63 protein-coding genes (1 of these 63 running past the window's edge) are annotated in these 52942 nt (G+C 41.4%); 34 read left to right on the forward strand and 29 right to left on the reverse strand.

The annotated features are described in order from the left end of the window. The 4 genes from DPV92_RS06790 to mscL form a co-directional block, all read left to right on the forward strand. A protein-coding gene (locus DPV92_RS06790; RefSeq protein ID WP_111354218.1) for a YigZ family protein crosses the window boundary here: on the forward strand, window positions 1-210 show its final stretch. Its footprint begins 399 nt before the window's first position; the window shows 210 of its 609 coding nt (coding positions 400-609); the start codon falls outside the window, past its left edge; the stop codon is at window positions 208-210. A 10-nt stretch (window positions 211-220) separates the two neighbouring features. Continuing rightward, window positions 221-1699 carry a TrkH family potassium uptake protein gene (locus tag DPV92_RS06795; protein ID WP_111354219.1) on the forward strand — a complete coding sequence of 493 codons (1479 nt, stop codon included), beginning with the start codon at window positions 221-223 and terminating at the stop codon, window positions 1697-1699. A 2-nt stretch (window positions 1700-1701) separates the two neighbouring features. Continuing rightward, window positions 1702-2232 carry a menaquinone-dependent protoporphyrinogen IX dehydrogenase gene (gene hemG / locus DPV92_RS06800; protein WP_111354220.1) on the forward strand — a complete coding sequence of 177 codons (531 nt, stop codon included), beginning with the start codon at window positions 1702-1704 and terminating at the stop codon, window positions 2230-2232. 94 nt (window positions 2233-2326) lie between these two features. Beyond that, entirely contained in the window at window positions 2327-2725 is a 399-nt protein-coding gene (mscL, locus tag DPV92_RS06805) for a large-conductance mechanosensitive channel protein MscL (protein ID WP_111354221.1), read from the forward strand. 62 nt (window positions 2726-2787) lie between these two features. On the opposite strand, the gene tusB is transcribed toward mscL, so the two are convergent. The 5 genes from tusB to fkpA form a co-directional block, all read right to left on the reverse strand. Further along, complete coding sequence (tusB, locus tag DPV92_RS06810) at window positions 2788-3054, reverse strand: sulfurtransferase complex subunit TusB (protein WP_111354222.1); 267 nt, start codon at window positions 3052-3054, stop codon at window positions 2788-2790. 19 nt (window positions 3055-3073) lie between these two features. Beyond that, window positions 3074-3442, reverse strand: coding sequence for a sulfurtransferase complex subunit TusC (gene tusC / locus DPV92_RS06815; RefSeq protein WP_111354223.1), 369 nt, complete (start codon window positions 3440-3442; stop codon window positions 3074-3076). Window position 3443: 1 nt separating this feature from the next. Beyond that, complete coding sequence (gene tusD / locus DPV92_RS06820; protein WP_111354224.1) at window positions 3444-3797, reverse strand: sulfurtransferase complex subunit TusD; 354 nt, start codon at window positions 3795-3797, stop codon at window positions 3444-3446. Further along, on the reverse strand, window positions 3797-4471 hold the full coding sequence (locus DPV92_RS06825; RefSeq protein ID WP_111354225.1) for a helix-turn-helix transcriptional regulator: 675 nt from the start codon (window positions 4469-4471) through the stop codon (window positions 3797-3799). Before DPV92_RS06825 ends, tusD begins: the two co-directional genes overlap by 1 nt. 91 nt (window positions 4472-4562) lie before the next feature. Then, on the reverse strand, window positions 4563-5279 hold the full coding sequence (gene fkpA, locus DPV92_RS06830) for an FKBP-type peptidyl-prolyl cis-trans isomerase (RefSeq protein WP_111354226.1): 717 nt from the start codon (window positions 5277-5279) through the stop codon (window positions 4563-4565). An 84-nt stretch (window positions 5280-5363) separates the two neighbouring features. Here fkpA and DPV92_RS06835 point away from each other — a divergent pair, with 84 nt between their 5' ends. Genes DPV92_RS06835 through DPV92_RS06845 form a run of 3 tightly spaced genes read left to right on the forward strand, consistent with a single transcriptional unit; the run spans window position 5364 to window position 7033 of the window. Continuing rightward, window positions 5364-5585: a SlyX family protein gene (locus tag DPV92_RS06835; protein ID WP_005709196.1), complete on the forward strand. Its 222-nt coding sequence runs from the start codon at window positions 5364-5366 to the stop codon at window positions 5583-5585. A 13-nt stretch (window positions 5586-5598) separates the two neighbouring features. Continuing rightward, window positions 5599-6663, forward strand: coding sequence for an MFS transporter (locus tag DPV92_RS06840; protein ID WP_111354271.1), 1065 nt, complete (start codon window positions 5599-5601; stop codon window positions 6661-6663). Between the two features lie 7 nt (window positions 6664-6670). Further along, window positions 6671-7033 carry a fluoride efflux transporter FluC gene (locus DPV92_RS06845; protein WP_192574188.1) on the forward strand — a complete coding sequence of 121 codons (363 nt, stop codon included), beginning with the start codon at window positions 6671-6673 and terminating at the stop codon, window positions 7031-7033. Between the two features lie 101 nt (window positions 7034-7134). Here DPV92_RS06845 and DPV92_RS06850 read toward each other — a convergent pair whose 3' ends face one another. After that, window positions 7135-8457 carry an anaerobic C4-dicarboxylate transporter gene (locus DPV92_RS06850; RefSeq protein WP_111354228.1) on the reverse strand — a complete coding sequence of 441 codons (1323 nt, stop codon included), beginning with the start codon at window positions 8455-8457 and terminating at the stop codon, window positions 7135-7137. Window positions 8458-8596: 139 nt separating this feature from the next. Between DPV92_RS06850 and dapF the strand changes: the two genes are divergently transcribed. Beyond that, the gene (dapF, locus tag DPV92_RS06855; RefSeq protein WP_111354229.1) at window positions 8597-9421 is read left to right on the forward strand and encodes a diaminopimelate epimerase; all 825 of its coding nucleotides are present in this window, start codon (window positions 8597-8599) and stop codon (window positions 9419-9421) included. 13 nt (window positions 9422-9434) lie between these two features. Beyond that, on the forward strand, window positions 9435-10004 hold the full coding sequence (locus DPV92_RS06860; protein WP_111354230.1) for a DUF5358 domain-containing protein: 570 nt from the start codon (window positions 9435-9437) through the stop codon (window positions 10002-10004). An 80-nt stretch (window positions 10005-10084) separates the two neighbouring features. On the opposite strand, the gene DPV92_RS06865 is transcribed toward DPV92_RS06860, so the two are convergent. Beyond that, the gene (locus tag DPV92_RS06865; protein WP_111354231.1) at window positions 10085-11509 is read right to left on the reverse strand and encodes a surface lipoprotein assembly modifier; all 1425 of its coding nucleotides are present in this window, start codon (window positions 11507-11509) and stop codon (window positions 10085-10087) included. Window positions 11510-11727: 218 nt separating this feature from the next. Continuing rightward, entirely contained in the window at window positions 11728-12738 is a 1011-nt protein-coding gene (locus DPV92_RS06870) for a factor H binding protein domain-containing protein (RefSeq protein ID WP_111354232.1), read from the reverse strand. Window positions 12739-12870: 132 nt separating this feature from the next. On the opposite strand from DPV92_RS06870, the gene DPV92_RS06875 reads away from it, so the two are divergent. Next, entirely contained in the window at window positions 12871-13275 is a 405-nt protein-coding gene (locus DPV92_RS06875) for a helix-turn-helix domain-containing protein (protein ID WP_111354233.1), read from the forward strand. A gap of 54 nt (window positions 13276-13329) precedes the next feature. Here the strand turns inward: DPV92_RS06875 and DPV92_RS06880 are convergent, their stop codons facing one another. Further along, window positions 13330-14124, reverse strand: a complete 795-nt coding sequence (locus DPV92_RS06880; protein WP_111354234.1) for a sulfite exporter TauE/SafE family protein — start codon at window positions 14122-14124, stop codon at window positions 13330-13332. A 223-nt stretch (window positions 14125-14347) separates the two neighbouring features. Here DPV92_RS06880 and DPV92_RS06885 point away from each other — a divergent pair, with 223 nt between their 5' ends. From DPV92_RS06885 to DPV92_RS06905, 5 genes are all read left to right on the forward strand, one after another. Further along, window positions 14348-16024, forward strand: coding sequence for a solute:sodium symporter family transporter (locus tag DPV92_RS06885; protein WP_111354235.1), 1677 nt, complete (start codon window positions 14348-14350; stop codon window positions 16022-16024). A gap of 101 nt (window positions 16025-16125) precedes the next feature. Further along, window positions 16126-17571, forward strand: a complete 1446-nt coding sequence (locus tag DPV92_RS06890) for a sulfatase-like hydrolase/transferase (protein ID WP_111354236.1) — start codon at window positions 16126-16128, stop codon at window positions 17569-17571. A gap of 14 nt (window positions 17572-17585) precedes the next feature. After that, window positions 17586-18170 (forward strand): Crp/Fnr family transcriptional regulator, encoded by a 585-nt coding sequence (locus tag DPV92_RS06895; protein ID WP_111354237.1) that lies wholly within the window; start codon window positions 17586-17588, stop codon window positions 18168-18170. A gap of 8 nt (window positions 18171-18178) precedes the next feature. Beyond that, window positions 18179-19291 (forward strand): anaerobic sulfatase maturase, encoded by a 1113-nt coding sequence (locus DPV92_RS06900; RefSeq protein ID WP_111354238.1) that lies wholly within the window; start codon window positions 18179-18181, stop codon window positions 19289-19291. 79 nt (window positions 19292-19370) lie between these two features. Next, window positions 19371-20165 (forward strand): D-hexose-6-phosphate mutarotase, encoded by a 795-nt coding sequence (locus DPV92_RS06905; RefSeq protein WP_111354239.1) that lies wholly within the window; start codon window positions 19371-19373, stop codon window positions 20163-20165. Window positions 20166-20348: 183 nt separating this feature from the next. Here DPV92_RS06905 and epmA read toward each other — a convergent pair whose 3' ends face one another. The 17 genes from epmA to rsmG form a co-directional block, all read right to left on the reverse strand. Beyond that, window positions 20349-21332 (reverse strand): elongation factor P--(R)-beta-lysine ligase, encoded by a 984-nt coding sequence (gene epmA / locus DPV92_RS06910; protein ID WP_111354240.1) that lies wholly within the window; start codon window positions 21330-21332, stop codon window positions 20349-20351. A gap of 120 nt (window positions 21333-21452) precedes the next feature. Further along, window positions 21453-21680, reverse strand: a complete 228-nt coding sequence (locus tag DPV92_RS06915; RefSeq protein WP_111354241.1) for a lactate dehydrogenase — start codon at window positions 21678-21680, stop codon at window positions 21453-21455. A gap of 173 nt (window positions 21681-21853) precedes the next feature. Next, window positions 21854-22687, reverse strand: coding sequence for an urease accessory protein UreD (locus DPV92_RS06920; protein ID WP_111354242.1), 834 nt, complete (start codon window positions 22685-22687; stop codon window positions 21854-21856). Window positions 22688-22733: 46 nt separating this feature from the next. Then, window positions 22734-23369, reverse strand: coding sequence for an urease accessory protein UreG (gene ureG / locus DPV92_RS06925; protein WP_105878871.1), 636 nt, complete (start codon window positions 23367-23369; stop codon window positions 22734-22736). An 85-nt stretch (window positions 23370-23454) separates the two neighbouring features. Continuing rightward, complete coding sequence (locus DPV92_RS06930) at window positions 23455-24162, reverse strand: urease accessory protein UreF (protein WP_111354243.1); 708 nt, start codon at window positions 24160-24162, stop codon at window positions 23455-23457. Further along, a complete protein-coding gene (gene ureE, locus DPV92_RS06935) occupies window positions 24147-24704 on the reverse strand; it encodes an urease accessory protein UreE (RefSeq protein ID WP_111354244.1) in 558 nt (185 codons plus the stop codon). Before ureE ends, DPV92_RS06930 begins: the two co-directional genes overlap by 16 nt. 359 nt (window positions 24705-25063) lie before the next feature. Then, the gene (locus tag DPV92_RS06940) at window positions 25064-25684 is read right to left on the reverse strand and encodes a glutathione S-transferase (protein ID WP_111354245.1); all 621 of its coding nucleotides are present in this window, start codon (window positions 25682-25684) and stop codon (window positions 25064-25066) included. 37 nt (window positions 25685-25721) lie between these two features. Beyond that, window positions 25722-27440: an urease subunit alpha gene (gene ureC / locus DPV92_RS06945; protein ID WP_111354246.1), complete on the reverse strand. Its 1719-nt coding sequence runs from the start codon at window positions 27438-27440 to the stop codon at window positions 25722-25724. Between the two features lie 11 nt (window positions 27441-27451). Further along, entirely contained in the window at window positions 27452-27757 is a 306-nt protein-coding gene (ureB, locus tag DPV92_RS06950; RefSeq protein WP_111354247.1) for an urease subunit beta, read from the reverse strand. Between the two features lie 22 nt (window positions 27758-27779). Further along, on the reverse strand, window positions 27780-28082 hold the full coding sequence (ureA, locus tag DPV92_RS06955; protein WP_111354248.1) for an urease subunit gamma: 303 nt from the start codon (window positions 28080-28082) through the stop codon (window positions 27780-27782). A 67-nt stretch (window positions 28083-28149) separates the two neighbouring features. Continuing rightward, a complete protein-coding gene (locus tag DPV92_RS06960) occupies window positions 28150-29055 on the reverse strand; it encodes an urea transporter (RefSeq protein ID WP_111354249.1) in 906 nt (301 codons plus the stop codon). 79 nt (window positions 29056-29134) lie between these two features. Then, on the reverse strand, window positions 29135-29755 hold the full coding sequence (locus DPV92_RS06965) for an energy-coupling factor ABC transporter ATP-binding protein (RefSeq protein WP_111354250.1): 621 nt from the start codon (window positions 29753-29755) through the stop codon (window positions 29135-29137). Window positions 29756-29762: 7 nt separating this feature from the next. Further along, on the reverse strand, window positions 29763-30362 hold the full coding sequence (locus DPV92_RS06970; RefSeq protein ID WP_111354272.1) for an energy-coupling factor transporter transmembrane component T family protein: 600 nt from the start codon (window positions 30360-30362) through the stop codon (window positions 29763-29765). Window position 30363: 1 nt separating this feature from the next. After that, window positions 30364-30969, reverse strand: coding sequence for a cobalt transporter CbiM (gene cbiM, locus DPV92_RS06975; RefSeq protein ID WP_111354251.1), 606 nt, complete (start codon window positions 30967-30969; stop codon window positions 30364-30366). Then, window positions 30969-31433, reverse strand: coding sequence for a carboxypeptidase regulatory-like domain-containing protein (locus DPV92_RS06980; RefSeq protein WP_111354273.1), 465 nt, complete (start codon window positions 31431-31433; stop codon window positions 30969-30971). Before DPV92_RS06980 ends, cbiM begins: the two co-directional genes overlap by 1 nt. A 13-nt stretch (window positions 31434-31446) precedes the next feature. Next, window positions 31447-32151, reverse strand: coding sequence for a DUF4198 domain-containing protein (locus DPV92_RS06985; RefSeq protein ID WP_111354252.1), 705 nt, complete (start codon window positions 32149-32151; stop codon window positions 31447-31449). A gap of 158 nt (window positions 32152-32309) precedes the next feature. Beyond that, window positions 32310-32924, reverse strand: coding sequence for a 16S rRNA (guanine(527)-N(7))-methyltransferase RsmG (gene rsmG / locus DPV92_RS06990; RefSeq protein WP_111354253.1), 615 nt, complete (start codon window positions 32922-32924; stop codon window positions 32310-32312). A 217-nt stretch (window positions 32925-33141) separates the two neighbouring features. Between rsmG and DPV92_RS06995 the strand changes: the two genes are divergently transcribed. Then, window positions 33142-33543 carry a hypothetical protein gene (locus tag DPV92_RS06995; RefSeq protein WP_005708345.1) on the forward strand — a complete coding sequence of 134 codons (402 nt, stop codon included), beginning with the start codon at window positions 33142-33144 and terminating at the stop codon, window positions 33541-33543. Between the two features lie 90 nt (window positions 33544-33633). Here DPV92_RS06995 and mnmG read toward each other — a convergent pair whose 3' ends face one another. Beyond that, a complete protein-coding gene (gene mnmG / locus DPV92_RS07000) occupies window positions 33634-35526 on the reverse strand; it encodes a tRNA uridine-5-carboxymethylaminomethyl(34) synthesis enzyme MnmG (RefSeq protein WP_111354254.1) in 1893 nt (630 codons plus the stop codon). Between the two features lie 452 nt (window positions 35527-35978). Between mnmG and DPV92_RS07005 the strand changes: the two genes are divergently transcribed. The 5 genes from DPV92_RS07005 to DPV92_RS07025 all read left to right on the forward strand — a co-directional run bounded on the left by DPV92_RS07005 (window position 35979) and on the right by DPV92_RS07025 (window position 39251). Beyond that, window positions 35979-36452 carry a YchJ family protein gene (locus DPV92_RS07005; RefSeq protein ID WP_111354255.1) on the forward strand — a complete coding sequence of 158 codons (474 nt, stop codon included), beginning with the start codon at window positions 35979-35981 and terminating at the stop codon, window positions 36450-36452. Window positions 36453-36538: 86 nt separating this feature from the next. Next, entirely contained in the window at window positions 36539-37321 is a 783-nt protein-coding gene (locus tag DPV92_RS07010) for an amino acid ABC transporter substrate-binding protein (RefSeq protein WP_111354256.1), read from the forward strand. A 187-nt stretch (window positions 37322-37508) separates the two neighbouring features. Then, on the forward strand, window positions 37509-38618 hold the full coding sequence (locus DPV92_RS07015) for a transglutaminase-like domain-containing protein (RefSeq protein WP_111354257.1): 1110 nt from the start codon (window positions 37509-37511) through the stop codon (window positions 38616-38618). Next, a complete protein-coding gene (locus DPV92_RS07020) occupies window positions 38590-38952 on the forward strand; it encodes a mercuric transporter MerT family protein (protein ID WP_005709815.1) in 363 nt (120 codons plus the stop codon). Before DPV92_RS07015 ends, DPV92_RS07020 begins: the two co-directional genes overlap by 29 nt. Further along, window positions 38952-39251: a heavy-metal-associated domain-containing protein gene (locus DPV92_RS07025; protein ID WP_111354258.1), complete on the forward strand. Its 300-nt coding sequence runs from the start codon at window positions 38952-38954 to the stop codon at window positions 39249-39251. Before DPV92_RS07020 ends, DPV92_RS07025 begins: the two co-directional genes overlap by 1 nt. A gap of 124 nt (window positions 39252-39375) precedes the next feature. On the opposite strand, the gene DPV92_RS07030 is transcribed toward DPV92_RS07025, so the two are convergent. Both DPV92_RS07030 and DPV92_RS07035 read right to left on the reverse strand, forming a co-directional pair. Beyond that, window positions 39376-40542, reverse strand: coding sequence for an HNH endonuclease family protein (locus tag DPV92_RS07030; protein ID WP_111354259.1), 1167 nt, complete (start codon window positions 40540-40542; stop codon window positions 39376-39378). A 44-nt stretch (window positions 40543-40586) separates the two neighbouring features. Continuing rightward, window positions 40587-41720 (reverse strand): adenine-specific methyltransferase EcoRI family protein, encoded by a 1134-nt coding sequence (locus tag DPV92_RS07035; protein ID WP_111354260.1) that lies wholly within the window; start codon window positions 41718-41720, stop codon window positions 40587-40589. Window positions 41721-42087: 367 nt separating this feature from the next. Between DPV92_RS07035 and DPV92_RS07040 the strand changes: the two genes are divergently transcribed. The 13 genes from DPV92_RS07040 to lldD all read left to right on the forward strand — a co-directional run bounded on the left by DPV92_RS07040 (window position 42088) and on the right by lldD (window position 52617). Beyond that, a complete protein-coding gene (locus DPV92_RS07040; protein WP_005706625.1) occupies window positions 42088-42804 on the forward strand; it encodes an amino acid ABC transporter permease in 717 nt (238 codons plus the stop codon). Window positions 42805-42813: 9 nt separating this feature from the next. Next, on the forward strand, window positions 42814-43563 hold the full coding sequence (locus tag DPV92_RS07045; RefSeq protein ID WP_111354261.1) for an amino acid ABC transporter ATP-binding protein: 750 nt from the start codon (window positions 42814-42816) through the stop codon (window positions 43561-43563). A 108-nt stretch (window positions 43564-43671) separates the two neighbouring features. Beyond that, a complete protein-coding gene (locus DPV92_RS07050) occupies window positions 43672-43959 on the forward strand; it encodes a YfcZ/YiiS family protein (RefSeq protein WP_005706598.1) in 288 nt (95 codons plus the stop codon). Between the two features lie 271 nt (window positions 43960-44230). Further along, complete coding sequence (locus DPV92_RS07055) at window positions 44231-44611, forward strand: ATP synthase subunit I (protein WP_111354262.1); 381 nt, start codon at window positions 44231-44233, stop codon at window positions 44609-44611. Window positions 44612-44638: 27 nt separating this feature from the next. Next, window positions 44639-45436 (forward strand): F0F1 ATP synthase subunit A, encoded by a 798-nt coding sequence (gene atpB, locus DPV92_RS07060; RefSeq protein ID WP_111354263.1) that lies wholly within the window; start codon window positions 44639-44641, stop codon window positions 45434-45436. Between the two features lie 124 nt (window positions 45437-45560). Beyond that, window positions 45561-45815: a F0F1 ATP synthase subunit C gene (gene atpE, locus DPV92_RS07065; RefSeq protein ID WP_005706613.1), complete on the forward strand. Its 255-nt coding sequence runs from the start codon at window positions 45561-45563 to the stop codon at window positions 45813-45815. Window positions 45816-45873: 58 nt separating this feature from the next. Beyond that, entirely contained in the window at window positions 45874-46344 is a 471-nt protein-coding gene (atpF, locus tag DPV92_RS07070) for a F0F1 ATP synthase subunit B (protein ID WP_111354264.1), read from the forward strand. 13 nt (window positions 46345-46357) lie between these two features. Then, window positions 46358-46891, forward strand: coding sequence for a F0F1 ATP synthase subunit delta (atpH, locus tag DPV92_RS07075; RefSeq protein ID WP_111354265.1), 534 nt, complete (start codon window positions 46358-46360; stop codon window positions 46889-46891). A gap of 12 nt (window positions 46892-46903) precedes the next feature. Next, entirely contained in the window at window positions 46904-48445 is a 1542-nt protein-coding gene (atpA, locus tag DPV92_RS07080; protein ID WP_111354266.1) for a F0F1 ATP synthase subunit alpha, read from the forward strand. A gap of 23 nt (window positions 48446-48468) precedes the next feature. Continuing rightward, entirely contained in the window at window positions 48469-49335 is an 867-nt protein-coding gene (atpG, locus tag DPV92_RS07085) for a F0F1 ATP synthase subunit gamma (protein ID WP_111354267.1), read from the forward strand. Between the two features lie 17 nt (window positions 49336-49352). Further along, the gene (gene atpD, locus DPV92_RS07090; protein WP_007523430.1) at window positions 49353-50726 is read left to right on the forward strand and encodes a F0F1 ATP synthase subunit beta; all 1374 of its coding nucleotides are present in this window, start codon (window positions 49353-49355) and stop codon (window positions 50724-50726) included. 37 nt (window positions 50727-50763) lie between these two features. Next, entirely contained in the window at window positions 50764-51183 is a 420-nt protein-coding gene (locus DPV92_RS07095; RefSeq protein ID WP_111354268.1) for a F0F1 ATP synthase subunit epsilon, read from the forward strand. A gap of 288 nt (window positions 51184-51471) precedes the next feature. Then, on the forward strand, window positions 51472-52617 hold the full coding sequence (lldD, locus tag DPV92_RS07100; protein ID WP_111354269.1) for an FMN-dependent L-lactate dehydrogenase LldD: 1146 nt from the start codon (window positions 51472-51474) through the stop codon (window positions 52615-52617). The last annotated feature ends 325 nt before the right edge of the window (window positions 52618-52942 follow it).

The following is a 52942-nucleotide window of genomic DNA, read 5'->3' on the forward strand; positions in this document are numbered from 1 at the left end:
TTGCGAGAAAACTACCGCTTGCAGTGCGAATATGAGCAATTTAATACGCTCAGTCACTTACTGCAGGATTGGGATATTGAGATACTCGATCAGCAATTTGGCGAGAAAATCGAACTTCGTTGGGCAATAAATCCCGTGCAGGTTGAACAAATTCAAGCTACGCTTACGCAACGTTTTGCGGGGCGATTGGCATTAGAAAAAGAAGAATAAAGAAGGTCAAATGCAATTTCTAACCATTATTCGCATTGTTGGCGTGTTAGTGATGAGCTTTTCTCTCACGATGCTGTTGCCTGCGGCGGTCGCCTTGATTTATGGCGATGGCGGTGGACGAGAGTTCTTAGAAGCCTTTGCCCTCACTTTTGCTGTTGGGGCGACCCTTTGGTGGTTCTGCCGTGATTACAAAGAGCAGTTACGATCCCGCGAGGGTTTTCTGATTGTGGTGCTGTTCTGGATTGTGTTAGGCAGCCTTGGTGCTGTGCCATTTATTCTGCTTGAACACCCAGATTTGAATTTCAGTGAGTCTATTTTTGAGTCCTTTTCAGGACTGACAACCACAGGTGCAACGGTGATTACAGGGCTGGATGATCTGCCCAAAGCCATTTTATTCTACCGCCAATTTTTGCAGTGGTTAGGCGGAATGGGGATCATCGTATTGGCGATTGCGATTATCCCGATGATGGGTTTGGGTAAGCTCTATCGGGCGGAAATGCCAGGTCCACTCAAAGACGAGCGAATGCAGCCGCGGATCGCGGAAGTGGCAAAAATGCTGTGGCAAATTTATCTTTCGCTCACAATTTTGTGCGGACTAGCATATTGGCTAGCGGGAATGACTCCTTTTGATGCGATTTCGCACAGTTTTGCGACCATTTCGATTGGTGGATTCTCGACCCACGATGCCAGCATCGGCTATTTCAACAGCACTACAATTAACTACATTACCGTCTTTTTCTTGTTGATTTCGTCTTGCAACTTCGCTTTACATTTCACCCTGTTTAGCCAGTTGAAAGATCCCAAAGAGAAACGCAAAAGCTCGGTGTTGCAACGCCTTTATTGGCGAGATTACGAGTTCCGCTCATTTCTGTTTATCCAAATTGCGTTGTTTGCGATTTGCATGACGGTACTCAGCCTTTACAACTATTTCAGCACCACTGATACTACCATTGACCAAGTGTTGTTTGAATCGGTGTCGATTTCCACCACTGCAGGTTTTGGGGTAACAGATTTCAGCCAATGGTCATCATTTTTACCAACCTTGCTTATTTTAGCCTCTTTTGTTGGAGGTTGTGCAGGCTCGACAGGCGGAGGATTGAAGGTCATTCGCGTGCTACTGCTCTATTTGCAAATGAACCGTGAAATCCACCGATTCGTGCATCCAAATGCGATTAAGCCGATTAAGCTGGGTAAATCTGTGCTTTCCGACCGCATTGAAGAGGGAATTTGGGCGTTTTTCTCTGCTTATATTTTCGTCTTTATTCTCTGTTGGTTGATGGCGATTTTGTGCGGAATGCAGTCATTCGATGCTTTTAATGCGGTATTAGCAAGCCTAAATAACCTTGGACCTGCATTGGGTAGTGTGAGTACCAACTTCACCCAAGTGCCTGATGGGGCAAAATGGGTAATGACTTTTGCAATGGTATGCGGGCGTTTGGAAGTATTTACCTTGCTCGTGATTTTAAGCCCTGTTTTTTGGAAAGATTAACAATGAAAACCCTAATTTTATATTTTACGACCGATGGTCAAACCAAGAAGATTGCCGACAAGCTTGCCGAGCAAATCAGTCACGATGTAGAAGTGATTTCACTGCAAGATCAAGCGGTCGATTTTGCCGAAAAATTAGCAAATGCCGACCAAATTGTGATTGGGGCATCAATTCGCTATGGGCATTTTAATCCGCTGGTGTATCAGTTTGTGGCGGAGCATCAAGCAGTATTAAATCAGAAAAAATCTGCATTTTTCAGCGTAAATTTAACCGCTCGCAAACCGAGCCGCAGAACGGCTGAAAATAATGTTTACGTGCGAAAATTCCTCGCCAAAATTGCGTGGCAACCCAAATACGTGGAAGTGATTGCAGGGGCGTTACTTTACCCGCGTTATAAGTTTTTCGATCGTGTGATGATTCAGTTCATTATGAAGCTAACCAAAGGCGAAACTGATGCTAGCAAAGAGTATGAATTTACTGATTGGGCGCAGGTAGAACAGTTTGGGAAGTTGTTGGATGTGGGGCTAAAGTAAAGAGATGTAAATTTTCTATCTAAAAATAAGATAATGCGTATAATCGCCCGCGTGTTCACAATAGTGGGCGATTTTTTATTTTAAGGAAAACAACATGAGCATTTTAAAAGAGTTTCGTGAATTTGCCGTGAAAGGCAATGTAGTTGATATGGCAGTCGGTGTGATCATCGGTGGTGCGTTTGGTAAAATCGTTTCTTCATTAGTAAGTGATGTGATTATGCCACCTATCGGTTGGATCATCGGCGGCGTGGATTTCAAAGATTTAGCAATCGAAATTGCACCTGCAAAAGAAGGTGCAGAGGCGGTAATGTTGAAATACGGTGCGTTCATTCAAAACGTATTCGACTTCTTAATCATCGCGATTGCTGTATTCGGCATGGTGAAAATCATCAATTCACTTAAGAAAGCCCCTACACCAGAGCCAGAAAAAGCACCAGAGCCAACAGCTGAAGAGAAATTACTTGTTGAAATTCGTGACTTATTGAAAAAATAATTCTCTGATTTTTCAGAAACAAAAGGCTAATCTTTCGATTAGCCTTTTGTGCTTTATAGCGTTTATAAACTCATTTGCGGATAAAACGTTTCAGTTAATTTTACCGCTTGCTCAAGAGAAATAGTTTCAACGGTAGTGGTTAGATTTCGAGCTTGGAGATCTTGGGCAAGAGCAACTACATTTTTACGGTTTGTAAAAAGTTGCGGATTTTTGACCGCTTGTAACACGCCGTCTTGCCATAAAAGCAAGGCATCGGTGGGCTGTAATTGTGCAAGCAAGGTGGTAAGTTCTTGCTTGTCATATTGGGCTTTAGATAAAGTATAAAGCATTTTATCTCCTCATATTTGCCTAAAACGTCAGCACTTTTTTAGCTTGATGCAACACTTCAAACAACTTATTTTTACTCACTTTTTGAGCCTCTCTTAGCACAAGCTCTGAATTGTCTAATCCGCGTTCTGCAAGGCTTTCTTGGCAAACAAAGCATTCGGTTAAGTCGTAAAGCTCAATTAGTTTAAAGGTCGCAATATGGTCTTTTTGGAGTAACAATTCAGGCTGTTGGTTGGCGAGCAGATTAAATACGCCATCGTTAAGGAAACAGATAGCAAGCTCTTCTTCATCACAAAAAGCACTAGCGGCAAGCAAGGCATCCAACCCTTCACGGCTGATGCTAGAACCAAACGGTGGTTGGGTAAATAAAATCGCAAGTTTATATTTCATGTTAAAAAGTCAGTAATCTATCGGCTTTGAGCACAGCTTGGCTAAATTCGCCTAAGCCTGCCAAAATAAAAGGTTCGGCAAGGTTTTCTTCGACAATGCCTCGACGCTGTGCAGCAGAGATGCACAGATGCAATGACAAGCGGTGGTTTTCTGCCAATCTTTTCCAATGTTCCACTAAATTCACTTCATCGCTAGCAGGATTAACCAACACATTCGCATTGCTTACACCATTTTGGAAGAAAAAAATCTGGCGAATTTCGTGCCCTGCTTCCAGCAATTTTTCTGAAAATTGATAGGCTAAATACGCCGCTTGTGCGCCATACACTTCGCCCTTTACCGCTAACACATACTGCATTATTCGTCCCCTTTCTCTTCTGCACCCTGTTTAATTTGGCGGATGTAAAGATAAACCGTATGGCGAGAAATATTCAACCGTTCCGCTACTTGGTTGATCGCCTCTTTAATATCGAAAATGCCTTTTTCATACAACGACACCACTATTTGGCGGTTTTTGTTGTTGTTGGCAACCGCGCGATCGCTCATCACCTCTTCAATGGTGCGCTCGATAGTTTGAGCTACCAGATCTTCCACCGAGCTGGCAAAATTGACTGAAGTATCATTCTCTTCGTGAGGTGGGAAGAAAGCATTTAGGAACTGCGAGGTCGGCACATCTAAGTTTATATTGATGCAGATAAAGCCAATTACGTGCTGTTTGCGGTTGCGAATCGCGATAGTGACCGATTTCATCAATACGCCTCCGCCTTTGGCACGGGTAAAGTAGGGTTTCGAGACACTGTCGGTCTGCATATTGTGCAATGAACGTAGAGCTTTATCGGTTAATGGTGAGCCAATTTTGCGGTCTGTGTTGTGTCCGTTTACCACGTAAATAGCAGAATGTTCGAGAAATTCGAGCGAATGCAACACGATTTCGCAATGTTCGCCTAAAAGGGCGGCAATGCCGTCAATCACGGGGAAGTAAGAGGCAAGAATAGCGTGATCTTCGTCGGTGTAGGGAGTGAAAGTGCTCATTTGATTGTAGGGTGGGGGTTATTCCACCAATTAACTGTTGATATGCAAATAAAAAATGGTGGGCTAAAAGCCCACCCTACACATTACCTAATTATTTAGCTGGTTTAAAATCCAACAATTCAACCTCAAATTTTAAGGTTGAATTCGCTGGGATTTTACCTGCCGAACGATCACCATAACCTAATGCAGGTGGAACGACGATTTCCATTTTTCCACCTTTTTTGAGCATTGGAATGGCTTCAACCCACGCCGGGATTAACTGATCTAATTGAAATTCTACAGGGGCATTGCGGTCGTATGAGCTGTCAAATACCGTGCCATCAGGTAATGTACCTTTATAGTGCACTTTAACCACATCCGTTTTGCTTGGGCTTGCCCCTTCGCCTGCTTTTTCAATTTTATATAATAAGCCAGAATCCGTTTTTTTCACGCCTGCTGTTTTTGCATATTCTGCACGGAATTTATCGCCTTCCTCAATCGTTGCTTTTGATTTTTCCGCTTGAATTTTTTGCTCTTGTGAAGAGAGGTAGCTATCTAATGCTTTCAATTGATTTTGCAAATCTTCATCGGTTAATTTACCTGTTTTTTTCAAGGTATCTTGCACACCTGCTAAGATTTTATCTTGGTTATAAGTGAAAACCGCTTTTTGAGATTCTACAATCCCTTCGATATTTTTACCCATCAACACGCCGACTGCGTATGATGAATCATCCACGAATTTTTTATCCGCTTTTTGCTCTGCCATCACAGAACCTGCAACCAATGTTGCCATTAATGTTGCAACTAAAGTAAATTTTTTGTTTAACATCCTATATTCCTCATAAAAGATTGGTAAGATATAGCTCAATAGAGTAAAGTGTATTTCTTTTTTAGACAACCTTTTTTATTAAAAATGCCCTCAGATCTTGAATTATTTAACAGAATTGAAGAACTTGAAACCAAAGTTGCCTTTCAAGAGGCAACGATCGAAGAATTAAATCAAGCTTTGATCGATCAACAATTCGCCCTCGATAAACTCCAGACCCAAGTTCGCCACTTGGCGGAAAAATTCAAAGGCATCTCAGCAAGCAACGTAGCCTCGCGTGAAGAGGAAACGCCACCGCCGCACTACTAATCTCAATTTTATGCTGTACCTACAAAAACTTCTCTTGATTCGCCGATTTTTCTCGACATTAGCGTTTTTTTCGATGCAAACGGTCTTTTTTATCTACCTTCAGAAAAAAGGACTGAGCAACAGCGAAATCGCTTTTTCGCTCTCGCTACTGTTTTTCTGCAATCAGGCACTTGCCATTTTTGCCGGTATCTGGGGCGATCGCTTCGGGCTTGCCAAAATGATGTTGCTTGGCTGCTTTTTAGATGTGCTTGCTTACATCTTTTTCCTCTCTGCAGATCACTACTTTCTCTTGCTGCTCGCTACCACCTGTTTTGGTCTAGGGAGTTGCTTATTCGGCACGAACGCCAAAGCCTGTTTACTCGCAATTGCGGGCAATGAATATGCTGAGAAAACACGTCTACAAGGCAAATATCTCAAAGTCACATCAATGTCCTCAATGGGTGCCCCGCTTTTGGTGATTCCTTTTATTAAGTACGATCACATCAATGCTCTCATTTGGGCGTGCTTTGCGATTGAAGCGATTTTATTTGTGCTGATGATTAAGCCGTTTTCGCAAATACAAGCGGTGCAAAAATTGGTGAAATTTCGCTTTTCGCAAATCCGTGACATTATGACCAAAGATTTTCTCTTTGTGCATTTGATGCTTTTTATCCCGCTTTCGATAGCAACCTCGTTTTTCGTGATTTTCCCGTTTTTGTTCGACAACAAACTCGGCTTGCCCGAACATTCGCCCATTGCACTATTTGTGAATGGTTTATTGACTGTGCTTTTACAAAGCACTTTTTCACGTAAAATTAACCTTACTCCAAAACAGACCGCTTGGGTTGCACCAATTTTAGCGGTCGGGATTGTCGCTCCGTGGTTTTTGACTTTACATTATTTGTCAATTTACACTGCTTATCTTTACTTAGTAATTTTCACCGTCATTGAGGTTTATGCTCTCACGGCAATGGCAAATTTGCTGGTGAAATTCGACAATGGTACGCATCGCGGCTTTATTTTCGGGGCTTCTCGCTTGCTACTTTCAATTGCAACGGTGGGCATAATGAACCTCGTTCCTCATCTGTTTTTGGTGTAACACAATGATGAATGTATTACTGATTTCCGTCGGTGCTGTAGCGGGTGCTATCGCCCGCTGGCTGCTTAGTTTATGGCTTAACCCGATTTTTACCAGTTTCGCTTTCGGCACACTTATTGCCAACTGGGCGGGCTGTTTGTTGATTGGGATTGTAATGGGATTATCGCTGCACGATCAGCAGAAATTACTGATTATCACGGGATTCCTTGGCAGTTTCACCACTTTTTCTAGCTTTTCTGCGGAATTAAGTGAGAAACTCTTAACAGGAAAATGGTTGGAATTTAGTTTAACGTTAGGATTGCATTTGGTCGGTGGAATTTTATTGACTGTGATGGGAATTATTCTTACTAGAATGGTGGTAAGCGGTTGATTTTATAGAGTAATTTGTAAATATGAAACAAAATAAAACCGCTTGAAAGCGGTTTTATTCATATAAATAACATTGGGCATGTTTTACATACCCAAACATACTTAAAGTAATACGTTAGACAATACTAAACCAAATACTAAACAGAATGCCATACTTAATAAGCCTGGAAGCATAAAGCTATGATTGAAAATGTATTTACCAATTTTGGTTGTACCCGTGGTATCAAAGTCAATTGATGCAATAATCGGACCATAGTTAGGCACGAAGAAGTAGCCATTTACTGCTACAAATACCCCGATTAAAACAGGCGCAGGAATGCCTAATGCGATACCAAGTGGGAATAAGGTCGCTACTGTCGCACCTTGGCTGTTTACCAACACAGAAAGTACAAATAATGCAAAAGCAAATGCCCAAGGTGCAGTTTGTACTAAACCTTCTACTAAACCTTTTACTTCACTCATATGTGCTTGCATTAAGGTGTCACCTAACCACGCAATACCAAAGATTGCAATTACCGCACGCATACCCGCGTGGAAAACAGAACCTTTAGTGATTTCTGTGCCATCTGGTTTACAAGTGAAGATAATTAATGCACCAATTGAAAGCATAATGATTTCGATAGTGTGTGCCATTCCCATTGGTTTGCCATCAAAAACTGGGCGGAGTGAAGGCATTGCCCCCATTAACACGACAAGCAATGCACCGAATAAGAAGAGTGAAACAGACACTTTTGCCGTTTTGCTCACTTCAATTTCCGTAGAACTTGTGGTTGAATTAAAGATATCTGCATATTTTGGATCTTTCAAACGGCGTTGATATTCTGGATCATCTTTGAGCTCTTTGCCCATTTTGTTCACAAATACGCACGCCAATAAAATACCTGCAAGAGTAGATGGAATGGTCACCATCAACACATCACCTAAGTGAATGCCTTGTGGCTCAAGGAATGCAACAACCGCAACAACTGCTGCTGCAATTGGGCTTGCAACAATGGCAAATTGAGAAGCAATTACTGCCATTGAAAGAGGGCGTTCTGGGCGAATACCGCTATGACGACTTACTTCAGCAATCACAGGAAGAACCGAATATGCAACATGTCCTGTTCCAGCCAATACAGTAAATGTCCACGTAACTAGCGGTGCGATAAATGTAATATGTTTCGGATTACGCCGTAAAATGTTGGTTGCGATTTTGATCATATAATCCAAACCGCCTGCAGCTTGCATTGCAGCCGCAGCAGAAACTACCGCCATAATCATAAACATTACATCAATCGGCAAACCAGCTGGTTTTAAGCCAAAACCGAAGGAAAGAATGGCAAGCCCCAAGCCACCAAACACACCCAAACCAATCCCGCCCACGCGTGCACCGACTAAGATACAGAGCAACACAATGGCGAATTGCACAAGAAACATTGTAGACATTTGAAAAACTCCGTTGTAATTTAGAGAAAAATCCTCATAATTTGAGGTTATAACTGATTAAAAATCGCTAATAATATAGCATAAAAAAATTTAATCTTAATGATTAGATTTTAATTAAAATCAAAAAATAGGAAAAAATATGCAGTTTTCAAAAATGCACGGTTTAGGTAACGACTTTATGGTGATCGATGGCGTCACGCAAAACGTGTTTCTCACGCCTGACATCATCCGCCAACTTTCCGACCGTCATCGTGGTATCGGCTTCGATCAACTTCTATTAGTTGAGCCCCCTTACGATCCTGAATTGGACTTTCACTACCGCATTTTTAACGCCGATGGCAGCGAAGTTTCACAATGTGGCAACGGTGCGCGCTGTTTTGCCCGTTTCGTGACATTAAAAAGCTTAACTAACAAGCCTAATATTCACGTCAGTACTGCTAAAGGCAAAATGGCCTTAAGCCTGAAAGAAGATGGCAAAGTGCGTGTAAATATGGGTGAACCGATTTGGGAACCCGCCCAAGTGCCGTTTACTGCCAACAAATTCGAGAAAAACTACATTCTCCGTACCCATCTACAAACTGTGCTCTGCGGCGTTGTGTCGATGGGCAATCCACACTGTGTATTGCAAGTCGAAAATATTGATACTGCCCCTGTGTTACAACTCGGCCCACTACTTGAAAACCACGAACGCTTCCCAGAACGAGCTAACATTGGCTTTATGCAAGTGCTCAATCGCAATCATATCAAACTCCGTGTTTTCGAACGTGGTGCGGGCGAAACACAAGCCTGTGGCAGCGGTGCGTGTGGTGCGGTTGCCGTCGGCATTATGCAAGGCATATTAGATAGCAAAGTGCAGGTGGATTTACCCGGTGGCTCACTTTGGATTGAATGGGAGGGCATTGGTCACCCGCTTTATATGACAGGTGATGCAACGCATATTTATGATGGGTTTATCAAACTCTAATTAAGGAAATTCTATGTTTAAAAAATCGTTTATTTTCGCATTACCATTCATAGTAACCGCTTGCTCTTCCAACAATCAACCAGAAGAGGCATTTCCAGGTCAATTTGCAGATGCAGATTATGTCCTTTCTGACCAAGATGCACAAAAATGGGTGGCAGAAAGCGAACAGGCTCGTCAATGTATTTATCCAAATTTGACCCGTATTCAACAAGATCATTTTTCAAAAGAAGATAGCTATATCCATGCCCAATATGTTTTCTTCTACCCGCTTGAAAAAGTCATTGGCGAAGAATATGTCAAAATTCTACAATCCGATGAAAAATCCATGGGCTATGCACAATATCAATTCAAAAAATTTAAAGATAAGCCCACCGAGCTACAACCTCTAACAGCCCAGCAATGCGAAACACTGCGAGCACAAGCCCGCGATGATTTAGCGGTCGTTAAAGGGCAATACAAAAGCGGAATGGTGGAAGAAACAAAAACCGCAAGCGACGACAAGAAAAACAGCGATGGCGTTGCCACCAACCAAAATAAATTCTTCTTTGATATCATCAAATGGGGATCAGCGTTGTTGCTCTAATCAGCGAACAGCGAATATCATAAGCGGTGAAATTTGTAAAAGAAATTGCAAATTTCACCGCTTGTTGTTTCAAAAGGGGGCTAAAAATCTTTCTCTACTGACACAAACCACTCGCCACTTTTTCTAGAATAAAATTCTGGAATATTGCTATCAATTTTGCGGTAGCGATAATTCAACTTCGGCATAAAACCTTGCCATTGCAAACGGTTATGCCACACCGAAACATTCAAGCTATATTCTTTATCTTGACGTTTTTTGGTTGGAAAATAAAAATTCTCCGCACGAAAATCTCGCTTCACATAACGTAAGCTAACACGGCTGACAAACTCTTTAAGCTCCCACACCGAACCAACATTCACCCCACGGCGAAGAGAAGATTCCGCTTTATCTTTGCTACGATCAACACTACCTTCCACGCCACCCAATAGCAACCAATTCGGCTTGGCTTGATAACTTAACGAAAGTGAAACACCGTTCAGATAACCATTATGACGCCGAGCGACAGAAGCATCGGCATAGCGTTTTTGCGTATGCGAAAAAGATCCTGAAATTGCCCAGTAAGCGGTCAATTCTCGGCGGAAATCTGCAACTACCCCGTAATTTTTGCTATAACGTGGTGAACCGAGCCAGTTCTGTTCAAAAAATGGGGAAAATCCGACCGCTTGCAATGCCGAACGGTAACGATAGCCAAGCGAAGCATAAAGTGATTTTTCGCTGTAATCTTGCTTATCCCAATAATGCACGCCACTAAAGCGACCGTTTGCGGTAACAAAATGGTTGCCACCCACATTCAATTCACGGTTCACGCCCACACCATAACGGAAGCCGTGTGCCTTTTGTGGCAAGGAGTCCGCATCTTTTTTAAACCGCAAGCCGCCTAACACAATATCTTGCTGAGAAGAAGCGTTATTTACGTTATCCGTTTGAGTATATTGCAGCTCCATATCAGGCTGCCAACTTTGCCGCTCTGCCATCGCCTGAATATAACGTTCGGTAAGTTGCTGCATTTGTGGTGAAAGTTCGGGCTTAGCACGTTCCAACTCCGCTTTTGCTTGGCGATATTGTTTATTCTCAAACAGCATCACACCCAAATCAAACCGAGGATAAGCTAACTCTGGCTTATCAGCTAAAATCTGCTGATAAAGCGAAATTGCCTGTGAGTATTCTTTTTCCGCCCGCAACATCGCCCCCATTGCGTAACGATAAAGCGTTTCATCATAATCCGCCTGCTGTTGATACAACGGCAGTAGCTGCTTCAACAAATGCCATTGTTGCTTTACTACACCATAGTTAATCAACTTCTCGAGCTTGGTTTTGATGCTGTCTGCATCAGAAAGGGCAAACGAAGGGGCAGGCGGATTTTCTGTTTTTGGTTGCGTTTTTATTTGTGGTTCAGTCTGTTTAGGCAAAGTATTGTTCTCAAAGAAAACAGGTTGAGGTGCGTGAAAGGTTTCCGCTTGAACTGCAAGCGGTAGAAAAATAAGAAAGTTTGCGAGTTTTTTCATGATATTACAGATGAGAAAAGAAATGATGAATTATAGGTTTGCAATTCAAAATGAACCATATACTTGCAGTTATGATAAGTTACCTTGTTGGGGTATGATGAAAAATAAATGCCGTTTAAATCCACTTTAAACGGCATTTTCTTGTAGGGGGTAAATCGCATTTGCTCTAAAACATCGGTGGAATATTAGGGAGAATGTAATTCGCCTCTACAGAAAGGTTATTTTTGAATTTCGCCACGGGTGCCGCCTAAACCAAACTCAAATTTATTATGATCATTTTTTGTTGTTCCAGCAGTTTCTCTCTTGTTTTCCATAGAGAAAGTTGCTAAACCAGAAACTTCTTCTGCATTAGGACCAAAGAATCCTAATTGATAGTGACCATCAACTAAATGATTATAAGATGATTCTGCTTTTCCTTCTACGCCAATAATATTATTACCTTTTAAATTAATACGCTTAATATCTGCTTCTTGTAAGGTTAATTTTCCTGAGCCACCCATTTCAGTTAATCTACCTTGACCTTTTTTAATATTAAAATTTACGTTATATATAAATGTTGCAGTAGATCCATTAAAAAATCCTTGCCCAATATAGGTGGCTTTTCCATTCGTTGGAATATTTTTCTCCTCGGTTGCTAAACCTGCAACATCCACATCATAAGCATACCATTCAGGTGTTAAATCAACATCATTTTGAATATTCTCACTTTCAGTATTTGCAATAACAATAGAGTAGGGTTGATTATAAATATATGTTCCTCCAGAAAATTTAGTTAATTTACCATCTTGAGATATGCTTTGTTTGCTACGATCAATATATCCGATTTCATTATTTCCTAAGTGATAAGGAAGTGCCTGCCCTATTTTTGTTTCTTTTATTGATTGTGCTTTTAATAATCCTGCTTGGTATTCCTCGGCTTTACGTGCTTCTTCTGCTTTACGAGCCTCTTCAGCTTTGCGTGCTTCTTCTGCTTTACGAGCCTCTTCAGCTTTGCGTGCTTCTTCTGCTTTACGTGCTTCTTCTGCTTTACGTACTTCTTCAGCTTTACGAGCTTCTTCTGCTTTACGAGCTTCTTCTGCTTTCTTAGCATCAGTTACTTGCTGACGAGCTTGCTCATTTTGAGCGGTTGGTTGATTAGTGTTTGGTGTGTTTGAACCGCCACCACTACTTCCACAGCCTGTTAATACGGCTAAAAGTGCTGCTGCAAGGGTTACATTTTTTAGTTTCATAAAGACCTCGATAAATAAAAGTAGGAGAAAAAAACCAAAACTATTATAATTTGGTCTAAATTATATACAATAAATCAACAGTTACAGTCGGTTACCGAATTAAGGTAACTATTTACCTTGAGAGGGTAGAGTATGAAAATTAATGAAAAAATCCGTCAGTTACGCGAACAATACCAGTTATCGCAAGAAAATATGGCGGATAAATTAGGGATGTCGGTAACAGGTTATGGGAAAATTGAGCGAGGTGAAGTGCGTTCAAATCTATCTCGTTTAGAACAAATCTCTGAAGTATTTGATATGGATATTTGTGAGTTGCTCTCTATGGGGGAAACTGAGAAAGTTTATTTTAACAATACCGATAATGATTTTAGTAATTCTAATAATTTTTGTTTTGCAGTTGGGAATGGAAATACAGATCAAATTATTCAACAATTACAATTAATATTAAGCCATAAAGATGAATTATTAGCACAAAAAGATAAAATTATAAATGGGCTAGAAAGAGAAATCGATTTACTCAAAAAATTACAAAAATAATATTTACAAGCGGTGAAATTTGTAAAAGAAATTGCAAATTTCACTGTTTGTTTTTTATTTCATCAAATGTACGATCAACATATAAGTCGCAATTACCAACAAAATAATGCCGAGCAGTTTTTTTACTAAAGCGGGCGAGAGTTTGCCGCGGATTTTCATTGAGAAGAAACTAGTAATAAAGGCACTGAACACAACAATCAGCACTACAGAAAAGTTGATGTAGCCCACTTGCCAACCGAAATGAAACGACGGGATTTTGGTAAGATAGCCATACAAACTGCCGAGTCCGCCAATCACCATCATATAGTTGGTATAAGGGGCGATTTGATGCGGTTTTACGCTTTTGAGCTGCCCGATAAGCGGTGCCATAATCGAACCTCCGCCAATACCCGTCATTCCTGCAATAAAGCCGCCGAAGGTGCAAAGCCCGATGCCTTTTGCGGTTTCGTTTGCATTTTGACTGTCGTTTTCGATCGCTTGTTTGCTCATTAAGGTGCGAAGTGCTAGGGCAGAAAGCGTAATGACAAAAACGCTGATAATCACGATGTCGGGCACGTAAAAACTCACTTCAAAACCGAGCTGTACGCCAATAATCATTCCTACCGACCAAATCAACATCGCTTTGTAGTTTATTTCTACTTTTTGGCGGTAAAAATAAACGAGGTTAATCATCGAAGAGCCCATTACGATGGTCAGTGAGGTAGCGGCGACCATTTGCAATGGAAATTCGGGAAAGAGGGTGTAAAGAATAGGTACCATCAATACGCCGCCGCCAATGCCGAAAATGGCGGACATAATGTTGGTGATAATGCCACAACCTATCAGAATTAAAATTAAGGTGATGCTCATTATCTGCTCCTTTTGTCTTTTATAATTTGTCGCTGATTATAATGAGAACAAAAAAGGAAAATATGATCACGCTCATAAACCATCCAATAAAATACATAAAAATGAAGTTTTGTTTCGAATTTGTGATCAGACTCACACTGCGAATATGACAAGCATCATAAACTAATCGAAAACATTGCAGTAATCTAACCATAATTTTAGATGTTTCCTAAAGGAGGAGCGTATGTGGCTAACGATTTCTAGTTTTATCATCGTCACTGCATTAGTTGCGTATATTTCATGGCTCAAAACTAAAGGGGATGACCTTTCTACTTCAAAAGGCTATTTCCTTGCAGGACGTGGCTTGGGCGGCTTGGTAATTGGTTGCTCAATGGTATTAACCTCGCTTTCCACCGAACAGCTTATCGGTGTGAATGCGGTTTCTTATAAAGGTAACTTCTCGGTAATTGCGTGGACAGTGCCAACCGTGATTCCGCTCTGCTTCTTGGCACTTTATATGTTGCCACGCTATTTGCGTAACGGTTACACCACTGTGCCAGAATTTTTTGAGAGCCGTTTCGACCGTCAAACCCGTTTGATTATGTCCACACTGTTCTTGATTTTCTATCTTTTAATCGTAATTCCAACCGCACTTTACACAGGGGCGATTGCGTTTAACAAAATTTTCAACCTTGAAACAGCATTCGGCTTGAGCTACGGGGCGGCAATTACTTACACGGTGATTGCGATTGGCGTTGTCGGGGCAATTTATGCGATCTTCGGTGGCTTAAAAGCCGTAGCGGTGTCAGACACCATCAATGCGGTGATTTTAGTTATCGGGGCATTGCTAGTGCCATTCTTTGCATTGATGTATTTGGGCGATGGCAGTTTTTCTGCGGGCTTACACACCATTACCACCACGCACGTCGATAAGTGGAATGCGATAGGTAGCGAAACGGATGCAACGCCGTGGCCGACGATTTTCACAGGAATTATGGTGGTGCACTTCTTCTATTGGACGACCAACCAAGCGATCGTGCAACGTTGCTTAGGGGCGAAAGATTTAAAATCTGGTCAAAAAGGGATTTTGATTGCGGCATTATTCTTGCTTACCTTGCCTGTGATCTTAAACTTACCAGGTTTGCTCAGCTTCCACATTTTGGGCGATAGCGTGAATCCAATTGACGCATCTTATCCGTTGCTTGTGAATAAAGTGTTGCCAACTTGGTTGCAGGGCTTCTTCATTGCGGCATTGTTCGGTGCGATTTTAAGTACCTTCAACTCATTCTTAAACTCTGCGGCAACCATTTACTGTAAAGACTTATTGCCATCCATCAGCAAAAAAGTCCGTTCAGAAGAAGAGTTAATTGCTTACGCGAAAAAAGTCTCTACTATTATGGCGATTGTTACCATGATTTTCGCACCGCTCTTGATGTTCGGAACAGATGGTATCTTCTTAATCACTAAACGTTTCGCAGGTTTCGTGAACATTCCAATCGTAGCATTATTCGCTGTTGGTTTATTCAACAAAACAGTGTCTGGCTTAGCCGCACGAATCGCCTTGCTTGCTCACGTTATTTTATACTTCTGCATCGTTTGGGTGTTCCAAGTTAAACTTAACTTCGTGTATGTAATGGGTGGCTTGTTCGTGTTCGATGTGGTGTTAATGCTCGTGTTAGGCATCTTCTTAAAACGCGAACCTTATGTGGAAAACACCGTCAACAAAGGCGATGTGGACTTAACCAACTGGAAATACATCAAAGTGACTTCCATCTCATTAATTCTTGGTTTATTCGCACTTTATGCCTTCTTATCGCCAATTGGCTTAGCTTCCGAAACAGGCAACCCAAGCGTGGTGTTAGGCGTATATGCGGTGTTACAAGTGATTGTATGGTTTGTGTTTAAACCGAAAGCGGAATAATCGTAGGGTGTGTGGATTGTTTGCAATCCACGCACCATTTTTAACCGCTTGCGTGCGTGAATTTTTCAAATTCACACACTCTACAGAGTAATGGAGATATTATGAACATTCTTTACATTCTTTTAGACCAAATCCGCAAAGATATGCTGGGGGCGTATGGTCATCAAATTGTGAAAACCCCGAATATCGACCGTCTAGCCAAGGAAGGCTTGCGGTTTAACAACGCTTTTACACCTGCATCGGTTTGTGGGCCTGCTCGTACTTCACTTTTTACGGGCTTAATGCCTTCCACACACGGGATTATTCGTAACGGTGAAAAAGGCGGCACGGGTGAGATTTCTCAATCAGCCCCAAACATCGGCAAACTAGAAGGCTACAACACCTATGTGGTGGGAAAATGGCACGTTGGCACCAAATCTGTGCCTGAAGATTATGGCATTCAAGGGCATAATTTTGACGGCTACGGCTACCCTGGTAGTGGCGTGTATAAAAACCTTGTGTTTAACCAACCGCCAACCCACTCTAACCGCTATAAAGAGTGGCTGGAAGAAAAAGGCTATGAAATCCCAGAAGTGAGTAATGCCTATTTTGGCGACAACCCACACTTACGCGTGCAAGAGCTTTGTGGCTTACTTTCTGGCACTAAAGAGCAAACCATTCCGTATTTCATTATTGATGAAGCGAAAAAATATATCGGGCAATCTTTAGCGGAAGGCAAACCGTTTTTTGCGTGGATCAACTTCTGGGGCCCGCACACACCGTGCATTGTGCCAGAGCCTTATTACTCTATGTATCGCAAAGAAGATGTGGTGCTAGATGAGAGCTTTTTTAAACCGCTTGAAGGCAAACCGAACCACTACCGCACCATTTCTAAAATGTGGGGAATGTGGGAAGCCAGCGAAGACCACTGGAAAGAAGTAATTACCAAATTCTGGGGCTACATTACCTTGATTGATGATGCCATTGGCGAACTATTCGCTTTCCTTGAAGAAAAAGGCATTTACGACAGCAGCTTCATTGTTGCCACCGCTGACCACGGCGATGCGATGGGGGCACATCGAATGATTGAAAAAGGCGAATTTATGTTCGATACCACTTACAACATTCCGATGATTATTAAAGACCCAAATTCCAATCGCAGCAATCAGCAAGATGATAACCTTGTCTATTTGCACGATTTGACTTCTACGGTGTATGATTTAGCCCAACAGCCAATCCCAACCACCTTTGAAGGCGAAAGCATTTTGCCGATTGTGCGTGAACATCAAGACAACCAACGCAAAGGCGTGTTAGCTCAACTTGCAGGGCATTTTGTCTATTTTGAACAACGTATGTGGCACCGTAAAGATTACAAATTGGTGTTCAACGCTTCCGACGTAGGCGAGCTTTACGATGTGAAAAACGACCCTGCGGAAATGCACAATCTCTTCTACAAACCCGAATATAAAGCGGTTAAGAAAGAGATGTTGGAGGAAATGCACGCGGAAATGGTGCGGTTAAAAGATCCATTGGAGAATTGGGTTTATCGTATTATTAATGAAATTTAACGCACGGAGTATTTATGGAAAAAGACCCGATTAAACCTACCGAACTCAACCACTGCCAACTTACGGCACTACGCTTACTCACCAAAGGCACAACCGTTTATGAACAAGGCGAAACCGCACACGGTTTTTACTATGTTTCCTCAGGTTTAATCGGGCTTTTTCACACTCTTGAAAATGGCAAAGAGAGCCTTGTTCGACTCTATTCCCACGGCGATTATTTTGGCTTTCGCACCCTGTTTGACGAACGAGATCCGCACTATCACTGCAACGCTAAAGTGCTTATCGAAGCCGAGTTAATTCATATCACGCCTGAAGTCAGTTCCACGTTCTTCCAACATAACCCACAAATGAATTTGTATTTGCTGCAAATTCTTGCTGATGAACTACGCGAAGCAGAGCAACGCTTAGCAAAAAGTGCCTATCTTCGCACCCTTGATCGCATCATCGACAGCCTCGATTTTTTCACCCAACACTTCCCAGATTACAACTGGACCTACCGTGAAATCGCTGAATATGCCGGCTGTGAAACCGAAACCGCCATTCGCATAGTCAAAGCCTTGGAACAAAAAGGGGCGTTTAAACGCCATAAAGCCAAATAGGAGCGAAAATGACCGCACATTTCCACCTAATGGCAAAACCCAGTAGCTTCCACTGCAACATTCAGTGTGAATACTGCTTCTACTTGGAGAAAGAGGCACAATTCGGGCATCACGCCCCGTTTATGTCGAAAGAAACGCTCAAAAATTACGTACAAAATTACATTGATTCTCACGCAGGCAATCGGGTGGAATTTGCGTGGCAAGGGGGAGAACCGACGCTTTTAGGCTTGGATTTCTACAAGCAAGCGGTCGAATTTCAGCAACAATTTGCCAACGGCAAGCAGATCACTAACGCTTTTCAAACCAACGGCATAGCCTTAAATCAGCAATGGGCAGATTTTTTCCGTGAAAACCACTTTCTGATTGGCTTATCCATCGACGGCTTAAGCGCGGTGCATAACCGCTACCGTATTTCAGGCAACGGCAACCCAACCTTTGAAAAAGTGGTGAAAGCCTTAGAATTACTGAAAAAAAACGAAGTGGAATTTAACACACTGACGGTGGTGAACGATCAAAATTGGCAGAAAGGGCGGGAAACTTACCAAGCTCTTAAACAGATCGGCTCGCGTTATATGCAGTTTATCCCGATTGTAGAACGCCCCTCGAACACTTCAGAAGTCACAGATTTCTCCGTACCACCGCAAGGATTTGGACAATTTCTGTTTGATGTATTTCAAGAGTGGCATTCATACGATGTCGGCAAAATTTATGTTTCCACCTTTGATAATTTGCTCGGGCAGTGGCTAGGCTACCCGTCCACTACCTGCGTACATCAACCCACTTGTGGCCAATCGTTAGTCACAGAAGCCAACGGTGATGTGTATGCCTGCGACCACTTTGTTTACTCCGAATATAAAATCGGTAACCTCAACCAACAATCATTGGCTGAGATTGTAGCTTCAACCAAGCAACAACAATTTGGCTTAGATAAAAACACCAAGCTCACGACGCTCTGCAAGCGGTGTGAATTTAAAAAACTTTGCAATGGCGGCTGCCCAAAACATCGGTTCATTCCAATAGAAAATGATCCGAATTTACACAATTACCTCTGCCCTTCGTACCGCTATTTTTTTGAAAAAACCATGCCGTATATGCAGGAGCTGGCAAGAAAAATACGTTAAAAAAAACAATATGATCATCTCACCGTTGTAGGGGCTAATATGATTAGTCCTTACAAGAAATAATAAAAAGGATCTAAAAATGAACTTAGCTAATTCTCTTTACCTTATTCAACAAAATGAAATACCAGTGATTGAACTCGATCATCCCGTCGGAAACGCCAGAATCGCCCTCCAAGGTGCGCAATTGTTAAGTTGGCAACCTCGCCATGCAGAACACGATATTTTTTGGCTTAGCCCTATTGAGCCATTCAAACGAGGTGTCGCTATTCGTGGGGGCGTACCAATTTGCTATCCTTGGTTTGGCACCGCAAAACAGCCAGCCCACGGCACAGCCCGCTTACAATTTTGGACACTTAGCGATTACGATATTCAGGATAAACAAGTCATATTAAATTTCTCACTATTTGATGAGCATCAGATAATCCAAGCTCACATTCAAATGACATTCAGCGAAAAACTCCGACTTGAATTTACCCATTATGGGCAAGATCCTGCTCAAATTGCACTACATAGCTATTTCAATTTAAGTCAAATTGAGAATGTAGAAGTGCAAAACTTGCCTATGACTGCGTTCGATAAACTCACCGATCAACAAATTAAATTGCCTACTACTCGTCAAATTCAACAAGGTGTGGATTGTATTTATCCTTATATTGGTAAAAACTCAATAATTTCCGACCGCTTGTGGGAGCGGAATATTGAGATCGACCACCAAAACGCCGACAGCATCGTGCTTTGGAACCCGTGGGACACTCCACCAAGTGCAATGCAACCGAACGATTACCAACATATGGTCTGTGTCGAAACCGCCCGCCTACATCAGTTGCTCAGTTTTAAACAGCAATTGGCAGTGGAGATTTCCGTAGTGAAATAAAGACAAATTAAGAAATTATGGGGTATTATCAGAACAAATGAATGATGAGGCGATATTGTTGATGTCTAGTCATTTTGAGCCTCATATAGAAGGGATTAAACTAAATACGTTAGTCATCATGTAATGAAAGTACAAGCGGTGTTTTTTGTAAAAAACTTGCAAATACCACCGCTTGTTTGTTCACTATGCACTCTCCACACTAAACGCCATCACATCACGAATATGCTCCGCGTCAAGTGCAATCATCACTAAGCGATCGACCCCCAGTGCCACGCCAGAGCAATTGGGCATTCCTGCTTCAAGGGAGGCGAGGAAGCGGGTATCTAAGGCTTGTGGTGGCAAACCTATTTTTTCGCGTTCGACATTATCCGCATTAAAACGGCGGATTTGTTCTTTAGCATCGTCTAGCTCGTGGAAACCGTTGGCAAGCTCCAGACCTTTGTAATAGAACTCAAAACGTTCAGCTACGCGGTGATCTTCGCTACTCACTTGAGCCAGAGCCGCCTGAGTGGATGGGAAGTGATAAACTGCTGTTGGACGCTCTTTACCGATGTTTGCCTCTACCACTTCGCTAAAGAGGAACTGCAGCAACGTATCACGATTTTCGTCTTCTTGGCATTGTAAGCCGTATTTGCGAGCTTTTTCAACCAGTTGGGCTTTGGTGGCAGAAAGAGGATCTAACCCAACATAAGTCTGGAACACGAATTGATAGCTGAAAGACTCGGCGGGTTCACAGTCTAAAATTTCTTGCAATAAATCATCCACTTCATTGATTAAGCGGTACATATCAAAATACGGTCTATACCATTCCAGCATCGTAAATTCAGGATTGTGCCGTTTGCCCGTTTCTTCATTGCGGAATACCTTACAAAGCTGATAAATTGCTCCTGAACCTGCTGCGAGCAGACGTTTCATATGATATTCGGGACTGGTCATTAAATAGAGCGGTTTGGCTTCGTGTTCAAAAGGCGAAAGGAATTGAGTTTGAAAAGTCGATAGATGAACATCGGTGACCGAAAATTCACTCAAAACAGGGGTTTCGACTTCTAACACGCCTCGATCTGCGAAGAACTGGCGGATATTTTTCATTATCTTCGCACGTTTGAGCAAGTTTTCAATCGGAGCGGTTGGTTGCCATTTTACTTGGCTTAAATCGGTGGGAGTCATTGTTTTCTAAGTTGTTTTCTAAAATTGGCTTAGAGTAAACCAGTGAGCTTTGTATTTCAAGCGAGAAAATGCACCACTTGTAAAACAAAACCACCCGAAAGTGGTTTTAGAAAAATGAAATTATTTAGCTTTCTTTTGCTTTAACGCCTGCCAAATATAATAAATATTCGCACCCGCCACGAGGGTATTTAAAAACGCCACTGGGTAAGTTGGGAGCAATAAGCCGTAAATCACAAAACCAATTGCCCCGAAGGTGTTGATGGTGCGTAGTATTACCACATCTTTCATAAAAAACGAGCTGGCAACAAGAATAGACGCCACGTAGCCCAAAATTTCAATCATATCCATTTTCTGTCCTATTTGATTGAGTAAAAATTCAAAGTATGCGTATTCTACACGCTCTTTTCTTGTTTGTCGGTAAGTGTTTGAAAAGCAAAGGTTTGCGTGAAAAAAAATTTACAAAAAAGCCCTGCAAATTTTCCATTTGCAAGGCTATTAGTATTTTTAACCGCTTGTAATAATCATATTTGCGATAAGAATTCTATACTTTTCAGTTGCTTGCCAATTTTTTTAAACAACAGCTGAATCGTCTCCGCTCGGTGTCCTAGCACGCGCACCATCAAACCACTTTCATTCAGCAGCGAAATGCCAAGCAGAAGATCTTTCTCATCGGCAAATTGATGCTGCAAAGCTTGTACCTGTTGTTTGATTTCCGCATTGCTTTTCGCCAAATTCAGATAAGTGAGCGAACCTTGATGAGAATAATTTTCCATCTGGCTCAAAGCGGTGAGGTTCATTTTCGATGGCCACCATTGAATACAATCGCTGACAAGCGGTCGTTTTTTGCCGTCGTTTTGCAAAACATAAATCTTCAAATGAGAGGAAAACTGACGAAAGGCAAAACGTTCGCCATTCAACACTCGCCCAATTGCTACGATTTCACCGTAAATCAGCTCGCTTTGTTCGCCCATTTCAATCTGGGTTTGCTGCTTGAAAGCGGAATCTTTATGCAACACCAACGGATGCGGCAAATAGAATAAACGACTGTTTTCCGCAAGCGAAATATGGGTTGTCTGCATCGCACTCTCGCCTTCATTCATCGCCTGCACGCGAGTAAATGCCTGCGTATTGAGCGAAAGAGCGGTCGATTTTGCCAATGAAATTTCAATATCTAACACATCGCCCGCGAGCACTCCCGGGGAGGATGACATCTGCATCGCATTCAAGCCATTCGTCCACGCATCACCGTAACTTGGCAACGTTATCACTTTAAAAGGTGGCGTCACAAAGTATTCAGCTAGCTGGGTTTTGCCGCTTTGGGAAAGTTTGGTGGAAAGTTTGAGAATACTATTCATAGTCTTTTCAATTTAGAATTCCCTCCTTTAAAAAGAGGGATTATTCTTATCTCACTAATGCCTTGGGTTCTTCCACATTCTTCAACAATGCATATTTTTCAATCCAACCGATCACGCCATCAAGATTTTCTTTTTTCATCAAATTAGTGAAGATAAACGGCTGACCATTGCGCATACGGCGGGCATCGCGTTCCATAATACTTAAATCGGCCCCCACAAACGGAGCAAGATCGGTTTTATTAATGACTAACAAATCTGAACGAGTGATACCTGGTCCACCTTTACGAGGGATTTTTTCGCCTTGAGCCACGTCGATCACGAAAATCGTCACGTCTGCCAAATCTGGGCTGAACGTCGCCGAGAGATTATCGCCGCCCGATTCGATGAAAACAATTTCCACGTCTGGGAAACGTGCAACCATTTCATCTACTGCTTCTAAGTTCATAGACGCATCTTCACGAATTGCTGTATGTGGGCAACCGCCCGTTTCTACCCCCATAATACGCTCTGGCGGAAGTAAGCTATTTTTCGTTAAAAATTCCGCATCTTCTTGGGTGTAAATATCGTTAGTAATGACTGCCACGCTATATTTACTCGCTATTTCGCGAGTGAGTTTTTCAATTAACGCCGTTTTGCCTGCGCCAACAGGGCCTGCAACGCCAATTTTAATGTAGTTACGCATAATGTTCCTTTTGGGTTGATTATCGTAGAGGTTCATTCTTATCACCTCTGCAATATGTAAAAATTCAATAAAAAAATGACCGCTCTTACGACATATAAAGTCGCGTATAAAGCACTTCGTGCTGCATCGAGCGGATGTCATTTGCGAGTGTTGCAGCCCCCAGCCAATCAAGATTCGGCTCCAGGCTTAATTCCACCGCTTGCACAAGCGAGCCTCGCAAGTCAAACAGAATATCTTGCCCATCCATTTGGCTGAGAGGAATTAGCTTCACGCCGTTAGTGATCGCACCGACTGCTGCGTTGTAGTAGAACGCATAGAGCGTATCGGCTTTGCTAAGCCCCATCGCTTGCGCAACCATAGCAAACACAATCGGAAAATAGCCCTGCACGCGTTTTTCGGCAATCGCTTGTTGGTAAGTCGTGAGCAGCGTATGTGTTTCATAGCGAATAAAAATTTTCAGCAATCGTACGCCGAGTTTGAAACTCCCTTCACGACTTTCGCGTGCCACTTTGGTGGCGGAAAGTTGCCAATCCAGCTCACACAAGCGGTCAAAATTACCCTCATTCATTGCATCGAAGGCAAGGGAAAGATATGCCCCGTCGTTGTAAATCCAGTTTTGTAAAAGCTGGGTTTGCACATACTCTTCGAGAGTTGTTTTAGTCGAAACAACACCTTGCTGGACGAAGGTTTCTAAGCCATTAGAGTGGTTAAATCCACCAATCGGCAAGGTGGGATCGACCAAGTGCAACAACGCACCTAAATCCGTTAAAGAGCGGTTTAATGTTGATGCCAATTGCCGTCTCCGTGATGATGATAACCGTGATGATCGTGCGAATGGCTATGTGAATGCCCATGCCCTTGTGCAGAATTTGCTCGTAATGCTTGGCTTAAACGGCGTTCCGCTTTTTGAGGATGAAATCCCGCCGCTTGTAACCATTCAAACATTGGCTTATCGTAAGGCAATGTTACTTCATCGCCATCTAAAAAGAGCGGTGAATGTTTATTACCGATTTCATAACAGGCTCGAGCCATTTCAGGTAAAGTTTTCGGCGAAAGCACAATGACTTCGCTTGGCAAGATTTCGATCACAATCGCCAACTCATCACTGATAAACACCACATCATCGTGTTTTAAACGTTGCCCTTCTTTTAGCAAGCGAAAGGCAACTTCGCGCCCCGTATCAGTGGTTTTACGCAGAATATTGCGTTCACTTTCATACCACTGCAATGCCACACGTTCAATGGTTTGATGTGCAATTTTGCCTTCAATTTGAAGGCTAGTTAAATCGCCCAAAATGGTATCCATAATGGGCAAAATGGGGTTGAGGATTTTCATTTTTGTATTACTTATTTTCTTCGCTAATTAAGGCTGCCAAATCTCCCCTTCCCCTCTTTGCTAAAGAGGGGATTTTCCTTATAAATTTGCTGTCATCTGACTAATTTATATTTACCATATCAAAGTAAAACAATGATATAAAACCTCGCTCATTCCTTCCCCTCTTTGCTAAAGAGGGGATTTTCCTTATAAATTTGCTGTCATCTGACTAATTTATATTTGCCATATCAAAGTAGAACAATGATATAAAATCTCGCCCGTTCTTTCCCCTCTTTAGCAAAGAGGGGGAGGGGAGATTTGGCAGAAGAAAATACGGAGAAATTAGATTATTTAGACCAGTTTCGTGACGCAAAAAATGGTTACAAAGTAGGAGTTGTCTCGCTTAAAACCTCATATTTTTCATTCATCTCTGCCGCCCAAGCGGTTAAATTTGGAAATTCTTTTGCAAGATCTAATCCAATTCTTTCCGCTCTAAATAAGAACCAATCAATGACTGCAACCGCCGTTAACGTACCAATGTTTAATTCCGTGCCAAACGCTTTTAAATCTTGCTCAAGTCTTGCAAAACTTTGACGATTACGTTCGGTTAGTTGTTGATGGCGAACTGTCCACCATTCACTTTCAGGGCGAAGCATTTTTTCAGCCATCATCGGCACGGTGTTTTCCATAATGCCATCGGCTAAATTATGCAACGCTAACGCGGCCCAACGTGGCTTGCCGCTTTCTGGAATGAGTTTAGGCTCTACCTTGCCTTTTTGGTCGAGATATTCGCAAATGAGCAAACTGCCATAAAGCCAATTACCACAATTACGTTCTAATGCTGGCACTCTACCCAGAGGATTTGCCTGATTATGCGGAGAGCTTGCATCAAATGATGAACCAATTTTAATCAGTTCTATTTTGTCTAAGAGTTGTTGATATTTCAACGTTACCAGCACTTTACGCACATACGGGCTAGTGGTGGAGTACCAAAGTTTCATTGTAAATTCTCCTTAAAATTTGACAGCTCTTTTCTGATTAGAACATAAAATATCGTTGTCCCAATGGCACCGTATCCACAGGTTCGCAAGTAATGAGTTCACCATCTACACGCACTTCGTAGCGTTCTGGATCCACCTTAATTTCAGGTGTTGCATTGTTGTGAACGAGATCTTTTTTACCCACGCTGCGGCAGCCTTTCACGGCAATGGTTTCTTTGTATAAACCAAACTTCGCACGAATATCGGCTTTTTCAGCGGCTTGTGAAACGAAGAATACTGCAGTTTGTGCCGTTGCTAAGCCTTGTGCGCCGTACATTGGGCGGTAGAATACAGGTTGCGGAGTTGGAATTGAGGCATTAGGGTCACCCATTTTGGCGTAGCTAATAAAGCCTTTTTTAATCACAACTTCGGGTTTTACGCCAAAGAACATCGGTTTCCATAACACGATGTCCGCAATTTTGCCCACTTCTAATGAACCAATATGATCCGCAATACCATGAGCAATTGCTGGATTGATGGTGTATTTCGCAATGTAGCGTTTAATGCGGAAGTTATCGTTTCCTTCATTGCCTAGCTCGCCACGTTGCATTTTCATTTTATCTGCGGTTTGCCATGTACGAATAACGACTTCACCAATACGTCCCATTGCTTGAGAGTCTGAACTCATAATGGAGAATACGCCCATATCGTGCAAGATGTCTTCCGCTGCAATGGTTTCTGGGCGGATACGGCTATCGGCAAATGCGACGTCTTCTGGTACGCGTTTATCTAAGTGATGGCAAACCATTAACATATCTAAATGCTCATCAATAGTATTTTTGGTAAACGGACGAGTCGGGTTGGTTGAAGCCGGTAATACGTTTGGATACATCGCTGCTTTAATGATATCTGGCGCATGGCCGCCACCCGCACCTTCCGTGTGGAAGGTGTGAATGACACGTCCATCAATCGCTTTCATCGTATCTTCTAAGAAGCCACTTTCATTTAACGTGTCGGTATGAATTGCCACTTGAATGTCCATTTCATCTGCCACTTTTAAGGCAGAATCAATTACTGCAGGCGTTGCGCCCCAGTCTTCATGGATTTTTAAACCTAATGCACCCGCTTCAATTTGTTCACGTAGCGGGTCTAAAGTTGAACAGTTTCCTTTACCAAAAAAGCCCACATTGACTGGTAAAGCCTCTGCCGCTTGGAACATACGCTCCATATACCAAGCGCCTGGCGTACAAGTGGTCGCGTGTGTACCGTCAGCAGGGCCAGTTCCGCCGCCAATTAATGTGGTAACACCGCTTTCAATCGCATGTTGTGCTTGTTGAGGGCAAATAAAGTGAATGTGGGTATCAATACCGCCAGCGGTCGCAATTAAATGTGCGCCATTATGTACTTCCGTGCTAGCACCGATAATCATATTTGGCGAGACGTTATCCATAGTGTCAGGATTGCCCGCTTGTCCGATGCCCGCAATACGACCATCGCGAATACCAATATCAGCTTTGATAATGCCTAATTTCGCATCAATAATCATCACGTTAGTGATCACAAAATCCAATACATTTGGATTATCGCGAGTTGCGGTACCGCTTTGTGCCATGCCATCACGCACGCTTTTACCGCCACCAAATTTACACTCATCACCTTTGGTTAATAAATCTTGTTCAATGGTTGCCCATAAATTGGTATCGCCTAAACGGACTTTATCGCCAACGGTTGGGCCATAAGTTGCTACATATTGCGCTCTTGAAATTGTTAATGCCATCTTGCCCTACCTTATAATTTGCCATCAATTTGATTATGGAAGCCGTAAATGGTTTGTGAACCACCAAAAGCGACTAATTCTACTGATTTCACTTCACCTGGTTCAAAACGTACTGCGTTGCCAGATGGAACATTTAAGCGCATTCCGCGCGCTAAAGTGCGGTCAAATTTAAGGGCATTATTGGTTTCAAAGAAATGGTAATGGGAACCGACTTGGATTGGACGGTCGCCTGAATTGGTTACTTCGATTTTTACGGTTTTTCTGCCGACATTAGCGAGAATATCGCCTTCGGCTAATTGGTATTCGCCTGGGATCATAGTATTTAAATCCTTCTATTTTTTATCTAATCGGATTATGCACGGTAACAAGTTTTGTACCATCTGGGAAAGTGGCTTCAATCTGAACTTCATGAACCATTTCTGCAACGCCTTCCATGACATCATCAACGGTTAAAAGTGTTGAGCCATATTGCATCACTTCAGCCACGCTCATTCCGTCTCTTGCTGCCTCTTGTAAATAGCTCGCAATATAAGCAATGGTTTCTGGATAATTTAATTTAACGCCTCTCGCTTTACGTTTTGCTGCCAGTTCACCGGCTAAAAAGAGCATGAGTTTCTCTTGTTCTCTTGATGTTAAGTGCATATCGTTGTCCTTCTATTATGATTTGCAAAAAGTTGTGAAAATTATACCGCTTGCACGGTTGTTTGTGTTAAGGATTAAGCCATTTCAACCATTTTTCTTTATTGATATCAACCTTTTCAATCTTCGATTTCATCCATAAAATCAGCCAACTGGCGAGGATAAAACCAATGGTGTAAGGCGCGATGCCAAGGACGGAAAAGCCAAATTGGATTAACACCGCAAGCAAAGTGCCAACTAAGATATAAAAAAAGTGGCACAACCGTTCGCCCGCAAAGGCGCAGGCAACCAAAATTGGTGAAAAGCCGTATAAGCCGTTGGCAAGATTATTGTGTCCAACCGCCAATAAATGATGGGCAAATGCTGTTCCCAATACTGCGGCAGCCATACCGTACATAGCCGCCATGGGGGAGCTAATCGCGATTGCCACGAACAGCAACCCCCCCGTAATTACGCTTGAGCCGAAATTGACTTCCGCCCATGCGTAGAGTGGGCTTTGAATGGCATTAAAAGTATCAGTGTAATCGGATAACTCAGGTGTAGTTTGTTCCAAACCAAAGAGTTGAAATTTGGCAGTGAGAAAACAAAGTAACCAGCAAGTTAGAACGAATGGGAAGGTGAACGCCACTTTTCGGCGTTGTAAAAAAGCGCGCATTATCAACGTAGCGACAACGGAAGCCAGAATACCCCACAGCCACAACAGAGGGCTCTTTGCACTCTCTTCTCCGAAGGTAAACATCACGCACATAAAGGCGAGTGAGCTATTAAAGCCGAATAACCCTTGTTGAATTTGTCTGATCGGGTATTTTAATGCACGTGCGGTCAGCGTACCGACCAACGAGCCGAGAAAACACGCCACGCCAAGCGTCCAATGGCTAAAAAACATTGCGACCGTAATCACGAGTCCCGTTAATCCGTTTTCCTGCAGAAAGATCTGCCCAATACCTGTGAATGTTTCTTTAATGGGTGTTTGCATAACGTCCTCGTTTTTGTTGTTTTAAGAATTCTTCACATACTTTTTTCTTTCCTTCCGTTTGCAGAGGGAGGAAATGCGATCATAAACAAATCACCTCGTCCGCCAACGCCTCACTAAACGCCAAATCGTGGCTAGCGATCAGCATAGGCAACTCCAACGCTTGCAATAAAGCAGTCAGTTTTGCTTTGTTTTTTGCATCCAGCCCGTTGGTGGGTTCGTCTAACAGCAACATTTTCGGTTGCATAGCCAGCACGCCCGCCAAGGCGGTAAAATTTTTCTCTCCGCCTGAAAGTAAGTTCACGGGGCGATCTTTCAAATGCACAATGCCCAAGCGTTCCAGTTGCACCAAGGCGATTTGATAGGCTTCCGCCTTGCTTTTGCCTTGATTGAGACAGCCGAATGCAACATCATCTAGCACCGTTGGTCCAAACAGTTGGTCGTCAGCTTGTTGAAAGCAGATCCCGACTATGCCACGCAACGGCATAAAATCCGCTTCTTGGCGGCAGCTTTTACCAAACCAGTTGATATCGCCCGAATGCAGCGGCACAAAGCCAAGCAAGGCTAGCAATAGCGTTGATTTGCCCGTGCCAATTTCACCTTGCAAAACGAATTTTTGCTGGTCGGTAATTGAAAAAGTTAAGTCAGAAATCACCGCTTGTTGGTTGCGGTGAAGGGTTAAGTGATTGACGTTGAGTACCATTTTTTTATTAAAGTTTAAATCCCCTCGCCTTCATCGCCATTTCCGCTTTTTCGGCTTTGAGCATCGCATGAATCAGCAACAGAGCTACCCGTTGGGCATAGACTTTCATCGTAAACAGGTTAAATTTTGGCTGAAACCCGCGGGCTTTCATTGCCATATCCATTTTTTGATTGAGTTCCGCCAGCAGAGAAATATAACGCACACTTAAAATAAACAGATGAATGAGCTTTTTCGGCAGCGGTAATTTGGCGATGGCTTGCACTAAAATAGTGTCAGTAATATGGTGCAAAAACAGCCAAGTCGACAGCACAATCAGGTTCATTCGAAGTGTAATCAAAATCGCGAGATTTATCCCATTTTCATTCCAGCTCAGCCCATTTTCGCCTATTTTCCAGCTTAAAGTTGCCCACAGTAGCACAGAAAAAAAGTTAAACTTCAGCCAGCGTTTCAGCAAATGTTTCGGCTGATGACTATGCAAAAAACAGACGGCAAACAGCACGCAAGCGGTTAAAATTGCCAGTAGTTTTACCGATGTCAGGCTACTGACAATCACACCAAACAGGCAAGCATAAACTATGCGATAGTGTGGCTCGAACCATTTTTTCACATTACTCACGATGCAATGTCTCTGGCATCATTTTAGCAAGGGTGAGCAACACCCCCACGCTAATCAGGCTATCAACCACAAATACGGGCAAGTGAGAGACGATGAGTAGCCCAATGAGATCAGCATACTGCTTACCACCATCCATCGCCAATACCAGAGAGGCAATCAGTGCGGAACCACCAACACCGAGCACACCAGCCAAAATACCTGCAGAAATTAACCGCTTGCGGGTAAGTTCTCTTAGTAGCGCTCGGCTCAAATAATGCATTACCAACGCAGGCAACGCCATAATGCAGAGGTTCACGCCTAACACGGAGAAACCGCCGAAGGAGAAAAGCAAAGCTTGCAACGCCAAAGCAATCAAGAAGGCTGGAAACACCGTCCAACCGAGGAAAATGCCTGCCACGCCATTTAAAATCAAGTGAACGCTACCGATGCCTACGGGAATGTGGATGGTACTTGCCACGAAAAAAGCGGAGGCAAACAGCGCGGTGAGCGACAAGCGGTCGGATTTCAGCTGTTTTAAGCCTATCGCCATTCCAACTATCGCCACTGCAGCACCGACTAACAAGGTACTACTGTGCAACACGCCTTCAGATAAATGCATTATTGCCCCTTCCTTGTTTTCAGCAGAGTAATAGCCCCAAAAATACCGAGAATATAACCAATGCCACCGAAAATATCTCGCCAGTAGATCTTATCTCTAAGCTGAGAGATCTCTTCTCGCAACAGTTGAATTTCTTGGCTAGAAACCTCTTGAGCCTGCATTTTCGTTACTTGCGTTTCCGCCCGATGCCCTTCCATTCCCTCAATAATCACATTGAATGTGCCCTCTTGATTAAACGGCAAATTGAACCGTCCTTCACGGTCGGTTTTACCATAAACCACTGGGTCAGTTTCGCCCTGTTTCACTGCTTCCACATAAGTATCCACTGCAGGAGTCTGGTCGGAATAATAGGCCTTACCCGAAATCGCCACGCCATCATATTGAGCGGTAATGTGCAATGCGTGAGCAACAGTATTTGCAGAAAATAGGAGAAAAATGACCGCTTGTAAGAGTTTGTTTATCATCGATTTTATAGAATTATGGTACATCAAAGGTCAGCATATATTCATAAGAACGATCAGAATAATCAGGATTGCCTGCCACTTTTTCCTCGAATTCCGCCCACACTTTATTAAAGCCTTGGGTTGGGATAAATTGAGTTATTCCTTGTGCATTTGAAAGATTAAAAGGCTGATCTTCCCCTAATCCTACTTTAATGCCTTGAACAGGTTTACCTTGTTTTAAAACCAAAATATCGAGAACTTTACCTGCCTCAGGTTTAGAAAGTGGAACGAGCTCGTAGTCCATATGATGATATTTCATCGCATCATCATCCCATTTCACAATCGATTTACTTAATTTAATCGGGTTAATCGAAAACTCCGCATTAGGTACTTCTCGCTTCGTTTTCTCAACATATTTGCCACTAGGCAATTTAGACCAAATTCCATTGTTAAATAAGGTGTAATAAATTTTGGCTCCTTTATCACCAACAACTGCTTCCCCTTTATCACCTTGTTTCGCATTAAATTCAAACGTAGTGTCCTGAACTTTCCCTTGTTCATCAATATATCTCACTCGTTTTAATTTTGCTTGAGGATAAAACTCAGTTTGTTCGTGTCCAAATTTGACAACATAACGTTGAATTCCGCCCGTATTTGATTCGGGTTCTAACCAGACATTGTGAGCCGAAGCCACACTAGAGAAAAGTAAAGTTGCGATAAGCGTAGATGTCAATTTCATTGATAAAAATCCTCCTAGTGACAGACATTGATGGGAATTATTACTTAGTTTTTTTAACTTTTGAAATTAGATATTTTTATCATTAAATAAAGTTAGATGAAGGGAAATAAGCGGTCTAGTCTTACCTAAATTTTGCCAAATCATACCACTTCAAATATCTATTTTTTTGCCAATACAACTAAATGACGTTCACCAACTAACTCTGGTACTTGAAGCTTAATTACATCTAGTTGTTTTACAGGTTGGTTGATTTCAGCAACCTCTTCAGGCTGATATTGTCCTTTTAAGGCATAAAAACGACCGCTTGCGTTTGGCAAGTGGTAACACCAATTAACCATATCATTCAGGCTAGCAAATGCTCTGCTTAACACACCATCAAATTGTTTCTCTTGATATTCTTCGACACGACTTAGCACAGGAGTTACGTTAGTTAATTTCAACTCTCGCACCGCATTTTTGATAAAAGTAATGCGTTTGCCTAGGCTATCCAGCAGTGTGAATTGTTTATCAGAATTGATGATTGCCAGCGGAATCCCTGGCAAACCAGGGCCTGTGCCAACATCAATAAATTGGTTACCATCAAGATGCTGGCTGACTACAAGGCTGTCCATAATATGCTTGACTAACATCTCTTCAGGATCACGCACAGAGGTAAGGTTATACGCTTTATTCCATTTATCTAAAAGTTTAACAAAATCAATCAGTTGCTGTTTTTGTTGTTCGCTAATTTCAATCTTCGCTTGGCTAAGCAAGCGGTCTAGTTTTTGGTTCATTCTGCTATTTCCTACGTTTTATCTCTATTCTACTGTGAAAAATAATACCGAACAATTTTATTTATATTAAACAAAATGCCTTTTATTTTGGGATCTTAACTTTTAGGATGTTATCTATGCTGGCTATATTTCATTTTTTATATAGGAACTTTATTTCATTAACATGTTCTAATTATGTGCCCATAAATTATGGGTAATTAATAAAGAGGATTTTATAATGAAATTTGTTAAATTTTTACCAGCACTTGCTACCGTTATTATCGCATTACCAACCTATGCAAAAGCAGCTCCAACGGTAACAGATAAAACGGTTGTTTATTCTTGCAATAAGAAAACTGTCACTGCAGTATATCAATTCGAAAACCAAGAACCTACTGGCGCAATGGTTAGTATTGGTAACAAAATTATCGCAAAAGATTTCACTCGTGATAAATCACAATCAGATTTTACGAGCTTTACTTCAGGTAAGTATGTGTGGAATGTTGATAGCGGTTTAACTTTAGACACGTTTGATTCTGTTTTCCCAGTTAATCTAGTTCAGAAAGGTAAAAATAGCGACCAAATCATCATAAAAAACTGCGATATCAATGCTAAAGCAACCAAAAAAGCGAATCTATAATTTTAATTAGATTAGCCTTTATCTTAGCCCTACTTATTCGTAGGGCTTTTTATTGCAAGGCTTAGACTTTATCTAAACCTTACTTCTTACTTACAGTTCACCGCGTTTAAGCATTCCCTGTTTTTTCAAGTTCACTAGCAAGATTGAAATGGCAGCAGGGGTAATGCCTGAAATACGACTTGCTTGACCAATCGTCACAGGGCGATGTTGCATCAATTTCGCTCGCACCTCATTCGATAAACTTTCTACTTTGTCGTAGTCAAATTCCGCTGGGATCGCAGTATTTTCGTGGCGTTTATGGCGCTCGATCTCTTGATATTGATGTTCAATATAGCCTTGATATTTAATCGAGATTTCCACCTGCTCAGCCGCTTCTTTATCTTCAATCGCTGGGGCAAAAGGTGCGATTTGGGTTAAAATTTCATAGCTCACTTCAGGGCGACGGATTAAATCTTCACCGCTTGCTTCGCGCGTTAATGGGCTGTTAAGCATCGTATTTAACTCATCTAAATTCGCCATTTGCACGTGTGCCCACGTCTGTTTAAGACGGCTGCGCTCTTTCTCTATGTTTTCCATTTTCTCATTAAAACGAGCCCAACGAGCTTCATCAATTAAGCCTAAATCATGTGCTATTGGCGTTAAACGCATATCGGCATTATCTTCACGCAATAATAAACGATATTCAGCACGAGAGGTAAATACACGGTATGGCTCTTTGGTGCCAAGCGTACAGAGATCATCCACCAATACGCCCGTATAAGCGAGATCGCGAGTTGGATACCACGCCTCTTTGCCTTGCACTTGAAGTGCAGCGTTAATACCAGCTAATAAACCTTGTGCTGCCGCTTCTTCGTAACCTGTGGTGCCGTTGATTTGTCCCGCAAAGAATAAGCCTTCCACTGCTTTGGTTTCAAGCGTTGGTTTAAGATCGCGAGGGTCAAAATAATCGTATTCAATCGCATAACCTGGTTTAATGATCCGCACATTCTCTAAACCTTTCATTGAGTGCACGATCCCCATTTGTACGTCGAATGGTAAGCTGGTTGAGATCCCATTAGGGTAAACTTCAATCGTACTTAAACCTTCAGGTTCAAGGTAGATTTGGTGACTATTACGATCGCTAAAGCGCATCACTTTATCTTCAATCGATGGACAATAGCGAGGGCCTACGCCTTCAATGATGCCTGTATACATCGGGCTACGATCAAGGCTATTTCGGATTAAATCGTGCGTCTGTTCATTGGTATGGGTGATGTAGCACGGAATTTGACGAGGGTGCATTTCACTATTGCCCATAAATGACATCACAGGTAATTGCGTATCTCCATGTTGTTTAGCCAAGACATCAAAATTGATGGTGCGAGCATCTAAACGCGGTGGCGTTCCTGTTTTTAAGCGATCAACACGTAAGTTTAGATCGCGTAAACGCTGTGCTAAGGTAGTTGCTGCAGGATCGCCTGCTCGGCCGCCTTCGTAGTTATCCAAACCGATGTGGATCTTACCCGCTAAAAAAGTGCCTGCGGTTAAAATGACGCTACGTGCTTTGAAGGTTAAACCCATTTTGGTTACTGCACCACAAGCACGGTTATTTTCGATTAAAATATCAACGACTTCTTGTTGGAAAATATCTAAATTTAGCTGATTTTCAAGTGTGGTTCGGATGGCTTGGCGGTAAAGTACACGGTCTGCTTGTGCACGGGTTGCACGCACCGCAGGACCTTTTGAGCTATTTAAGGTGCGGAATTGGATCCCAGCTTTATCGGTTGCCAATGCCATAATTCCGCCCATGGCATCGATCTCTTTGACCAAATGCCCTTTACCAATCCCACCAATCGCAGGGTTACACGACATCTGCCCTAAGGTATCTACATTATGCGTTAAAAGTAAGGTTTTTAGCCCCATCCGAGCGGGCGCAAGGGCAGCTTCGGTACCCGCATGACCGCCACCAACCACGATTACATCATAAATTTCATTGTAAATCATATCTAACCTATTTTTATTTTATCTGTATTAAGGATGATCATTTTACCTTAAAATCAAATGATCAGGAAAAGCATTTTTCGATCGTAAAATGCTCACGATTTGCTTTTTGAGATCGCTAATAGAATAAAAGATCTTTATATAAAGAGATCTTTATTATTATAATTATTAGCAAAGCACATTTTTGCGAACAAACCTATTTTCTTACGTTAGATCAATGGGTTAAGTGCGATCAAAACCTTTTAAGATCGTCTTTTTAAAGAAAGAATATGTTGTGGATAATTATAGTGGTTATCCACAAGAAAAATTTCATTAAAAGTTACTCAAACAAAGATCTCACCTTATTTCGGATTTAATCACAAGGTTATCCACAACAGGGTTGTCACGCTTTTTATGTTTATTTGCTGATTTTTTATCTTATTACACATCATCATATTTAGATAACGGGTTAATTTATGATAAATCGAACTTCTCTTTGCCCTTGCCAATCAGGCAAACCTTATCTTGATTGCTGCCAGCCTTTCCATTTACATCAAGCTGTTCCTGATACGGCGGAAAAACTCATGCGTTCTCGCTATGCGGCTTATACCTTGGTGAATATTCCTTATATTGTGGAAACTACCGTACCTGCTCAACAGGCATTGTTAGATCAGCCAGCAATGCAACTATGGGGCGAGGAAACTGATTGGGCAGGCTTGGAAATCATTGCACATCAACCATTTGTATCGAAAATACATAGTTGGGTTGAGTTTAAAGCCTTCTTTAATACTGAAAATGGTATTGAGGCACATCACGAGCGTTCGCTTTTTGTCTTGATTGGTGAACGTTGGTATTTTGTTGATCCGACTGTGCCCTTACCAACGCAAAAACAGCCTTGTGTATGCGGCTCGGGCAAAAAATTTAAGCACTGTTGTGGGGCTTGGCTATAACTTATTCCTTTTAGTTATTTGCAAGCGGTCTAATTTGCCCGTAAATTTGCAAAAAAGTTATTTTGTTTAAAATTAAGGATTTTATTATGTTAAAAAAATTATCTGTGATTGCATTAACTTCTTTAGCATTAGCCACTTCAGCTACTTCTTTTGCGAAAGATTCCCTCTTAGATCGCATCAATAATAAAGGCGTGGTCACCGTCGGCACTGAAGGCACTTACGCCCCATTTACCTATCACGATGAAAGTGGCAAATTAACCGGCTACGATGTGGAAGTAACCCGTGCGGTCGCGGAAAAATTAGGTATAAAAGTTGAATTTAAAGAGACAAATTGGGATTCTATGTTGGCAGGCTTAAAAGCAGGTCGTTTTGATTTAGTGGCAAACCAGGTGGCATTGACAACCCCTGAACGCCAAGCAATTTTTGATAAATCAGAATCTTATAACTGGTCGGGAGCGGTATTAGTTGCCCCTAAAGATGAAACTCGCATCCATAAAGTTGAAGATGTGAAAGGCTTGCGAGCGGCACAATCTTTAACCTCAAACTATGGTGAACTTGCCCAAAAATATGGTGCGAAACTTGTTCCTGTAGATGGCTTAGCACAAAGTATCAAAGTGATTGAAACCAAACGTGCTGATTTCACTTTTAACGATTCATTGGCTATCTTAGATTACATCAAGAAAAACCCAAAATCGGATTTAAAAATCTTCTGGGAATCAGATGATAAAGTCGGGGCAGGTTTAGTGGTCGATAAAGGTAATGATGAAGCATTAAGCAAAATCAGCAATGCAATCATTGAACTTCGCAATGAAGGCAAATTAAAAGCCTTAGGTGAACAGTTCTTCGGGCGTGATGTGAGCGTTAAATAATTTGACTCAACATAGATAAATAAGCGGTCTGAATCAGCAAAACTTTTGCAAAATCAGACCGCTTGTTGTTTATTTTTTATCAAACCCCTTTCTTTCTTCTGCGGTTCTCGCTATGCTAATGGCTCGCTCTTTGCAGCGAACCTCACGCTAAAATATAGCAAGTTATGTTTATTTTAAGGGTATTACAATGAAGAAAATGCTTCTCGCCTCTCTAGTGGCAACAGGTTTTGCCTACGCAAACCAACCTCAAACGTTTACTAATCCAAATACTACACTTCATACTTACGAATTCACCAACACTTACGATCTTGTTGTGCCGAAAGGGGCGTCTGGACAAACTAATTTATGGGTGCCATTGCCGTTTGACAGCGATTATCAAAACGTAAAATCAATTGAGTTTGAAGGGAATTACAACAAAGCGTTTATTACTGAAAATAACCAATACGGTGCGAAAACACTTTATGCAAACTGGAATGATAAAGCCGAAAAACGCTTGTTAAAAGTGAAAATGGTGGTGCAAACCCAAGATCGTGAATATGGTAAAACTGGGGCATTAAGCCAGTACCAAATGCCTGAAAACATTGAATATAGTATTGATGTTCAGCCATATTTAAAAGCGACCGAACACATAAAAATTGACGGTATCGTGAAGGAATTTGCTGATAAAATTGTCGGAAATGAAACTAATCCGCTTAAAAAAGCGGAGTTGATTCACCAATGGATCGTCAAAAATATGGAACGCGATAATAGCGTGCTAGGCTGTGGCGATGGTGATGTAGAAAAAATTCTGACCACAGGCGTGTTAAAAGGCAAATGTACCGACATTAATTCTGTCTTTGTAGCATTGGCTCGAGCGGTAAACATTCCTGCACGTGAAATTTTCGGAATTCGCTTAGGTGCTGCGCCGAAAATGTCTGCTTATTCCGCAACCTCATTCGGGAGTGCTAAAGATGGCGTAGCGAACGTAAATGGTGGGCAACATTGCAGAGCAGAATTTTATCTTGCAGGTTTTGGCTGGGTGCCAGTCGATTCGGCGGATGTGGCAAAAATGCGTCTAGCAGAGAAAAAATCGGTGGAGGATAAAGAGACACAAGCAGTTGCTAATTATCTATTTGGCAACTGGGAAGCAAACTGGGTTGGATTTAACCACGCACGCGATTTTGCTTTATACCCAACGCCAGAACTCACTCCGCTTAACAACTTTGGCTATCCGTATGCAGAAGTGGGCGGCGAGCCATTAAATTCATTCGATGCCAAAGAGTTTGGTTATGAATTTATCTCTAAAGAAATCAAATAATCGTTTTATTGCAACTTGTGTCACTGCGGTCGTCGCTGCGGTGACTTCAAGCCTTTGTTGCATTGCACCGCTGATTTATTTGCTGTTTGGCGTTTCCTCCACGTGGCTTATCGAATTAAATCAATTTGATTTTTTACGCATCCCAATGTTGGTGCTTTCGCTTGTGGCATTTAGTTACGGCTTCTGGCTCTTGGTTTTCTCGAAAAAAATCATCTGCACCCGATATTTATCACGCCGAGCCTTGCTCGTCCTTTACTGGCTAGTGTTCGGCATCATTCTTTTCTTCTTATTTTATCCAACATTTTTACCGTGGATATTAGAACAGGTGGAATAATGAAAACTTGGATTTTAGCCTTAGGACTGGCTTCCTCTGCCCTGCCAACGCATTTTGCTCACGCAACCGAAACCACGCAAACCCAATCGCAACGTGAGGTAATGTTGAGCGTGCCCGAAATGAACTGCCAACTTTGTATTTACTTGGTTAACCGCGAATTACGCTCCATTGATGGTGTGATTTCAACCAAAGCCAATATGAAAGAACGCAACGTAAAAGTGGTTGCAAAACCTGAAGTGAGCAATGAACAACTTATTCAAGCGATTGAAAAGTTGCATTACACTGCTAAAGTGATGTGATATGGAAAAGACAAGCGGTCGAATTTGTAAAATAAATTCGACCGCTCATTTTTGTATATGTTTATCGGCATAAACATATGCCCAGAATATGTCGAAAAAATGGGATTTTTTAAAGATGAGAAACTTATTTATTTCCTTTATTTCGATTATGCGTTATACAAAGCATTTCACAATTCTCCGCAGAAGTTGTTCCGCCTTTACTCCACGCTGAAACATGATCAGCTTCCATTTCTTTTATAGTCCAAATTTTGGTTTTATTGGCATTGTCGTGAATGGCACAAAGCGGGCAGTTGGATTTCCCTTCTTTTTCGGCTTGCTCTGTTTGTTTTTTATAAGTTGCTTTTTTGGTGGCTTCGTCAAACACTCGAACATCTAGCAATCGTTTATCTTGCTCTCCACCTAAAATATATTCAAAAATCCCTTTACGGTTTTTTACATAAGGATCGGAATATAAGGCTTTTACCCGCTCTGCAACTTGTTTGGGATTGTAGGCAGTTTTGCCGTAGGTTGCGTATAATCGTCCCCATTCTAAGCCCTTCATTTCTTTCTCTGGGCTTTCTTCAAATACCATTGAAATCCAATCAATAACCGTGGTGAAATGATTTTCTAATTCGGTAATGTTGTCGCTGTGGCGATGAGTTTGCATATAATCGCTCACGTTACCGTTGCTTACCCAATTTAAGGCTTCAGCTAAGAAATCTTGTCGAGCAGCAGAGCCTTTAATATAAGCTCCCCATTTTTGAGTATGCGGATTTTGGCTATTACTAAATTTTTCTTTCGCTTTGGTGACAAATTTGCCCGAATAAATTGCATTCAGTAATTCTTGCTCATTGAGCGGTACACCTGCAATATTGATAGTTTTAAACCACTCTTTAATATCGCTTTCATCGCCCTTGCAAATATAAACCAGCAATTTGGTTTTTTTTATCAATTCCTGTTTATCTTCTGGTAACGCATTAAAGTTAAATGGCTCTCCATCAATGATGATTGAGAGTTTATTGGTCATAAATCTCCCAATACTGGTAATGCGTTGCTGTCCGTCTAGTACTTCGTATCGGTCGTCAGCAGTTTGGTTAAAATAAATTATGCCAAGCGGATAGCCCTTTAAAATGGATTGAATGACTGCAACATCTCGCTTACCGTCCGCATAAATATAATTGCGTTGATATTCTGGCTGAATGGTGAGCTTCCCTCCCCAGCCAAATAATCCTTTACCTTCCAATTCGTTATATTGGAATCCTTCGCACAGTGCTTCTAAAGTAATTTCATTATTTAAGGTTGTTTGCATCATAGTTGATTTTTCCGTTATAAGAGAGGTTAATTTTTAAGAGAATTTTATGATTTGTGTTTGATTAAAATTCTGCCGTATGTTCTTTTATTATTTACAACAGTGCAGCCTCCTCTATCCTCACTATGTATTTGATAACCTAATTTTTCTAGAACCTCCTCGGGAGCTGAAGCTCTCGTATTGCCACTAGCTTGCCAAATAATGTCAAATTGGTCGGGATTATATTTATCTAAAAAAGAAATCGGTACTCCCATTATCCCGTCAAAATCACTTGGGATTGCATTAGTAAAAGGGACTTCAATGGCATTGTAATTATCGTATTTTAAGTAAGCAGCTGTACCTACGATTTTTTTATTAAATTTGAGATTGTCTGCCATTGTCATTAATGGTAATGGCTCGTGACGGCGACCATGATCTAAATTGGTAAACCACATTCCTGTAGTTCTTGCCATTAGCTCATTTCCAACTTTTCGATATGCACTACCTTCTTGTTTATTTTCAATAAATTCATTTTCCATTTCTTTAGGGATATGGAACAATATATCTGCTCCCATAGACATTGCTCCAGACCAAATTTTATTTGATTGGATTAGAGGAAAAACCTCTTTATAAGTAATAGCATTCTTATTGCTTATAATTGTGAATTTTTTATCTGCTTCTACAATCCAAGCCAAAAACTCTCGAAACAGAGAAAATGGTGGGTTAGTGATAATAATATCGGCTTGGTCGCGTAATTTTTTCACTTCATCACTACGGAAATCGCCATCGCCTTTTAAATATTTCCACTCTAAATCGTCAATATTGATTTTACCATCGCCCGACTTATCGTGCGTAAGCGTAAAAATTTTGCCTTGTTTTGGGCTTAATTCTGGATCAAAACGTTCATCACTTTGCTCAAATAAAGAGGATTGATAAGCAAAGCCTGCAGGTTTGCTGGTAGCGGCAAAGCTTGTGCTGATAAGCTTTTTTAAACCTAAACGCTGGAAATTTTGGGCAAAGTATTTGGTAAAGTTGCTCCATTCGGGATCATCACAAGGAAGTAGAATGGTTTTATCTTTGAACACATCAGGATTGAAATCCAAGTAGGCTTGCATTTCTTTTTCAATGTCGTGGTATTGGGTATAAAACTCGTCGTTTTTGGCGGTTTTTGCTTTAGAAAGGTTACTGTTTTTTGCTGCCATTATGCCACCTCTTTTTTCATAGGGGCTATTGACAGCAATAGAATAGATTTTAAACTATTTTGTGTAGAATCGGTGTAGAATCGGTGTAGAATCGGTGTAGAATCGGTGTAGAATCGGTGTAGAATCGTATGAGGCATTTATATTCTCCTAATATATAAACTAAATTCCTGTAAATTATATCGTATTTGCATACTGAATAAAAAAACTCTTATTTCTTATATAAATGCTTTAACAAGCGGTCGAATTCGTAAAATCAAACGCAAATTCGACCGCTTGTTTTTCTATATTGTAACAATTCGTTAATCTCCCCTTGCAACCCAGCTAATTTTCCTTACAATCGGGAAAAACAATTTTTTAAGGATTTTCTGTGTTAGAAACTTTATTACTTCAAATCCCGTTTATGGATGAAGGTCGGGTCAAATTAGTGATTGATGCCTTTTGGCCGATGGTAGAAGCGGCGGTGTTGGTCTCTATTCCACTCGCGATTGCTTCTTTTATTATTGGGATGATTTTAGCAGTGGGTGTGGCGTTAATTCGTGTAACGCCTGTAAATGGTGTGTTGCATCGAATCGCTCTGGCAATTGTGAAAGTGTACATCTCGATTATTCGAGGTACGCCAATGTTGGTGCAAATCTCGGTGGTGTTTTACGGTTTGCCTGCGATTGGGGTATTTATTGACCCGATTCCCGCGGCGATTATTGGCTTCTCACTCAATATAGGGGCGTATGCGTCGGAAACGGTACGTGCGGCGATTTCTTCTGTGCCGAAAGGGCAGTGGGAGGCAGGTTATACGATTGGGATGACTTATATGCAAACCTTCCGCCGTATAATTGCTCCGCAAGCGGTTCGCGTGGCAGTTCCGCCGTTGAGTAATACTTTCATCGGCTTATTTAAAGATACTTCGCTGGCTTCGGTGGTGACGGTAACGGAGATGTTCCGCGTGGCTCAACAAATGGCGAATATGTCGTATGATTTCTTGCCTGTTTATATTGAAGCGGGCGTGATTTATTGGTGCTTCTGTTGGGTGCTATTCCTCATTCAAGCAAAATTAGAAACCCGTTTTAATCGTTTTGTTGCAAAATAAGGAAAAATGATGATCGAGATTAAAAATATCCATAAAACATTTGGCAACAATACGATTTTGCGTGGTATTGACCTGAATATTCAAAAAGGGCAAGTAGTCGTGATTTTAGGGCCTTCAGGTTCGGGCAAGACGACGTTTTTGCGTTGTCTGAATGCACTAGAAATGCCGGAGCAAGGTACAATTAAATTCGAAAATGAGCAACCGCTAGCGGTTGATTTTGGGGATAATCCTACAAAAAAAGCCATTTTAGCATTGCGCCGTAAATCGGGTATGGTCTTCCAAAATTACAATCTTTTTCCGCATAAAACAGCGGTAGAAAATGTGATGGAAGGTCCTGTATTCGTGCAAGGAAAGTCAGTTACACAAGCTAAACAAGAAGCAATGGCGTTGTTGGCTAAAGTGGGATTAGCGGATAAAGCAGAGCTCTACCCTTACCAACTTTCAGGCGGGCAGCAACAACGTGTTGGGATTGCACGTGCGTTGGCAATTCAGCCTGAACTGATGCTGTTTGATGAGCCAACTTCGGCACTTGACCCAGAGCTTGTACAAGATGTGTTAAACACGATGAAAGAGTTGGCAAATGAAGGTTGGACGATGGTAGTGGTCACGCACGAGATCAAGTTTGCCTTAGATGTTGCTGATGTGGTTGTGGTGATGGATGGTGGGGATATTGTAGAACAAGGTTCGCCGAAAGCGTTATTTGAAAATCCGCAGCACGAACGTACTAAACGGTTCTTGCATCAAATTCGGGATCACTAATCTTCTAGATTAGTCTTTTGCGTTAGATCATATAATTTCTAATCTGCATTTGACCCTCTAACTAATTAGTATTAAAGTTATATCCACTTTTTTAAAAAGGGATATGTTATGAAAAACGAAAAACCAATTGAATGCACAGGTTGCAACACTTTTGATGTCGGTTCTATTTTAGATAATAGTGAAGTGACGGCTCAAGTTGAGCGAGTTTATGGTTCTGAAGCAGAAGCTCAAGAGGCATTAGCCCGTTTAAATGCGAAAGCTAAAGAGGTTGATGAAGGCTATCAAGTAGAAAGCCAAATCAATGCAGTGGAAGGTGGTTTCAAACTGGATGCGAACTTTACCTTTAGCTGTCAAGCCGAAGTGGTCATCTTCCAGTTAGGTACACGTGCTATTTAATTTTTAGAAAAAGCGAGAATTTATTTCTCGCTTTTTCATCTTTTATTTTTCTGTTTCAAATAAGTTAATTTTTTACAAGAGATCAAAAAAAGTAATTGCTTTTAATTCTTTTAAAACATAAAAAAATTAAAAAAGGAACTTTTTAACTAAATTTTAACAAAACGCAATTTTCTTCCCCTTTTTTAGTATGATTTTTGTTGAAACTCAACAATGGTAGCGTATAATTCGAGTGATTTTTCTGAATTAACAAACTGAATAAAAAGGAACGCCAATGTCGGCTGTTATCAACCGAGCCAAACATCGTTATATCAAAGCGATAAAATGGGAAATGGCGATTATTTTTTTGAGTTTCCTTGCAGTGATTACCGTGCAATCCGAACTTAATGTTTCGTTTTTAGCGGGAGCAATTTCAAGTTTTTTACCGCATTGCGTGTTTGTTTACTGGATTTTCTTTAAATCAGCAAAAGTTCAACAAAAAATGACAGCTTTCTACTGGGGAGAGGGAATGAAATGGTTAATGACGATGGTGTTAATCATCCTGAGTTTGACTCTGCTTCCTGCGTTAAAAGTGCTGTTTTTCTTTGCTGGTTATTTCGTTACATTATTGTTAAATATTGTGTTACCTGTAATGCTCGAACGGCATACAACCTAGTTTTTATATTTTTATCAAGGATAAATTATGGCTGGAAATACCGCTGAATATATTGGTCACCACCTTACGTTTGCAACCACAGGCGAGGGCTTTTGGAATGTGCATTTAGATACGTTATTTTTCTCTATCGTATCCGCTCTGATTTTCTTATTTGTGTTTCGCAAAGTTGCAAAAAGTGCAACGACTGGCGTGCCAAGTAAGTTGCAATGTTTTGTAGAAATGGTGGTTGAATGGGTGGATGGTTTAGTAAAAGATAACCTTCACGCATCACACCATATTCGTCATAAAGTGGCTGCATTAGCATTAACCATTTTCTGTTGGGTTTTTGTGATGAATGCGATTGACTTAGTTCCTGTTGATTTTCTTCCTCAATTCGCTGGATTGTTCGGTGTTCACTATTTACGTGCTGTACCAACTGCAGATATTAGTGCAACACTCGGTATGTCAATCTGTGTATTCGGCTTAATCCTTTTCTACACAGTGAAATCAAAAGGCTTTAGTGGTTTAGTAAAAGAATATACGCTCCACCCTTTTAATCACTGGGCATTTATTCCTGTCAACTTCATTCTTGAAAGCGTAACATTATTAGCAAAACCGATTTCATTGGCGTTCCGTCTATTCGGTAATATGTATGCAGGTGAGTTAATCTTCATCTTAATTGCAGTAATGTATATGGCGGACAATTTTGCATTGCAAGCATTGGGTATTCCATTGCATTTAGTTTGGGCAATTTTCCACATTTTGGTTATTACGCTCCAAGCCTTTATCTTTATGATGCTAACGATTGTTTACTTGAGTATCGCTTATAACAAAGCGGATCATTAAACGAACCCATAAGCGGTGGAATTTTAGTGAAATTTTGCAAAAATTAGACCGCTTGTATTTTTCTTTAACTTAAACAAAACCTTAGCCGAGAGGCTAATTCCTCAATCTTTTAATGGAGAACATTATGGAATCAGTAATCACAGCAACTATTATTGGTGCATCAATTTTATTAGCTTTCGCAGCACTTGGTACTGCAATTGGCTTCGCACTTTTAGGTGGCAAATTTTTAGAGTCTTCTGCTCGTCAACCTGAATTAGCAAGCAGCTTACAAACTAAAATGTTCATCGTTGCTGGTCTTTTAGATGCTATCGCAATGATCGCTGTTGGTATTGCATTATTATTCATCTTCGCAAACCCATTCATCGGTTTATTAGGCTAATCCCTATAAATAATAGGCGTTACCTTCGGGTAATTTAACTAACTTTATAGGAGGCGTTGTGAACTTAAATGCAACACTAATTGGCCAACTTATTGCGTTCGTCCTTTTTGTGGCGTTCTGTATGAAATATGTATGGCCACCGCTTATTAAAGCGATTGAAGAGCGTCAAGCAAATATAGCTAACGCTTTAGCATCAGCGGAAAAAGCGAAACAAGAGCAAGCAGACTCAAAAGCTGAAGCGGATAAAGAAATCCTTAAAGCTAAAGAAGAAGCTCAAAAAATTATTGATTTAGCAACGAAAAGACGTAATGAAATTTTAGAATCTGTGCAAGCAGAGGCTGAGGTGGAACGTCAGCGTATTATTGAACAAGGTCGTGCGGAAGTTGAAAGCGAACGTAAACGTGTTCAAGAAGAGCTTCGTCAAAAAGTAGCAGCATTAGCCGTGGCTGGTGCAGAGAAAATTGTGGGTCGCTCTGTAGATAGCGCGGCGAACAATGACATTATTGATAAGCTAGTTGCAGAACTATAATAAGGTGGGGCAGATGTCAGAATATAGTACAGTAGCTCGCCCCTACGCTAAAGCAGCTTTTGATTTTGCTTTAGAGCAAGGTCAGTTGGATAAATGGCAGGCAATGTTGCAGTTTTCAGCGGTTGTTGCTGAAAATGAGCAGGTGGAAGAATACATCAGCGGTGCACTTGCAAGCGGTCAAATTGCAGATTTCTTTTGCAATATCTGCGGCGACCAACTTGACCAATATGGGCAAAATTTTATTCGTGTAATGGCTGAAAACAAGCGTTTACCTGTGTTACCTGCGGTGTATGAGCAATTCTTAACATTGCGTGCAGAACATGAAGCGGTGAAAGATGTTTTAGTCGTGTCAGCTACCGAATTAAGTCAAGCACAAACCGATAAAATCGCAAGCGCGATGGAAAAACGCTTAGGTCAGAAAGTCCGTTTAAGTAGCCAAATCGATAAAGCCCTAATTGCAGGTGTGATTATTCAATATGATGATGTGGTGATTGATGGCAGTAGCCGCGGGCAGTTAGAACGATTAAGCCAAGCGTTGAGCTTGTAAGAGGAATAAAAAATGCAACTAAATTCAACTGAAATTAGTGAATTGATTAAAAAACGAATTGCCCAGTTTAATGTGGCGAGCGATGCTCAAAGCACAGGGACAATCGTTTCAGTAAGCGATGGTATTATTCGCATTCACGGTCTTGCAGATGTAATGCAAGGTGAAATGATCGAATTACCAGGTGGTCGCTACGCTATCGCATTGAACTTAGAACGTGATTCAGTCGGTGCGGTGGTAATGGGACCTTACGCAGATTTAGCAGAAGGTATGGCGGTAAAATGTACAGGTCGTATCTTAGAAGTACCAGTAGGTCGTGGTTTATTAGGTCGTGTGGTAAACACTTTAGGTCAACCAATTGATGGTAAGGGCGAAGTAGAACACGATGGTTTCTCGCCAGTTGAAGTGATTGCACCAGGTGTAATCGACCGTCAATCTGTAGATCAACCAGTACAAACTGGCTATAAAGCGGTGGACTCAATGGTACCAATCGGTCGTGGTCAACGTGAGTTAATCATCGGTGACCGTCAAACTGGTAAAACAGCGTTAGCAATCGATGCGATCATCGCGCAGAAAGATTCTGGCGTAAAATGTATCTATGTTGCTATTGGTCAAAAAGCTTCAACTATTGCGAACGTAGTGCGTAAATTAGAAGAGCACGGTGCATTAGCAAATACTATCGTTGTAGTGGCATCAGCATCTGAATCAGCTGCATTACAATACCTTGCACCATACTCTGGTTGTGCAATGGGCGAATACTTCCGTGATCGTGGTGAAGATGCGTTAATTGTTTATGATGATTTATCTAAACAAGCCGTTGCTTACCGTCAAATTTCATTATTATTACGTCGTCCACCAGGTCGTGAAGCATTCCCAGGGGATGTATTCTACCTACACTCTCGTTTACTAGAGCGTGCAGCACGCGTAAATGCAGATTACGTAGAACGTTTCACTAATGGTGCGGTAAAAGGTCAAACGGGTTCTTTAACGGCATTACCAATTATTGAAACTCAAGCAGGTGACGTTTCAGCATTCGTACCGACAAACGTAATTTCGATTACTGATGGTCAGATTTTCTTAGAATCTAACTTATTTAACTCAGGTATTCGTCCTGCGGTAAACCCAGGTATATCTGTTTCTCGTGTAGGTTCTGCAGCACAAACCAAAGTAATTAAAAAATTATCAGGCGGTATCCGTACTGCATTAGCGCAATATCGTGAGTTGGCAGCATTTGCACAGTTTGCGTCAGATTTAGATGATGCAACGCGTAAACAACTTTCTCACGGTCAAAAAGTAACAGAATTGTTGAAACAAAAACAATTTGCGCCAATGCCAGTAAGTGAACAAGCGCTTGTTTTATTTGCTGCTGAATTTGGCCACTTAGATGATGTAGAAGTTGAGCGTATTGGCTCATTTGAATCTGCATTATTGGCTTACGCTAATAGCAACCATGCTGATTTTATGAAGGATTTAGCAAAATCTGGCGATTATAACGATTCAATTAAGGATCAATTAAAAGCTATCGTTGAGAACTTCAAAAAGAACGGTGCATGGTAATCACTAACTAGCGGAGAAAGATTATGGCAGGTGCGAAAGAGATAAGAACCAAAATTGCAAGTGTTCGTAATACGCAAAAAATTACGAAAGCAATGGAAATGGTTGCAACCTCTAAAATGCGTAAAACGCAAGAGCGTATGTCGGCTTCTCGCCCGTATTCGGAAACTATCCGTAAGGTGATCAGCCATATTGCAAAAGGCAGCATTGGTTATAAGCACCCGTTTTTAACTGAACGTGAGATTAAAAAAGTAGGTTACTTAATCGTATCTACAGACCGCGGCTTATGTGGCGGTCTTAACATCAATTTATTCAAAGCAACATTGAATGAATTTAAAACATGGAATGATAAAAACGTTAGTGCAGAGCTTGGCTTAGTAGGTTCAAAAGCGGTAAGTTTTTACCAAAGTCTTGGTTTAAATGTGCGTTCTCAAGTTATTGGTTTAGGCGATAATCCTGAAATGGAACGTATTGTGGGTATGGTAAATGAAATGATTGATGCCTACCGCAATAAAGAAGTGGATGCAGTGTTTGTGGCGTATAACCGTTTTGAAAACACAATGTCACAAAAACCGGTTATCGCACAATTACTTCCGTTACCAAAATTAGCAGATGACGAATTAGAGACTAAAGGTTCATGGGATTATATTTATGAACCAAATCCACAAGTATTGTTGGATAGTTTATTAGTACGTTACTTGGAAACTCAGGTGTATCAAGCGATTGTAGATAACCTTGCTTCTGAACAAGCCGCTCGAATGGTAGCAATGAAAGCCGCAACAGACAACGCGGGTACTTTAATTGATGAATTACAATTAGTGTATAACAAAGCTCGCCAAGCAAGCATTACAAATGAATTAAATGAAATTGTCGCCGGTGCGGCAGCAATTTAGAGAAAAGAGGAACGGTAATGGCAACAGGAAAAATTGTACAGATCATCGGTGCGGTGATTGACGTTGAATTCCCACAAGATGCAGTACCAAAAGTATATGATGCGTTAAAAGTTGAATCAGGTTTAACGCTTGAAGTCCAACAGCAGTTAGGTGGTGGACTGGTTCGTTGTATCGCACTCGGTACATCAGACGGTTTAAAACGTGGCTTAAAAGTTGAAAATACTCACAACCCAATTCAAGTACCAGTGGGCACTAAAACGTTGGGTCGTATTATGAACGTGTTAGGTGAGCCAATCGATGAAAAAGGTCCTATCGGCGAAGAAGAACGTTGGGATATTCATCGTGCAGCACCAAGCTACGAAGAACAATCAAACAGTACGGAATTACTTGAAACCGGTATCAAAGTTATCGACTTAATCTGCCCATTCGCAAAAGGGGGTAAAGTTGGTTTATTCGGTGGTGCGGGTGTAGGTAAAACCGTTAACATGATGGAATTAATCCGTAACATCGCGATCGAGCACTCAGGTTATTCAGTGTTTGCGGGTGTTGGTGAGCGTACTCGTGAAGGTAACGACTTCTATCATGAAATGACAGACTCTAACGTATTAGATAAAGTATCGTTAGTGTATGGTCAAATGAACGAACCACCAGGTAACCGTTTACGTGTAGCATTAACTGGTTTAACCATGGCAGAAAAATTCCGTGATGAAGGTCGTGATGTATTATTCTTCGTAGATAATATCTATCGTTATACTCTTGCTGGTACTGAAGTATCTGCGTTATTAGGTCGTATGCCATCTGCGGTAGGTTACCAACCAACATTAGCAGAAGAAATGGGTGTGTTACAAGAGCGTATCACCTCAACCAAAACTGGTTCGATTACCTCTGTACAAGCGGTGTACGTACCAGCCGATGACTTAACAGACCCATCGCCAGCGACAACCTTTGCGCACTTAGACTCAACCGTCGTATTAAGTCGTAACATCGCATCACTTGGTATTTACCCAGCGGTTGACCCATTAGACTCAACTTCACGTCAATTAGATCCATTAGTGGTAGGCGAAGAACACTATAACGTAGCGCGTGGTGTACAAGGTACATTACAACGTTATAAAGAGTTAAAAGATATCATCGCAATTCTTGGTATGGACGAATTATCTGAAGATGATAAATTAGTGGTAGCACGTGCGCGTAAAATCGAACGTTTCTTATCACAACCATTCTTCGTTGCTGAAGTATTCACAGGTTCACCAGGTAAATATGTATCATTAAAAGACACAATTCGTGGCTTTAAAGGTATTTTAGAAGGCGAATTTGACCATATTCCAGAACAAGCGTTCTATATGGCAGGCTCAATTGACGAAGTTGTGGAAAGAGCAAGTAAGATGTAATTGTTCCCTAACTTCATAGGAACGCAAGGAGAACAAAATGGCATCTCAATTTGAACTTAACGTAGTCAGTGCAGAGCAAAAAATCTTCACAGGGCAAGTTGTTAGCGTACGAGTAACTGGGATTGATGGTGAGTTAGGTGTGTATGCAGGGCATACCCCATTATTAACCGCAATCAAACCAGGTATGGTGAAATACACCTTATCTGATGGCAATGAAGCATTTATTTATGTTTCAGGTGGCTTCTTAGAAGTACAGCCAACAGTGGTTACCGTACTAGCAGATGTGGCGATTCGAGGCGAAGAACTTGATCAACAACGCATCTTAGCAGCTAAACGTAAAGTAGAGGAAAGTTTAAGCAAGGCCAACGATGTTGATCTTTCTGCAAAACTTTCTCGCGAAATCGCGAAACTCCGCGTTTACGACATCGTTAACTCACAACTTTCTCGCAGAAGATAACTTATTCAAGTTAAACCAAATCCCAACCAAATGGTTGGGGTTTTCTTTTGTAGAGTGTTGAATGAAGTTCACACATATAAGCGGTGGGATTTTTATAAAGATTGGCAAAGTTTATAAGGAATTTGACCGCTTGCCGAGGGTAACAAGTTACCCTTAGCAATTTATACACGAACCTTCCCCAAATAAACTGTGATCTAGATCTCAAAATAAGAATAATTAGCATTTAATCTTGTTAAATTAGTGTTACACTCTGATAACTTTCTTATTAACAGAGTTCAAGAGGTCAAAATGATTATTTCATCAGCCAGCGATTATCGTGAAGCGGCGCGTCGCCGTGTTCCTCCTTTTATGTTCCACTATGCCGATGGCGGTTCTTATGCCGAGCAAACTCTTTCTCGTAATGTGAGCGATTTGGAAAACATCGCTTTAAGACAACGTGTACTAAAAGATATGTCGGACTTAGATACCAGCATTGAGCTGTTTGGCGAAAAACTTTCAATGCCGACTATTCTTGCACCTGTTGGGGCGTGCGGTATGTATGCTCGTCGGGGGGAAGTCCAAGCAGCACAAGCGGCAGATAACAAAGGTGTGCCGTTTACCCTTTCAACGGTGTCAATCTGCCCGATTGAGGAAGTGGCACCAGCGATTAAACGCCCGATGTGGTTCCAGCTTTATGTATTAAAAGATCGTGGTTTTATGAAAAATGCCCTTGAGCGAGCCAAAGCCGCGGGCTGTTCAACTTTGGTGTTCACCGTGGATATGCCGACCCCTGGTGCTCGTTATCGTGATATTCACTCAGGTATGAGTGGTCCTTACAAAGAAATTCGCCGTGTGTTGCAAGGCTTTACTCACCCTTTCTGGGCGTATGATGTGGGTATCAAAGGCAAACCGCACACTTTGGGCAATGTTTCAACTTATATGGGTAGACAAATTGGCTTAGATGATTATATTGGCTGGCTCACCGAAAACTTTGATCCATCGATTTCGTGGAAGGATTTAGAGTGGATTCGTGAGTTCTGGGATGGTCCGATGGTGATTAAAGGCATTCTCGATCCAGAAGATGCGAAAGATGCTGTGCGTTTTGGTGCTGATGGCATAGTAGTTTCTAACCACGGTGGTCGTCAATTAGATGGTGTGCTTTCAAGTGCAAGAGCGTTATCACCGATTGCAGATGCCGTGAAAGGGGATATCAAAATTATTGCTGATTCAGGTATTCGTAACGGTTTAGATGTGGTGCGTATGTTAGCGTTAGGAGCAGATGCAACAATGTTAGGTCGAGCATTTGTTTATGCGTTAGGGGCAGCTGGTCGTCAAGGTGTTGAAAATATGTTGGATATTTTCAAAAAAGAAATGCGTGTAGCGATGACATTAACCAGCAATCGTACTATTGCCGATATTAAACCAGATGCATTAGTAGATTTAAGTAAACTCTAATTTACAAAACTTGGAGAAAAATAAACCGCTTGTTGGTGTAATTTTGTGTTTCGCGTATGTATTTTCTACAAGCGGTAAATTTTTTTAAAATTTTTTGTAAAAAGTGCTTGCACGAGTTTTATTTTTCTCTATAATGCACCCCACACAACGACGCACTGTTGTGAATGATTTAAATTGATATGCAGTGCGTCGTTTCTTTTTGTTCTTTAACAACTTATCAGACAATCTGTGTGGGCACTTGTTGATTGACTTAGTTAAAATATTTTAATTTTGAAGTCTTGATAAAAGTGCTAACTAGAAATTCATTTTTACCTTTAAATTAAAT

Origin of the sequence: Pseudohaemophilus paraphrohaemolyticus, assembly GCF_003253115.1 — a bacterium.
In the GTDB taxonomy this organism is placed as follows: Bacteria; Pseudomonadota; Gammaproteobacteria; order Enterobacterales; family Pasteurellaceae; genus Haemophilus_A; species Haemophilus_A paraphrohaemolyticus_A.

Excerpts from the sequence above, each read along its gene's own strand:
- DPV92_RS06960 (WP_111354249.1), bottom strand. The coding sequence starts at position 29,055 with ATGCAAACACCCATTAAAGAAACATTCACAGGTATTGGGCAGATCTTT.
- DPV92_RS07050 (WP_005706598.1), top strand. The coding sequence starts at position 43,672 with ATGAAAAACGAAAAACCAATTGAATGCACAGGTTGCAACACTTTTGAT.
- DPV92_RS07045 (WP_111354261.1), top strand. The coding sequence starts at position 42,814 with ATGATCGAGATTAAAAATATCCATAAAACATTTGGCAACAATACGATT.
- DPV92_RS06850 (WP_111354228.1), bottom strand. The coding sequence starts at position 8,457 with ATGTCTACAATGTTTCTTGTGCAATTCGCCATTGTGTTGCTCTGTATC.
- DPV92_RS06860 (WP_111354230.1), top strand. The coding sequence starts at position 9,435 with ATGTTTAAAAAATCGTTTATTTTCGCATTACCATTCATAGTAACCGCT.
- tusC (WP_111354223.1), bottom strand. The coding sequence starts at position 3,442 with ATGAAATATAAACTTGCGATTTTATTTACCCAACCACCGTTTGGTTCT.
- DPV92_RS06895 (WP_111354237.1), top strand. The coding sequence starts at position 17,586 with ATGGAAAAAGACCCGATTAAACCTACCGAACTCAACCACTGCCAACTT.
- atpG (WP_111354267.1), top strand. The coding sequence starts at position 48,469 with ATGGCAGGTGCGAAAGAGATAAGAACCAAAATTGCAAGTGTTCGTAAT.
- DPV92_RS06915 (WP_111354241.1), bottom strand. The coding sequence starts at position 21,680 with ATGGATATGATTGAAATTTTGGGCTACGTGGCGTCTATTCTTGTTGCC.
- DPV92_RS07010 (WP_111354256.1), top strand. The coding sequence starts at position 36,539 with ATGTTAAAAAAATTATCTGTGATTGCATTAACTTCTTTAGCATTAGCC.
- ureB (WP_111354247.1), bottom strand. The coding sequence starts at position 27,757 with ATGATCCCAGGCGAATACCAATTAGCCGAAGGCGATATTCTCGCTAAT.
- ureC (WP_111354246.1), bottom strand. The coding sequence starts at position 27,440 with ATGGCATTAACAATTTCAAGAGCGCAATATGTAGCAACTTATGGCCCA.
- DPV92_RS06940 (WP_111354245.1), bottom strand. The coding sequence starts at position 25,684 with ATGAAACTTTGGTACTCCACCACTAGCCCGTATGTGCGTAAAGTGCTG.
- epmA (WP_111354240.1), bottom strand. The coding sequence starts at position 21,332 with ATGACTCCCACCGATTTAAGCCAAGTAAAATGGCAACCAACCGCTCCG.
- DPV92_RS06995 (WP_005708345.1), top strand. The coding sequence starts at position 33,142 with ATGAAATTTGTTAAATTTTTACCAGCACTTGCTACCGTTATTATCGCA.
- fkpA (WP_111354226.1), bottom strand. The coding sequence starts at position 5,279 with ATGTTAAACAAAAAATTTACTTTAGTTGCAACATTAATGGCAACATTG.
- atpA (WP_111354266.1), top strand. The coding sequence starts at position 46,904 with ATGCAACTAAATTCAACTGAAATTAGTGAATTGATTAAAAAACGAATT.
- mnmG (WP_111354254.1), bottom strand. The coding sequence starts at position 35,526 with ATGATTTACAATGAAATTTATGATGTAATCGTGGTTGGTGGCGGTCAT.
- DPV92_RS06835 (WP_005709196.1), top strand. The coding sequence starts at position 5,364 with ATGCCCTCAGATCTTGAATTATTTAACAGAATTGAAGAACTTGAAACC.
- DPV92_RS07020 (WP_005709815.1), top strand. The coding sequence starts at position 38,590 with ATGAATTTATCTCTAAAGAAATCAAATAATCGTTTTATTGCAACTTGT.
- DPV92_RS07030 (WP_111354259.1), bottom strand. The coding sequence starts at position 40,542 with ATGATGCAAACAACCTTAAATAATGAAATTACTTTAGAAGCACTGTGC.
- DPV92_RS07025 (WP_111354258.1), top strand. The coding sequence starts at position 38,952 with ATGAAAACTTGGATTTTAGCCTTAGGACTGGCTTCCTCTGCCCTGCCA.
- tusD (WP_111354224.1), bottom strand. The coding sequence starts at position 3,797 with ATGCAGTATGTGTTAGCGGTAAAGGGCGAAGTGTATGGCGCACAAGCG.
- DPV92_RS06845 (WP_192574188.1), top strand. The coding sequence starts at position 6,671 with ATGAATGTATTACTGATTTCCGTCGGTGCTGTAGCGGGTGCTATCGCC.
- atpD (WP_007523430.1), top strand. The coding sequence starts at position 49,353 with ATGGCAACAGGAAAAATTGTACAGATCATCGGTGCGGTGATTGACGTT.
- atpB (WP_111354263.1), top strand. The coding sequence starts at position 44,639 with ATGGCTGGAAATACCGCTGAATATATTGGTCACCACCTTACGTTTGCA.
- DPV92_RS07095 (WP_111354268.1), top strand. The coding sequence starts at position 50,764 with ATGGCATCTCAATTTGAACTTAACGTAGTCAGTGCAGAGCAAAAAATC.
- DPV92_RS06870 (WP_111354232.1), bottom strand. The coding sequence starts at position 12,738 with ATGAAACTAAAAAATGTAACCCTTGCAGCAGCACTTTTAGCCGTATTA.
- cbiM (WP_111354251.1), bottom strand. The coding sequence starts at position 30,969 with ATGCATTTATCTGAAGGCGTGTTGCACAGTAGTACCTTGTTAGTCGGT.
- ureG (WP_105878871.1), bottom strand. The coding sequence starts at position 23,369 with ATGCGTAACTACATTAAAATTGGCGTTGCAGGCCCTGTTGGCGCAGGC.
- hemG (WP_111354220.1), top strand. The coding sequence starts at position 1,702 with ATGAAAACCCTAATTTTATATTTTACGACCGATGGTCAAACCAAGAAG.
- DPV92_RS06900 (WP_111354238.1), top strand. The coding sequence starts at position 18,179 with ATGACCGCACATTTCCACCTAATGGCAAAACCCAGTAGCTTCCACTGC.
- DPV92_RS06980 (WP_111354273.1), bottom strand. The coding sequence starts at position 31,433 with ATGATAAACAAACTCTTACAAGCGGTCATTTTTCTCCTATTTTCTGCA.
- ureA (WP_111354248.1), bottom strand. The coding sequence starts at position 28,082 with ATGCACTTAACATCAAGAGAACAAGAGAAACTCATGCTCTTTTTAGCC.
- DPV92_RS06795 (WP_111354219.1), top strand. The coding sequence starts at position 221 with ATGCAATTTCTAACCATTATTCGCATTGTTGGCGTGTTAGTGATGAGC.
- DPV92_RS06880 (WP_111354234.1), bottom strand. The coding sequence starts at position 14,124 with ATGAGCATCACCTTAATTTTAATTCTGATAGGTTGTGGCATTATCACC.
- DPV92_RS06920 (WP_111354242.1), bottom strand. The coding sequence starts at position 22,687 with ATGAATAGTATTCTCAAACTTTCCACCAAACTTTCCCAAAGCGGCAAA.
- DPV92_RS06890 (WP_111354236.1), top strand. The coding sequence starts at position 16,126 with ATGAACATTCTTTACATTCTTTTAGACCAAATCCGCAAAGATATGCTG.
- DPV92_RS06875 (WP_111354233.1), top strand. The coding sequence starts at position 12,871 with ATGAAAATTAATGAAAAAATCCGTCAGTTACGCGAACAATACCAGTTA.
- tusB (WP_111354222.1), bottom strand. The coding sequence starts at position 3,054 with ATGCTTTATACTTTATCTAAAGCCCAATATGACAAGCAAGAACTTACC.
- DPV92_RS07035 (WP_111354260.1), bottom strand. The coding sequence starts at position 41,720 with ATGGCAGCAAAAAACAGTAACCTTTCTAAAGCAAAAACCGCCAAAAAC.
- dapF (WP_111354229.1), top strand. The coding sequence starts at position 8,597 with ATGCAGTTTTCAAAAATGCACGGTTTAGGTAACGACTTTATGGTGATC.
- atpH (WP_111354265.1), top strand. The coding sequence starts at position 46,358 with ATGTCAGAATATAGTACAGTAGCTCGCCCCTACGCTAAAGCAGCTTTT.
- DPV92_RS06905 (WP_111354239.1), top strand. The coding sequence starts at position 19,371 with ATGAACTTAGCTAATTCTCTTTACCTTATTCAACAAAATGAAATACCA.
- rsmG (WP_111354253.1), bottom strand. The coding sequence starts at position 32,924 with ATGAACCAAAAACTAGACCGCTTGCTTAGCCAAGCGAAGATTGAAATT.
- DPV92_RS07055 (WP_111354262.1), top strand. The coding sequence starts at position 44,231 with ATGTCGGCTGTTATCAACCGAGCCAAACATCGTTATATCAAAGCGATA.
- DPV92_RS07015 (WP_111354257.1), top strand. The coding sequence starts at position 37,509 with ATGAAGAAAATGCTTCTCGCCTCTCTAGTGGCAACAGGTTTTGCCTAC.
- DPV92_RS06865 (WP_111354231.1), bottom strand. The coding sequence starts at position 11,509 with ATGAAAAAACTCGCAAACTTTCTTATTTTTCTACCGCTTGCAGTTCAA.
- DPV92_RS06985 (WP_111354252.1), bottom strand. The coding sequence starts at position 32,151 with ATGAAATTGACATCTACGCTTATCGCAACTTTACTTTTCTCTAGTGTG.
- DPV92_RS06825 (WP_111354225.1), bottom strand. The coding sequence starts at position 4,471 with ATGAGCACTTTCACTCCCTACACCGACGAAGATCACGCTATTCTTGCC.
- DPV92_RS06885 (WP_111354235.1), top strand. The coding sequence starts at position 14,348 with ATGTGGCTAACGATTTCTAGTTTTATCATCGTCACTGCATTAGTTGCG.
- DPV92_RS06965 (WP_111354250.1), bottom strand. The coding sequence starts at position 29,755 with ATGGTACTCAACGTCAATCACTTAACCCTTCACCGCAACCAACAAGCG.
- mscL (WP_111354221.1), top strand. The coding sequence starts at position 2,327 with ATGAGCATTTTAAAAGAGTTTCGTGAATTTGCCGTGAAAGGCAATGTA.
- atpE (WP_005706613.1), top strand. The coding sequence starts at position 45,561 with ATGGAATCAGTAATCACAGCAACTATTATTGGTGCATCAATTTTATTA.
- DPV92_RS07005 (WP_111354255.1), top strand. The coding sequence starts at position 35,979 with ATGATAAATCGAACTTCTCTTTGCCCTTGCCAATCAGGCAAACCTTAT.
- lldD (WP_111354269.1), top strand. The coding sequence starts at position 51,472 with ATGATTATTTCATCAGCCAGCGATTATCGTGAAGCGGCGCGTCGCCGT.
- ureE (WP_111354244.1), bottom strand. The coding sequence starts at position 24,704 with ATGAAAATCCTCAACCCCATTTTGCCCATTATGGATACCATTTTGGGC.